A 54,416-nucleotide genomic window follows, 5' to 3' on the forward strand; every position below is an offset into this window, starting at 1 on the left:
CCCAGCTGGTCGGCGGTCAGCGCGATCGCGGTGGCGGCATCGGGCACGCGCAGCAGCGCCTCGGCCAGCCGCATCAGCGCCAGGCCTTCGGCGCTGGAGATCGGGTACTCGCGCAGCAGCGACTCCATGGCCCAGAACGGCGCCGGTTCGTCGCGCACCGCCTGCACCCAGGGACGCGCCAGCGCCTGCACGCCGGCCCAGTCGAGCGCTCCGGCCAGCGCCGCCAGCCGGGCTTGGAGGACGGACGCCTCCTCGCGCAGCGGCGACGGCAGGCGGGCGGCGGGCGTGGCGGTGGGCAGCGGCATGGTGGCAGACCTCGATCGGCGTGGACCGGCCGCCCCGTTGGCCGCCGTTCCTGTTAGCGTAAGGCCGTCCTTGCCGAATGATTCACCAAGCTCATGCCTTCCAGCCGCACAAAATCCAGCACGAAGCCCAAGGCCGCCCGCGCGGGGGCCGCGCTCGCCGAGCCCCCACCACGGGCCATCGAGGGCCTGGACCGCACCGACCAGCGCATCCTGCGCGTGCTGCAGCGCGATGGCCGCATCACCAATCTCGAACTCGCGCAGCAGGTGCATCTGTCGCCGACGGCCGTGCTGGAGCGGGTGAAGCGGCTCACGCGCGACGGCGTGATCCTCGGCTACGAGGCGCGCCTGAATCCGGCGCGGCTGGGCGCGGCGATGCTGGTGTTCATCGAGGTGATGCTGGACCGCACGGCGCCCGACGTGATGGAGAGCTTTCGGGCCGCGGTGCAGGTGCGGCCCGAGATCCTGGAATGCCACCTGGTGGCCGGCGGCTTCGACTACCTGATCAAGACGCGCGTGGCCGACATGGCGGCCTACCGCGAGATGCTGGCCAGCGTGATCTGGGCGCTGCCCGGCGTGCGCGAGACGCGCACCTACGCGGTGATGGAGGAAGTGAAGAACACCACGGCGCTGCCGCTCTAGCTAGGGCCGCGCATGCGCGTCGCCGCACTCGCCGACCGGCGTGGCGGTGACGCGCTGGAAGAAGGTCATGTTCTTGCCGCCCAGGCGCACGTTCAGCGTGCCGGTCCACCGATCGCGCGCGTCGGACTGCCAGCGCGCATCGCCGGTGGTGCCGTGGCCGCCGTGGCAGGCCAGCCGGTAGGTGGCGTCATCCAACGGCTCGAGGCGGCAGTCCTGCAGCGACACGTCCTGCAGCATCCAGAAAACCGTCGCGCGGTCGGCCACGGCGAGACAGCGTTGCTCCCTGCGCACCGCGTAGCGCAGGTTCTCGTCGAGGTGCGGCATGCCGGTCTCGGTGCTCACGTCGTAGAGCCGGCGCGGCGTGGCCTCTCGCTCGTCGGCGGCGGCCGCACCGACGGCGCAGAGACCGGCGACGAGGGCCCCGCACCAGCGCCTGGTTCGTGTCGTCATGGGAGCCTGTTCTCGCCGCGAGGACGGCGCGCCCCGCGCACGGTCAACCCGCACGCCGGAAGGTGAGGTTGATGCGGCAGTTCCCGGTCGCCGCGTGTTCACCGTCCTTCAGGGCCAGCACGCCGTGGTAGCGCAGCCGCGACGGACCGCCCCACACCGCCACATCGCCATGCACCAGCGGCACCCGCGTGGTGGGGTCGCTGCGCCGGCCACCGCCGAACAGGAAGACCGCCGGCAGGCCCAGCGACACCGAGACGATGGGCGCGCTGAAGTCGCGCTCGTTGCGGTCCTGGTGCAGGCTCAGTCGAGCGCCCGGCTCGTAGCGGTTGATCAGGCAGGCGTCGGGCGCGAAGCCGGGGTAGCCGGCCTGCGCCGCGGCCCGCGCGGCCAGCTCGCCGAAGCGGCGCGGCATCGTGGGCCAGGGCCGGCCGCTGTCGGGATCGACGGCGTCGTAGCGATAGCCGCGGGCGTCGCTGACCCAGCCGAGCGCGCCGCAGTTGCTCATCGCGACCGACATGCGAAAGCCCCCGGGCGTGACCGGATGCCGGAACGGTGCCTGCGCCACCAGCGCCTGCACCTCGGCGAGCAGCGCGGCGGCCTCGGCGGCCGCGCCGCCGCGCCACACCAGTGCGCCGGGGCCGAGCGCTTCGAGCCACGGCGCCACGGCCGGCCCGCCGGCGTCGGCCGCGCCGTCGAACAGGTCCGGCGTGGTGGCCCGGGCGCTGCGCATGGCCGTCTCAGGCCGCATCGTGGAAGATCACGCCGGCGGTGTGGCGCCGCCCGGCGCGCACCCGGCTGACGCCGTGGCGCAGCCACACGCGGTAGCTGCCGCGCGTGCCCTGCACCGGCCGCTCGTGGACGGCGATCACCGCGGCGTCGCCCTGGCGCAGCGGCAGCACCATCGGCCGCGACTGCATGCGCGGGCGCTGCTCGGTCATCACGAACTCGCCACCCTCGAAATCGCGCCCGGGCTCGGAGAGCAGCAGCACCACCTGCAGCGGGAACACGTGCTCGCCGTAGAGATCCTGGTGCAGGCAGTTGTAGTCGCCCTCGCCGTACTGCAGCAGCAGCGGCGTGGGCCGGGTCTGGCCGGCCGCATGGCAGCGCGCGATGAACTCGGCGTGCCGCGGCGGGAAGCGCGTGGCCAAGCCCATCGCCGCGTGCCAGCGGTTGGCGATCGGCACCAGATGCGGATAGAAGCCGCCACGCAGGGTCGCGACGAGCGCCGGCAGCGGGTGGGCGAAGTAGCGGTACTCGCCGCGCCCGAAGCCATGGCGGGCCATCACCACGCGGCTGCGGAAGGCCGCGTCGTCCGTGTACAGCCCCGCCAGCGCGCGGCATTCCGCCGGCGTGAGCAGGCGTTCGATCTGCGCGTGGCCCTGCGCGTCGAGATCGCGGGCCAGCTGCGGCCAGTCGGCCGCCGCGATGCGCGCCTCCAGGCTCGCGGTGGCCACCGCCGTGGCGACGCCGGCGGTCTCGGACACGCTCATGGCGTGATCGCCTCCTGCTCCAGCGCCAGCAGCTGGCGCTTGCGCTCGACGCCCCAGCGGTAGCCCGACAGTGCGCCGTCGCTGCGCACCACGCGGTGGCAGGGAATGGCCACCGCCAGCGCGTTGGCGGCGCAGGCCTGCGCCACCGCGCGCACCGCCGTCGGCGCACCGATGCGCGCGGCGACCTCGGCGTAACTGGCGGTGCGCCCGGGCGGGATGTCACGCAACGCCTGCCACACACGCTGCTGGAAGGCGGTGCCGCGCACGTCGAGCGGCAGGTCCAGGCCGAGACCCGGTGCCTCGACGAAGCCCACCACGCGGGCCACCCAGTCCTCGAAATCGGCCTCGCCGCCGATCAGGCGGGCCTGGGGGAAGCGGTCCTGCAGGTCGCGCGCCAGCGCATCCGGGTCGTCGCCGAGCAGGATCGCGCAGATGCCGCGTTCGCTCTGTGCCACGAGGATGGCGCCCAGCGAGCACTGGCCGATCGCGAAGCGGATCGCCGTGCCCGCCCCGCCGGCGCGGTAGCGCGTGGCCGTCATGCCGAGCACCCCGTCGGCCGTCTCGTAGTAGCGGCCGCCGGAGTTGAAGCCGGCGTCGTAGATGGCATCGGTCACCGTGCCGCCGCGGCGGCCGAGCGCCTCGCGCAGGCGCCGCGCCCGGTGCGCGGTAGCGTAGGCCCTCGGCGTGAGGCCGGTGACCGCCTTGAACACGCGGTGCAGGTGGTAGGGGCTGAGGCCGGCGCGCCGGGCCAGGTCGGCGAGCGGGGGGACCGCGTCCGCGGTCTCGATGTAGCGGCACAGTTCGGCGACCCGGGCTGCCTGCAGCGCGGCCGCCGGCAGCTGGTCGGGCTTGCAGCGCAGGCAGGGCCTGAAGCCGGCCGCGCGTGCGGCCTCGGCGGTGTCGTGGAAGGCCACGTTCTCGGGGCGGGCCGGGCGCGCGGCGCAGCTCGGGCGGCAATAGACGCCGGTCGTGCGCACCGAGTAGAAGAAGCGGCCGTCGGCGGCGCCGTCGCGCGCCACGACGGCGGCCCAGCGCGGGTCGTTCACGGTCGCGGCGGCCCGTTGTTCGGTCTGGGTGCTCATGTTCATGATCGTCCGTCAGGGTGTGCGTGGGTCGATGCGGTGACTGTAGGCATCGGTGCGGACCGTGGCACTCCGTGTCTTGCTGCCGAATTGAAATCCTTCCCGGACGCCGGCGTGCGGGCAAGGTCGATCGTCACGCAGGTGACAGGCCGATGACGACCGCGCACCGGCCTGGGGCTTGCGCGGCCCTGCGCACGGTCGAGCGTTGCGCGAATCCACTTAAGGGGAACCCCGTCTATTGCAGCGCAACAGCGCTACTTAGAGTGCAAGCCTTCTTTCCTGTCCCCGCATGAGCGACATCATTCTCCAGACCCGCGAGTTGACGAAGGACTTCAAGGGGTTCACGGCGGTGGACCGCGTGGATCTGGCGGTGCAGCGAGGACACATCCATGCGCTGATCGGGCCCAATGGCGCGGGCAAGACCACCTGCTTCAACCTGCTCACGAAGTTCCTCGCGCCCAGCCGCGGCACGATCCACTTCAACGGCCACGACATCACCGCCGAGAAGCCCGCGCAGATCGCCCGCCGAGGCGTCATCCGCTCCTTCCAGATCTCCGCCGTCTTTCCCCACCTGAGCGTGCTGGAGAACGTGCGCATCGGCCTGCAGCGCTTCACCGGCACCTCCTTCCACTTCTGGAAGGGCCTGTCGGGGCTGCGCGCGCTCGACGCCCGCGTGCTCGAGCTGCTGGAACTGGTGGACCTGCGCGAGATGGCCGCGCTCAAGGCCGCCGACCTGCCCTACGGACGCAAGCGCGCGCTGGAGATCGCCACCACCATGGCCATGAGCCCCGAGCTCATGCTGCTCGACGAACCCACCCAGGGCATGGGCCACGAGGACGTCGAGCGCGTCACCGCCCTCATCAAGCGGGTGGCCGAAGGCCGCACCGTGCTGATGGTGGAGCACAACATGAAGGTGGTGGCCACCATTGCCGACCGCATCACCGTGCTGGCGCGCGGGGCCGTGCTGGCCGAAGGCGACTACGCCAGTGTCTCCCGCCACCCTGCGGTGCTGGAGGCCTACATGGGCAGCGACGCGGCTGAACTCCAGGGAGCGCATTGATGGAGCCCCTGGCGCTGGAGATCAAGGGGCTGCAGGCCTGGTACGGTGAGAGCCACATCCTGCACGGCATCGACCTGGCGGTGCCGCGCGGGCAGGTGGTCACGCTGCTCGGGCGCAATGGCGCCGGGCGCACCACCACGCTGCGCGCCATCATGGGCCTGACGGGCAGCCGCAAGGGGTCGATCAAGGTGCACGGCCAGGAGGCCATCGCGCTGCCCACCCACCGCATCGCGCACCTCGGGCTGGGCTACTGCCCGGAGGAGCGCGGCATCTTCGCCTCGCTGAGCGCCGAGGAGAACCTGCTGCTGCCCCCGCGCCTGAAGGCCGGGCGGGGCAAGGCGATGGGCGAGGCCGAGATCTACGCGATGTTCCCCAACCTGGCCGAGCGGCGCGCCAGCCCGGGCACGCGGCTCTCGGGGGGCGAGCAGCAGATGCTGGCGGTGGCGCGCATCCTGCGCACCGGGGCCGACATCCTGCTGCTCGACGAGATCAGCGAGGGGCTGGCGCCGGTGATCGTGCAGGCGCTCGCGCGCATGATCACCGCGCTCAAGGCGCAGGGCTTCACCATCGTGATGGTGGAGCAGAACTTCCGCTTCGCCGCGCGCCTGGCCGACCAGTTCCATGTGGTCGAGCACGGCCGCATCGCGCTGTCCTTTGCTGCCTCCGAGCTTGCGGCCCACCAGGCACAGCTCGATGAACTGCTCAGCGTCTGATCGCGACGCGCTTTCCGCTTCCTCTCATCCCACCCTCAGGAGCCCCGCATGACCCTCGTTCGCTCGCGCACCGCACTCGCTGCCGCCGCCACCGCCGGCCTCCTCGCCGTCGGCGGCACGCCGGCACAGGCCCAGATCTCCGGGGACACGGTCAAGATCGGCTTCATCACCGACATGTCGGGCCTGTACGCCGACATCGACGGCCCCGGCGGCGTCGAGGCCATCAAGCTGGCCATCAGCGACATGAAGGGCACGGTCGCCGGCAAGAAGATCGAGCTCGTCTACGCCGATCACCAGAACAAGGCCGACGTGGCCGCCAGCAAGGCCCGCGAATGGTTCGACACCCAGGGCGTCGACATGCTCATCGGCGGCACCAACTCCGGCACCGCGCTGGCCATGACCAAGGTCGCGGCCGAGAAGAAGAAGCCCTTCATCGCCATCGGTGCCGGCACCTCGCGCATCTCGAACGAGGATTGCACGCCCTACTCGATCCACTATGCCTACGACACCGTGGCGCTGGCCAACGGCACCGGCAGCGCAGTCACCAAGGCGGGCGGCAAGTCCTGGTATTTCCTGACGGCCGACTATGCCTTCGGCCAGTCGCTGCAGAACGACACCAGCAACGTGGTGACGAAATCGGGCGGCCAGGTGCTCGGCAGCGTCAAGCACCCGCTGTCGGCCAGCGATTTCTCGTCCTTCCTGCTGCAGGCGCAGTCGAGCAAGGCGCAGATCCTGGGGCTGGCCAATGCCGGCGGCGACACCATCAACTCGATCAAGGCCGCCAACGAGTTCGGCATCACGAAGACGATGAAGCTGGCCGGCCTGCTGATGTTCATCAACGACATCCATTCGCTGGGCCTGAATGCGACCCAGGGCATGTACATGACCGACAGCTGGTACTGGAACCAGAGCCCGGAGGCGCGCGCGTGGAGCCGCCGCTTCTTCGAGAAGATGAAGCGCATGCCCTCGTCGATCCAGGCGGCCGACTACTCGGCCGCCATGCACTTCCTGAAGGCCGTCGAGGCCGCCAAGACCGACGACGGCGACAAGGTCATGGCGCAGATGAAGGCCATGCCGATCAACGACTTCTACGCCAAGGGCAGCATCCGCAAGGAAGACGGTCGCGGCATCCACGACATGTTCCTGCTGCAGGTGAAGTCGCAGCAGGAGTCGACCGAGCCCTGGGACTACTTCAAGGTGGTCGAGAAGATCCCCGGCGAACAGGCCTTCACGAAGCTGGCCGACAGCAAGTGCCCGCTGGTGAAGAAGTGAGCGCCGCGCGCCGCCTCCGCCGAGGAGCCGATTCCCGATGAGCGACCTCTTCGGCATCCCCTTGCCCGCACTGCTGGGCCAGTTGCTGCTGGGTCTGGTGAACGGCTCGTTCTACGCGATGCTGTCGCTGGGGCTGGCGGTGATCTTCGGCATGCTCAACATCATCAACTTCGCCCACGGGGCGCTGTACATGATGGGCGCCTTCCTGGCGTGGATGGGCCTGGAGTACCTGGGGCTGAACTACTGGGTCATGCTGCTGCTCGCGCCGCTGCTGGTGGGGGTGCTGGGCATCCTCATCGAGCGGCTGCTGCTGCAGTGGCTCTACAAGCTCGACCACCTCTACGGCCTGCTGCTGACCTTCGGCATCACCCTGGTGGCCGAGGGCATCTTCCGCTCCTTCTACGGCGTCTCCGGCCAACCCTACCCGGTGCCCTCGGCCCTCTCCGGGGCCACCAACCTGGGCTTCATGATCCTGCCCAACTACCGCGCCTGGGTCGTGCTGGCCTCCATCGTGGTCTGCCTGGCCGTGTGGGCCCTGATCGAGAAGACCTCGCTGGGCGCCACCCTGCGCGCGGGCACCGAGAACCCGCGCCTGGTGCAGGCCTTCGGCATCAACGTGCCCCGCCTGGTCACACTCACCTACGCCGGCGGCGTGGCGCTGGCGGCCTTCGCCGGCGTGCTGGCCGCGCCCATCATCCAGGTCTCCCCGCTGATGGGCTCCAACCTCATCATCACCGTCTTCGCCGTGGTGGTGATCGGCGGCATGGGCTCCATCCTGGGCTCCATCGTCACCGGCCTGGGCCTGGGTCTGATCGAGGGCCTCACCAAGGTGGTCTACCCCGAAGCCTCCAGCACCGTGGTGTTCGTCATCATGGCCATCGTGCTGCTGATCCGACCGGCCGGCCTGTTCGGGAAAGAGAAATGACACCCCAACGATCCCCGCTGCTCGGCTACGCGGCCCTGTTCATCGCGATCGCGCTGCTGCCGGCGCTGGGGGCCTACCCGATCTTCGTGATGAAGGTGCTGTGCTACGCGCTGTTCGCCTGCGCCTTCAACCTGCTGATCGGCTTCACCGGGCTGCTGTCCTTCGGTCATGCGGCCTTCCTGGGCGCGGCGGCCTACGGTGCCGGCCATGCGCTCAAGGTCTGGGGCTTCCCGGCCCCGCTGGGGCTGCTGTTCGGGGCGGCCGTGGCGGCGCTGGCCGGGCTGGCCTTCGGCTGGCTGGCGATCCGGCGCTCGGGGATCTACTTCTCGATGATCACGCTGGCGCTCGCGCAGATGCTGTTCTTCTTCTTCCTGCAGGCGCCCTTCACCGGCGGGGAGGACGGGCTGCAGTCGGTGCCGCGCGGGCGCTTCCTGGGGCTGGACCTCGCGAACGACCTGACGCTGTACTACGTGGTGCTGGCGATCTTCATCGCCGGGTTCTGGCTGATCTACCGCACGGTGCACTCGCCGTTCGGGCAGGTGCTGACCTCGATCCGGGAGAACGAGGCACGCGCCACCTCGCTGGGCTACGACGTGGAGCGCTTCAAGCTGGTGGCCTTCGTGCTGTCGGCCGCGCTGGCGGGGCTGGCCGGCGCGACCAAGACGCTGGTGCTGGGCTTCGCGACGCTGACCGACGCGGTGTGGACGACCTCGGGGGCGGTGATCCTGATGACGCTGGTGGGCGGCATGGGGACGATGGTGGGCCCGATGGTGGGCGCGCTGGTGATCGTGGCGCTGGAGAACAAGATCGGCGACGTGGGGCGCGCGCTGGCCGAACTGACCGGGATCGCCTGGTTCAACGGCCTGGGCGAGGCGGTCACGCTGGTCACAGGCCTCATCTTCATCCTCTGCGTGCTCGCCTTCCGGCGTGGCATCGTCGGCGAGGCGGGGGCGCTGCTGGCGCGCTGGCGCCGCGCCTGAACGCCGTCACCCGGCGGCGCGCGGGTTACCCCCCGTCGACCGCCCGCCGAAGATCGCGGTGCCGACCCGCACGAGCGTCGCGCCCTCCAGCACCGCGGCCTCGAGGTCGGCGGTCATCCCCATGGACAGCGTGTCGAGCGCCAGGCCTCCCGCCTGAAGGCGTTCCAGCAGTTCGTGCAGCGCGCGGTGCGGCCGGCGCTGGGCGCTCAGATCGCCGGCCGGCTCGGGAATCGCCATCAGCCCGCGCAGCCGCAGCCGCGGCAGCGTCGCGACCGCCCGCGCCACCTCCTCCACCTCGTCCGGCGCCAGACCGCTCTTGCTGGCTTCGCCGCTGACGTTGACCTGCAGGCAGACCTGCAAGGGCGGCAGCGCGTCCGGCCGCTGCTCGGACAGCCGCTGGGCGATCTTCAGCCGGTCGACCGAGTGCACCCAGTCGAAGGCCTCGGCCACCGCGCGCGTCTTGTTGCTCTGCAGCGGACCGATCAGATGCCATTCGAGGCGAGCGCGAACGTCGGCCAGCGCGGCCATCTTGTCGAGCGCTTCCTGCACGTAGTTCTCGCCGAACCGCGTCTGCCCGGCCGCCAGGGCCTCGCGCACGGTGTCGGCGCCGAACGTCTTGCTGACCGCCAGCAGCGTGACGCTTGCCACGGGACGCCCCGCTGCGTCACAGGCGCGTGCGATGCGCCCGCTCACTTCTTGTATCTTGCTCGCTATCGTCGCCATAATCCCTCGACCCTCTGCCGCATGGTGAGCGCTGCGCTCCCCACACCACCCCATGGACATCACCCAACTGCTGGCGTTCTCGGTCAAGAACAAGGCCTCGGACCTGCACTTGTCCTCCGGACTGCCGCCGATGATCCGGGTGCACGGCGACGTGCGGCGCATCAACGTGGACCCTCTGGACCACAAGAACGTGCACGACATGGTGTACGACATCATGAACGATGCGCAGCGCAAGGCCTACGAGGAGACGCTGGAATGCGACTTCTCGTTCGAGATCCAGGGCCTGGCGCGCTTCCGGGTCAACGCCTTCAATCAGAACCGCGGCGCGGGCGCGGTATTCCGCACCATCCCGAGCAAGATCCTGACGCTCGAGCAGTTGAACGCGCCGAAGATCTTCGCCGATCTGGCCCTCAAGCCGCGCGGCCTGGTGCTGGTCACCGGCCCCACCGGCTCGGGCAAGAGCACCACGCTCGCCGGCATGGTGAACCACCTCAACGAGAACGAGTACGGCCATATCCTGACCGTCGAGGATCCGATCGAGTTCGTGCACGAGTCCAAGCGCTGCCTGATCAACCAGCGCGAGGTCGGACCGCACACGCTGTCCTTCAGCAACGCGCTGCGCTCGGCGCTGCGCGAGGATCCGGACGCGATCCTGGTCGGCGAAATGCGCGACCTCGAGACCATCCGCCTCGCGCTGACCGCGGCCGAAACCGGCCACCTGGTGTTCGGCACCTTGCACACCAGCAGCGCGGCCAAGACCATCGACCGCGTGATCGACGTGTTCCCCGCCGCCGAGAAGGACATGGTGCGCGCGATGCTGTCGGAGTCGCTGATCGGCGTGATCTCGCAGACGCTGTGCAAGCTCAAGGACGGCTCGGGCCGCGTGGCGGCGCACGAGATCATGCTGGGCACGCCGGCCATCCGCAACCTGATCCGCGAGGCCAAGGTCGCGCAGATGTACAGCTCGATCCAGACCGGCAACAGCATGGGCATGCAGACACTGGACCAGAACCTGACGGACCTGGTGCGCCGCAACCTCATCACGCCGGCAGAGGCACGCGGCAAGGCCAAGCTGCCCGAGAACTTCCCGGGCTGATCCCGGGCCCAGCCCCGTCGTCCGCAGAGCGCTCACCGTGAAAAAGCAGCTCGATCGACCGGGGAGCCCTGCGGTTTCTGCCGAAGGCGCCCCGTCAGACGACGGTGAGGAACGCGCGACCGCCACGGTCGATTGGGATGCCCGGGCCCGGCAGGCCGGGGCTCAGCCCTTCGACGAGCGCCGCGCCTGCGATCTGTTCGTGCAGCTGTGGGAGGCCGAGACGCATCTGGTCGGCCTGAGCCCCCCCGAACTGGGCCGCATCGCCGAACACTTCCGCCATTTCACGGTACCGGCCGGCCAGGAGGTGATCGGCCAGGACGAGCAGGGCAACTACCTGCTGGTGGTGCTGGAAGGCCGGGTCGGCGTCGAGCGCGTGCAGCGCGGCGGCGGCCGGGTCCGCGTGGCCGAGGCTCGCGCCGGGGACATGCTGGGTGAGATGTCGGTGCTGGACGCCGGCTCCCGCTTTTCCGCCTGCACCACGCTCACTCCCTGCATCGTGGCCGTGCTCGACGCCCGGCGCCTCGACGCGATGATGGCGAACGAGCCGCGGCTCGCCATGGCCCTGCTGGCCTCGCTCGCGCGGCGCCTGTCCTTGCGCCTGCGCCAGGTGAGCGCCCGGCTGTCTGCTTTGTTGTCCGGTGGCTGAGCAGCAAGCGCTGCGGCCTCAGAAAATCTCCAAGGGAGGAACTCATGGAACGCGATCAAGCGTCGAAATTCGTCAACGACCTGCTGCGCCTGCTGGTCGCCCGCAACGGCTCCGATCTGTTCCTGACGGCCGACTTTCCTCCGGCGGTCAAGGTCGACGGCCGCGTCACCAAGGTATCGCCGCAGCCGCTGACGCCGCAACACACGATGGCCCTGGCGCGTTCGATCATGAACGACAAGCAGGCGGCCGAGTTCGAACGCACCAAGGAGTGCAATTTCGCGATCGCGCCGACCGGCATCGGCCGCTTCCGGGTCAATGCCTTCGTGCAGCAGGGCTGCGTGGGCCTCGTGCTGCGGACGATCCCGCAGACGCTGCCGACGATCGACTCACTCGGCCTGCCGCAGGTGCTGAAGGACGTCGCCTCGACCAAGCGCGGGCTGGTGATCTTCGTCGGCGCCACCGGCTCGGGCAAGAGCACCTCGCTGGCCGCGATGGTGGACTACCGCAACGAGAACTCCTACGGCCACATCATCACCATCGAGGACCCGGTGGAGTTCGTGCACCCGCACAAGAACTGCATCGTGACGCAGCGTGAGGTCGGCATCGATACCGACGACTGGGCCCCGGCGCTGAAGAACACGCTGCGCCAGGCGCCCGACGTGATCCTGATGGGCGAGATCCGCGACCGCGAGACCATGGAACACGCGGTGGCCTTCGCCGAGACCGGCCACCTGTGCATGGCGACGCTGCACGCCAACAGCGCCAACCAGGCGCTCGACCGCATCATCAACTTCTTCCCCGAGGAGCGGCGCGCGCAGCTGCTGATGGACCTGTCGCTGAACCTCAAGGCGCTCGTGTCGCAGCGCCTGCTGGCGCGCCAGGAAGGCCGTGGCCGCGTCGCGGCGATCGAGATCCTGCTGAACACGCCGTTGATCTCCGACCTGATCTTCAAGGGCGAGGTGGCCGAGATCAAGGAAATCATGAAGAAGAGCCGCGAGCTCGGCATGCAGACCTTCGACCAGAGCCTGTTCGACCTGTACGAGGGCCAGCTGGTCACCTACGAGGATGCCCTGCGCAACGCCGATTCGGTCAACGACCTGCGTCTGCAGATCAAGCTCAACAGCAACCGGGCGCGCAACTCCGACCTGGCCTCGGGCACCGAGCACCTGACCATCGTCTGAGTAACCCGCGGCCTGCCCGGCCGCGGTGGTTTGAGCGATCATGGCGGTGTAGAACGGCCTCGTTTGGAGGCCGTTGCCTTTTCGGAGACGCTCGATGACCAGCAAGACCTACGATCCGGTTCCCTCGCAGCGCGTGGCCTTCCTCGGCCTGGGCGTGATGGGCCACCCCATGGCCGGCCACCTGGCGCGCGCCGGCCACAGCGTGTGCGTCTACAACCGCACCGCGGCCAAGGCCCAGGCCTGGGTGAACGAGTACGGCGGCCGTTCGGCGCCGACGCCCTGCGCCGCGGCGCAGGACGCCGACATCGTGTTCGCCTGCGTCGGCAACGATGCCGATCTCCGTTCGGTGACGACCGGTGCCGACGGAGCCTTCCAGGCCATGAAGGCAGGCGCCGTGTTCGTGGACCACACCACCGCGTCGGCCGACATCGCGCGCGAACTGGCGGCGGCGGCACGCGCGCGCGGCCTGGGCTTCGTCGATGCCCCGGTCTCGGGTGGCAACCTCGGCGCGATCAATGGCGCGCTCACGGTGATGTGCGGCGGCGATGCGGCCGACTTCGCGAAGATCCAGCCGGTGGCGATGGCCTTCTCGAAGGCCGTCACGCTGCTCGGCGAGGCCGGCGCCGGCCAGTTAGCGAAGATGGTGAACCAGATCGCGATCGCCGGCCTGGTGCAGGGCCTCAGCGAGGCGATCGCCTTCGGTCAGAAGGCCGGGCTGGACATGAAGGCCGTGCTCGGCGTGATCGGCAAGGGCGCGGCGCAGAGCTGGCAGATGGACAACCGCGGCCCGACGATGGTCGACGGCAAGTTCGACTTCGGTTTCGCGGTGGACTGGATGCGCAAGGACCTTGGGCTTTGCCTGGACGAGGCGAAACGCAACGGCGCCCGGCTGCCGGTGACGGCGTTGGTCGATCAGTTCTATGCGGACGTGCAGGCCGACGACGGCGGCCGCCGCGACACCTCGAGCCTGATCCAGCGCCTGAAGTAGCCCACGCGGAGACCGACCGCGTCGCGGTCGCGACCTCTCAGGGGGCCGGAGCGGTCGGCGCGTTCTTCGGCACCGTCTGCGCTAGCTCGGCCTCGGTGATGATCTCGAAGGCCTTGACGACCTTCACGACCCCGGAGACGCCGCGGGCGATCGCCACGCCGCGGTCGGCCTCGCGTTCCGTGACGCGACCCATCAGGTAGACGATGCCACGGTCGGTGACCACCTTGTAGGCATTGGCGAAGATGTCGCGCGCATCGACGTAGCTCGCCTTCACCTTGCTCGTGATCAGCGCGTCGTTCGAGCGGTCGACCAGCGAGGTCGTCGGGCCGATCGCCAGTTCGTTCAGCAGGGAGCGGACGTTCTCGAGCTTCGAGACCGCGGCCTCGACGGCCGCCTTGTCGGCCTCGGTCGGCACTTCGCCGGTCAGCAACACCGTGCGATTGAAGCTGGTCAGGCTGACCCGGCCGCGTTCGCCGATGGCCTCCTTGACCCGCGCCGCGCCTTTCAGCTCGATGCCCTGGTCTTCAAGCTGCGCCCCCGACGTGCGACGGTCGCTGTAGACCAGTGCACTGCCGACGGCCGCACCACCGATCAGCAGCGCACAGCCGCCCAAGGCGCCGGAGAGCGAGATGCAGGCCAATGCGGCCAGCGCAACGCGACGGAGCGTGCGAGGGGCCCGGGTTGCCGCCTGGGCAGGCGAAGGAGAGGTTCGTGAGGTCATGTCAGGTCCTGTTCACCGAGCAGTTGCACGTCGACCGCGTCGCACAGACAGTGGATCGCGAGGATGTGCACTTCCTGTATGCGCGCCGTGCGCTCGTGCGGCACGCAGATGTGTACGTCGGTCTCGGTCAGGCGAGCACCGAGCTTGCCGCCGCCCCGCCCGGTGAGGGCGATGACGGTCATGTCCTTGTCGTGGGCCGCGTCCACCGCGGCCACCACGTTGGCCGAGTTGCCGCTCGTCGTGATGGCCAGCAACACGTCACCGGGATTGCCGAGCGCCTGCACCTGCTTGGCGTAGATCGCGGAGAAATCGTAGTCGTTGCCGAGCGCGGTGATGATGGAGGTGTCGGTGTTCAGCGCGATCGCGGCCAGCCCGGGACGCTCGCGCTCGAAGCGGCCGACGAACTCGGCCGCGAAATGCTGCGCGTCGCTGGCGGAGCCCCCGTTGCCACAGGCCAGCACCTTGCCGCCGGCGGTGATGCAGCCGAGCACGGCCTGAACCGCATCGGCTATCGGCTTGCTCAACACCTCGGCCGCCTGATTCTTCAGGTCGGCACTGTCGAAGAAGTGCCGCTGGATTCGTTGTTCAAGCATGCCCATGATGATATGACACGCTTTCGCGGGCCCGGGTTCCGTGAGCCGCCTCGTGCCGGTCGGTCGAGGGGGTCAGGACGCGTCGAAGGCCGCGCGCAGCCACGCGATGTGTTCCCCTTCGATCGCCACCACGTCGAAGCGACAGGGCGGCGGCGAGGCAAAGCGCATCAGGTAGTGGCGCGCGGCGCGCACGATCCGCTGCTGCTTCACGCCCGATACGGTGGCCGCAGCGCCGCCGTGCGATCGGGTGGCCCGCGTACGCACCTCGACGAACACCAGCGTGCCATCGCGATCCCTCAGCACGAGGTCGATCTCGCCACCTCGCACGCGCGGGCCGCCGGCGACTCGATAATTGCGCTCCACGAGCTTCAGCCCGGCGCGCAGCAGGTAGGCCAGCGCCCGGTCCTCGCCCCCGTCTCCCACCGCCTTGGTCGTGACCATCGACGCCCCGTTGATCCAGCAAGCTGCCGCCAGCGCGGCCGGCGCGCAGCAGTATCCCAAAGCCACGCTCTACGTCGTGGCCACGCCCATCGGCAATCTGGCCGACCTGACGCTGCGCGCGATCCATGCGCTCGGACTGGTCGACGCCGTGGCCTGCGAGGACACGCGCGTCACCGCACCGCTGCTGCGTCACCTGGGACTCGACAAGCCGCTGATCGCGCTGCACGAGCACAACGAGGCCCAGGCCGCCGGCGTGGTGATTGAGCGGCTGGTGCGCGGCGAGCGCGTCGCCTACGTCAGCGATGCCGGCACGCCGGCCGTCAGCGATCCCGGCGCGCGGCTGGTGGCCGCGGTGCGTGCCGCCGGCCACCGCGTGCTGCCGCTGCCGGGGCCCAGCAGCGTCACCACCGCGCTCAGCGCGGCCGGTGACACGCAGGGCGAGGGCTTCCGCTTCGTCGGCTTCCTCTCCAGCAAGGCCGTCGAGCGCACGGCCCAGTTGCGGGAACTGGCCACGCGACCGGAGACGACCGTGCTGTTCGAGGCGCCGCACCGCATTGCCGCGCTGGCCGGCGCCCTGGCCGAGGTGATGCCGGCACGATCGCTGAGCCTGTGTCGCGAGCTGACCAAGCAGTTCGAGCACGTCGAGACCCTGGACGCCGAGGCCTTGCCGGGCTGGCTGGCGGCCGACCCGCACCGCCTCCGCGGCGAGTTCGTCCTCGTGCTGCACGCCCTGCCGGCTGCGGCCGCCGAAGACGGCCCGATGATCGCCAGCGCCGAGCGGCTGTTGCGCACCCTGGTCGCGGCACTGCCGCTGAAGCAGGCCGTGGCACTGACGGCCGAGGCCACCGGCGCCCCCCGCAATGCCCTCTACGAGCGGGCGCTGCAACTGAGATCCGGGGCGCCGACCGAGGACGACGACGCCTGAGCCTCGCTTCATCCCTTGGTCGGGACGGCCTGGCGATCGTGCTTCTGGTGCCGGATGTCGCGGCTGGCGCGGTTCTGCATGTTCGTCAGGCGCTTGCGTTCCGCGGGAGTCACATCACCGTCGGCCTTGGCTCGGCTTTCCGCCTTGCCGATGTGGGCCTGTTCCTTCTCGAGCCGGTAGGTCTCCCAGGGCGTCAGCGCGCCGGAGCCCACGCCCTGCTGAATGCGCTGCTCCTGCCGCTGCTCGCGCTGGTCGATGCGCGGCGTGGCGGTCACGCCTTGCGCAAAGCTGGCGCCCGCGGCGGCCAGCAGGACGGCACTCAACAGGACGGGAATGGTTTTCATTGCACTGGCTCCTTGCTCGGTCAAAGGTGGGAAGATGCTCCCCTCCTTCCAACGCCGAGGCTGCAAGGCCGTGCACCCGTCCACCGCGCGAATCGGTAAAGATTGGTGAAGCGTGTGACATCCCCTGCTACCTAGAATCGATATCCCATGATCTCGCGCGAACCCACCCTCGAACGCCTGGCCGTCGCTCGCCAGGTGCTGCTCGAACCCTTCGGCCTCGACGAGGCCAAGCTCGCCAACGCGCTGCGCGTGATCGGCGAGCACCGCATCGACGATGCCGACCTCTACTTCCAGTACACGCGCAGCGAGGGCTGGAGCCTGGAGGAGGGCATCGTCAAGAGCGGCAGCTTCGGCATCGACCAGGGCGTCGGTGTGCGCGCCGTGGCCGGCGAGAAGACCGCCTTCGCCTACAGCGACGACATCTCTGAAGCTGCCCTGCTGGACGCGGCGCGCACGGTGCGCACCATTGCGGCCTCGGGGATGAGCCGCTCGGTCAAGGTCGGCGGCGCGCCGAAGATCGCGGGCAGCCGCGTGCTGTACGCGCCGATGGACCCGATCGCGACGCTCGACAGCACACAGAAGGTGGCCTTGCTTGAGCGGGCGGAAAAGTTGGCGCGCGCGCGCGACCCGCGCGTGGTGCAGGTGATGGCCGGCCTGGCCGGTGAGTACGACGTGGTGCTGGTGGCCCGCGCCGATGGCACGGTCGCGGCCGACGTGCGTCCGCTCGTGCGCCTGAGCCTCACCGTGATCGCCGAGCAGAACGGCCGCCGCGAGATGGGCTCGGGCGGCGGAGGCGGGCGCTTCGGGCTTGGCTATTTTCGCGATGACGTGATCGCCGGCTACGTGGACCAGGCCGTCAACGCCGCATTGACGAACCTCGAGAGCCGCCCCGCACCGGCCGGCGAGATGACCGTGGTGCTGGGCCCGGGCTGGCCCGGCATCCTGCTGCACGAGGCCATCGGCCACGGCCTCGAAGGCGACTTCAACCGCAAGGGCTCCAGCGCCTTCAGCGGCAAGATCGGCAAGCGCGTCGCGGCCAAGGGCGTGACCGTGCTCGACGACGGCACCCTGCCCGACCGGCGCGGTTCGCTGAACGTCGACGACGAGGGCAACCCGAGCCAGCGCAACGTGCTGATCGAGGACGGCATCCTGAAGGGCTACATCCAGGATTCGATGAATGCGCGGCTGATGAAGGTCAAGCCGACCGGCAACGGCCGGCGCGAGAGCTACGCGCATGTGCCGATGCCGCGCATGACCAACACCTACATGCTGGGCGGCGACAAGAGCAGGGACGAGATCGTCGCAAGCATGAAGAAGGGCTTGTACGCCACCAACTTCGGTGGCGGCCAGGTCGACATCACGAGCGGCAAGTTCGTGTTCTCGGCCAGCGAGGCCTTCTGGGTCGAGAACGGCCGAGTCCAGTACCCGGTGAAGGGCGCCACCATCATCGGCAACGGCCCGGACGCATTGACGCGCGTGAAGATGATCGGCAACGACCTGCAGCTCGATACGGGCGTGGGCACCTGCGGCAAGGAAGGCCAGAGCGTGCCGGTCGGCGTCGGCCAGCCGACGCTGCGCATCGACGGGCTCACCGTGGGGGGTACGGCTTGACCTCAGCCGAGTCGCCGGCGACGGTGACCCTGGCGGACGTCGAGGCCGCTGCACGCCGGCTGGCCGGACAGGTGCTCGACACACCGTGTGTCGAGTCGAAGACGCTGTCCGAGATCACCGGCGCGCAGGTCTTCCTGAAGTTCGAGAACCTGCAGTTCACCGCTTCCTTCAAGGAGCGCGGCGCGTTGAACAAGCTGCTGGCGCTGGTCGCCGCGCGCGACGACGGCACCGCCGCGTTGAAGGGCGTGATCGCCGCCTCCGCCGGCAACCATGCGCAGGGCGTGGCGCATCACGCGCAGCGGCTGGGCCTGCGCGCGGTCATCGTGATGCCCCGGCACACGCCGACGGTGAAGGTCGAGCGCACGCGCGGCTTCGGTGCCGAGGTGCTGCTGCACGGCGAGAGCTTCGACGAGGCTCGCGCGCACGCGCTGGAGGTGGCCGCGGCGCAGGGCCTGAGCTTCGTGCACCCCTTCGACGATCCGCTGGTGATCGCCGGCCAGGGCACGATCGGCCTGGAGATGCTGCGCGCGCAACCGACGCTCGACACTCTGGTCATCGCCGTCGGCGGCGGCGGGCTGATCTCCGGCATCGCGACCGTCGCCCGGGCGCTGAAGCCCGGGCTGGAGATCGTCGGGGTGCAGACGGCGCGCTTTCCGGCGATGGTGAACCTCGTCAAGGGCCGCACCCATCCGCAAGGCACCAGCACGATCGCCGAGGGCATTGCCGTCGGTGAGCCGGGGCGGATCACGCGGGCGATCGTTCGCGACCTCGTCGACGACATGGTGCTGGTGGACGAAGCGGACATCGAGCATGCCCTGGTGATGCTGCTGGAGATCGAGAAGACGCTGGTCGAGGGGGCCGGCGCCGCGGGTCTGGCTGCGCTGCTGAAGGCGCCCGGGCGCTACGCCGGGCGACGCGTGGGCCTGGTGCTGTGCGGCGGCAACATCGATCCGCTGCTGCTGTCGGCGATCATCGAGCGCGGCATGGTGCGGGCGGGGCGGCTGGCACGCATCCGCGTCGACGCGCGCGACGCCCCCGGCGCGCTGGCGCGCATCACCGCCACCGTGGCCGAGGCCGGCGCGAACATCGAGGAAGTGCATCACCAGCGGGCCTTCACCACGCTGTCGGCGCAGAACGCCGAGGTGGAGTTGGTGTTGCAGACGCGCAATCACGCCCATATCGGCGCAGTGATCGCGTCCCTGGTGGCTCAGGGGTTCGAGGCCAAGGCCTACTGATCCGGCCGGACGACGATCGAGCGGCGCATGCGGCCCAACCTCGGCGTCGTGCTACATTTCGCTCCCATGCGCTTCAACGCCTACTTTTTTGCGTACTTTTGGTTCTCGCACCGCCCCGGCGGAGGAGAGGCCCGCGCATCAGCGTAAAAGCAGCGCAAGCCGAATCTCAAACCGCCGGGCCCAACCCGGCGGTTTTTTTTCGACCGTTCGCCCCCCGCCAGACCGCCCAGGAGAAACATCGATGAATGCCCTGTCCGCCAACGTTCCCGAGGGTTGGGCCGCGCCCGCCGACAAGACCAGCCAGACCGATGACGAACGGATCGAGGACGTGATGCCACTGCCGCCGCCCGAGCACCTGATCCGCTTCTTCCCGGTGCGCGGCACGCCCGTCGAGGAGCTGGTGTCCAGCACCCGCCGCCGCATCCGCGACATCATGCGCGGCAATGACGACCGCCTGCTGGTCATCATGGGCCCGTGCTCGATCCACGACCCGGTGGCGGCGGTGGACTACGCGCGCAAGCTCAAGGCCCAGCGCGACAAGTACGCCGACACGCTGGAGATCGTGATGCGCGTGTACTTCGAGAAGCCGCGCACCACCGTCGGCTGGAAGGGCCTGATCAATGACCCCTACCTCGACGAGAGCTTCCGCATCGACGAAGGCCTGCGCATTGCGCGCCAGCTGCTGCTGGAGATCGGCCGCCTCGGGCTGCCGGCCGGCAGCGAGTTCCTCGACGTGATCTCGCCGCAGTACATCGGCGACCTGATCTCCTGGGGCGCCATCGGTGCGCGCACCACCGAAAGCCAGGTCCACCGCGAGCTCGCCTCGGGCATCAGCGCGCCGATCGGCTTCAAGAACGGCACCGACGGCAACATCAAGATCGCCACGGACGCCATCCAGTCCGCCAGCCGGCCGCACCACTTCCTGTCGGTGCACAAGAACGGCCAGGTCGCGATCGTCGAGACCCGCGGCAACGCCGATTGCCACGTCATCCTGCGCGGCGGCAAGACGCCGAACTACGACGCCAGCAGTGTCGGGGCGGCCTGCGCCGAACTCGGCAAGGCCGGGCTGCCGGCCTCGCTGATGGTCGACTGCTCCCACGCCAACAGCAGCAAGCAGCACCAGAAGCAGATCGACGTGGCGCGCGACGTCGCCGACCAGTTGGCCGGCGGCAGCCGCCAGGTCTTCGGCGTGATGGTCGAGAGCCACCTGAGCGCCGGCGCCCAGAAGTTCAGCGCGGGCAAGGACGACCCGGCGAAGCTCGCCTACGGCCAGAGCATCACGGACGCCTGCATCGGCTGGGACGATTCACTGGAGGTGCTGGGCGTGCTCAGCGCCGCGGTGGCGGCCCGGCGCGGACGGGGCTGAACGACTCCGCGAGACAACCGGGTTACATCACACGGGCCACGTCAACAAAGTGAGCGCATGCAAACGAGAGTAAGCGAAGCCGCCGTCAAGTAACGGAGGCAAGCTGCCGCAAGAGTGCTGGCCGGAAACCCTGGTCGGCGCTTGAATGGAGGTTCCAGAACTTCCTGCGAAGGAAACCTCCATGAATCGCTCTCGCATCACCCCATCCATCCAGACCCAGGCGCGTCAGGTCATCGAGATCACCGTGGTCAGTCTGGCGCTCGCCGGCACCGTGGGTTTCGCCAACCTGGCTCAGGCGCAGACGGCTCCAACCGACAAGTCGAGCGACGTGACGGCACAGCAGGCTTTCAAGCGTGCCGATGTCGACACCGACAACAAGCTGAGCCCCGCCGAAGCGGCGAAGCTGCCCGCGATCGCCCAGCGCTTCAAGTCGCTCGACACCGACCGCGACGGTTTCCTCAGCGCCGAGGAGTTCATGGCCGGCAGCAAGGCCCCGCAATGAGGCCGCTGGCCGGTTGAGCGGGCGGCGTCAGTCCGGGGTCTCGAGCCTCGGGCTGCGCCAGTAAACGTCGTCGCCGCCCAGGCCGTCGAGGTTGGCCCGGTTGAGCACGCGGGCCAGCACGAACAGCAGATCGCTCAGCCGGTTCAGGTACTGGCGGGGCGCAGATCGCACCGCGCCCGGCTCGGCGTTGGCAAGTGCTACCACGGCCCGCTCCGCGCGGCGCGCCACAGTGCGGCCGAGGTGGGCGATCGAGGCGCTGCGCGTGCCGGCCGGCAGGATGAATTCCTTCAGCCGCGGCAACGCGGCGTTGTGCTCGGCCAATGCGTCGTCCAGCGCCGCCACCGCCTCGTCCTTCAGCAGGGTGTAGCCGGGAATCGACAGCTCGCCGCCCAGATTGAACAGCTCGTGCTGCACCGCCACCAGCAACACGCGCAGCGCGTCGGGCAAGGGCTCGCACAGCAACAGGCCGAGCAGCGAATTGAGTTCGTCGACGTCGCCCATGGCCTGCACGCGCAGGTGGTCCTTGGCCACACGGGTGCCGTCGCCGAGCCCGGTGGTCCCGTCGTCGCCGGTGCGCGTTGCGATCTGTGTCAGTCGATTGCCCATCACGCGATGCTAGCGGACTCGGGGCCGCAGCAGTCCGGCTTCCTTGTTTCTAGAATGGCCCACGGCTCCGAGCCGTCGAGAGGAGACACGATGAACGCCCCGATCGATCTGTTGCCCCGAATCGCACGGCGGCCCATGCCGGCGGCGATGCTCGCCGCGCTGAAGGCTCACTTCGGAGAGCGCTGTTCCACGGCACAGGCCATTCGCGAGCAGCACGGGCGCGACGAATCGCCGTTCGACGTGCCGGCACCCGATGCCGTCGTGTTCGCGACGAGCAACGACGACGTCGTGGCGCTGGTGGCACTGGCGCAGTCGCATGGCGTGCCGGTGATCCCGTTCGGCATCGGCTCCTCGCTCGAAGGCCACCTGCTGGCGGTGCAGGGCGGTGTCAGCGTCGACCTGTCGCGCATGAACCAGGTGTTGCGCGTGAACGCGGAAGACCTGACCGTCACCGTGCAGGCCGGCGTGACCCGCAAGCAGCTCAACGAGGCGCTGCGCCATGACGGGCTGTTCTTTCCGATCGACCCGGGCGCCGACGCCACGCTCGGCGGCATGTGCGCCACCCGCGCCAGCGGCACGAACGCGGTGCGCTACGGCACGATGCGGGAGAACGTGCTCGGCCTCACCGTGGTCACGGCGAACGGAGAGCTGATCCACACCGGCTCGCGGGCGCGCAAGTCGTCGGCGGGCTACGACTTGACGCGGTTGTTCGTCGGCAGCGAAGGAACGCTCGGCGTGATCACCGAGATCACGTTGAAGCTCTACCCCCTGCCGGAAGCCGTCAGCGCGGCGGTCTGCCATTTCCCGACCATCGACGCGGCGGTGCGCAGCACCATCCAGGTCATCCAGATGGGCGTGCCGATCGCGCGCTGCGAGTTGCTCGACGTGCACGCGGTGCGGGCCGTCAACGCACACGACCACCTCGGGCTGCGCGAGGCGCCGATGCTGCTGATGGAGTTCCACGGCAGCCCGGCGGGCGTGCAGGAGCAGGCGGAGACGGTACAGGCCCTCACGACCGACCTCGGCGGCGAGGACTTCCAGTGGGCTACCACGCCCGAAGAGCGCACGCGGCTGTGGACCGCCCGCCACCATGCCTACTTCTCGGCGCTGCAGACCCGGCCCGGCTGCCGTGCCGTGACGACCGACACCTGCGTGCCGATCTCGCGCCTGGCCGAATGCATCAACGAGACGGTTGCCGAGGCCGACGCGAGCGGCATTCCCTACTTCATCGTCGGTCACGTCGGCGACGGCAATTTCCACGTCGGCTACCTGATCGATCCGACGGCGCCGGGTGAGCGCGCCGAGGCGGAGCGCCTGAACCAGTTGCTGGTGGCACGCGCACTGCGGCTCGAAGGAACCTGCACCGGCGAACACGGCATCGGCCTGCACAAGATGGGCTTCCTGCTCGACGAGGCCGGCGCCGGCGGCGTGGCGCTGATGCGGCAGATCAAGCATGCGCTGGACCCCGGCAACATCATGAACCCCGGGAAGATCTTCACGTGGTGAGACACGTCGACCGCAAAGTCGTCTCTCCAGGCCGCCTCCCAGCACCGACGCTGCCCAGGTGCGCCGCGGCATGAACACCTCGGCCTTCATCGCGCTGGCACTCACGCGTCCCGGCCTCGTGGGCGCGGTCGCGCCGTCCTCGCGGCGGCTGGCGCAGGCCATGGCGTCGCAGATCGGCGATGCCGGCGCCCTGATCGAGCTCGGCGCGGGCACCGGCGCCGTGACCTCCGCGCTGCGGCACGCCGCGCCTGGAACTCCGCTACTGGCCGTCGAGCTGCAGTCCGATCTCGCGAGCGGCCTGCGGCGGCGCTTCCCCGACATCGAGGTGGCCTGCGCTCCCGCGCACGAGGTGCTGGCGCGGCATGCGCACGCTCCTGTCGACACGATGCTGGTCTCGTCGCTGCCGTTCAGAAGCCTGCCCGAGCCGATGCGCAGGACCACGCTGGCGGCATTGCTTCAGTTCATCGAGGCCCACCCGACGCGACGCATGGTCCAGTACACCTACCAGCCGCGTGCTCCATTCGAGCTGCCGGCTCGCAGCTCGCTGCGCTGGTCGCTGCGCGACGTGGTGTGGGGCAACCTGCCGCCCGCAGGCGTCTGGGTGCTGGGCGGCGACGGCGCCTGAAGTGCGGCGGTCCGATCGACCGCCTCGCCGGCAAAGCTCACGTCAGACACAGCTCCACGCAATTGCGGCCCTGCGCCTTGGCATGGGTGAGGCCACGATGGGCGCGCCGCGTCAACGCGATCGGCTCGATGTCGGCCGCATGCACTGCCACCGCGACGCCTATGCTCGCCGTCAACGGCTCGACCACCCAGGGCACCGCGGCCAGGGCGACGCGCATGCGCTCGGCTGCCGCCATCGCACCGCCCGTGTCGGTCGACGGCAGCAACACGCTGAACTCGCCGGCCCCGCAATGCGCAAGCACGTCATGGCCGCGCAGGCTGCCTTCGAGGCCCTGCGCCGCCTGTCGCAGCGCCTCGTCGCCGACCGGGTGGCCGTGCAGATCGTTGAAATGCTTGAAGTGATCCAGATCGACGGCCAGCAGCGCGAGATCGCCTCCATGGCGGCTCCAGCGCGTCCACTCCTGCGCGAGCCGGCGCTCGAAGGCCGTGCGATTCCACAGGCCGGTCACCTCGTCGGTGTTGCCCTGCAGATCCAGCAAGGCGCTGGCACGGCGCAGCTCGAGTTGAGCCACCGCCTGTTCGGCCAGCAGGCGCAACGCGTGCTGCTGGCGTGACGACAGGCTGCGCGCGGTCCGATCCAGCACGCACAGCGTGCCGACAGCCCAGCCCTGAGGCGTGACGAGCGGCGCACCGGCGTAGGTGTGCCATCCGCCGGCCGCGCCGAGCGCCGGATGGGCCGCGAAGCGAGGATCGCCGGCCGGGTCGGCCAGCAGGAGTCTGTCGTCAGCCTGTTCGATGGCCTGCGCGCAAGGCGCATGGGTGCGAGGTGCACTGTCGCCCTCGAAGCCGGTCTGTGCCTTGAACCAGAGGCGGTCCCGATCGACCAGCGAGATCAGCGACGCCTGCGTGTCGCAGATACAGGCCGCGAGCTCGGTGATCGCATCGAACGCCGGCTCCGAACCGGTCTCGAGGACCCCGTAGCGATAGAGCGCCGCGAGACGCTGCGACTCCGCTTCGGCCGGCGACATCGCGGCACCCGACCACGCGCCAGCGATCGTCGTTCCAGAGGACACCTGGGCCATGAGACTCTCCTCGCTCGCTCGCGCCACCGCCACGGCGGCAGCCCTGCCTTCACGCGACGCCGGCCGATGCGCGGCGTCTACCCGGGCCGCCCCAACGCGGCCTGCTGCGTGAATGTGTGCCGCGCCGGTCAATTCGGCGGCGCCGGCACCGTCCACTTTCTGGTGATCTCGCCGGCGCCGTCGGCGCTCTCGAGGTGCACGTCGAAACCCCACAGTCGGGCCACGTGCTTGAGCACCTCGGTCGTCTGCTCGTTCAGCGGACGATCGTTGTGCTGGGTGTGACGCAGGACCAGCGAGCGATCGCCACGAAGGTTGACGTTCCAGACCTGGATGTTGGGCTCGCGCTGGCCGAGGTCGTACTGGTGCGACAGCGCCTCACGCAGACGTCGGTAGCCGGACTCATCGTGGATCGCAGAGATCTCGAGCTCGGATTCCTTCTCGTCGTCGAGCACCGCGAACAGCCGCAGCTCGCGCATCAGCCGCGGCGACAGGTACTGACCGATGAAGCTCTCGTCCTTGAAGTTGCGCATCGCGTGATCGAGCGTGACCAGCCAGTCGGCGCCGGCAATCTCGGGGAACCAGTGGCGGTCTTCGTCGCTGGGCGATTCGCAGATGCGCTTGAGATCGGTGTACATCGCGAAACCGAGCGCATAGGGGTTGATGCCGCTGAAGGCCGGGTGACCGACCGGGGGCTGGTAGATCACGTTGGTATGAGACTTCAGCCACTCGACCATCATGCCGTCGGCCAGGTGGCCGTTGTCGTACATCGTGTTGAGCAGGCGGTGATGCCAGAAGGTGGCCCACCCTTCGTTCATCACCTGGGTCTGGCGCTGCGGGTAGAAGTACTGCGCCACCTTGCGCACGATGCGCACCACCTCGCGCTGCCAGGGTTCGAGCAGCGGCGCGTTCTTCTCGATGAAGTACAGCAGGTTCTCCTGCGGCTCGGCCGGGTAGCGCTGCGCGTTGGCTTCCTCGGCAGCAGGTTCGGCGCGCCGTGGCAGCGTGCGCCACATGTCGTTGACCTGCTGCTGCGCGTAGGCCTCGCGCTCGGCACGGCGCGTCTGTTCCTGCGCCAGCGAAAGCTTGGTGGGGCGGCGATAGCGGTCCACGCCGTGGTTCATCAAGGCATGGCAGCTGTCGAGCAGATCCTCCACCGCGTCGAGGCCGCGCCGCTCCTCGCATTCGGCGATGTAGTTCTTGGCGTAGACCAGGTAGTCGATGATCGACGACGCGTCGGTCCACATGCGGAACAGGTAGTTGCCCTTGAAGAAGCTGTTGTGCCCGTAGGCGGCGTGCGCGATCACCAGCGCCTGCATCGCCAGCGAGTTCTCCTCCATCAGGTAGCTGATGCAGGGGTTGGAATTGATGACGATCTCGTAGGCCAGGCCCATGTGGCCGCGACGGTAGTTCTTCTCGGTGGCGATGAACTCCTTGCCGTAGCTCCAGTGCCGGTAGTTCACCGGCATGCCCACCGACGCGTAGGCGTCCATCATCTGCTCGGCCGTGATGATCTCGAGCTGGTTGGGATAGGTGTCCAGGCCATAGCCCCTCGCCGTCTCGCGGATCACGTCGTGGTATTGGTCGATCAGCTCGAAGGTCCAGTCGCTCGAGCTCGGCAACGACGTCTTGGCCCGCGGACTCGCGACGATGTCGCTCGCAGCGCGGACGCGCCCCACCGCCGGCACGTCGGACTCGGTGAACAGGTCGGGTGTCGCAACCGACGCCGCCTCTCGCTTGCGTGTCATGACGACTCCTTGCCCGGCCAAACGCTCATGTCGCGCCCTCCTTCTTGAACAGATCACGAAAGACGGGGTAGATCTGCGAAGGCTCGAGCACCTTGCGCATCGCGAAGTGCGGGTTCGTCCGGGCGACCTGTGCGTACTCTTCCCACAGGTTCTGCTCGGGTTCGGCCACCTGCACGTAGGCGAAGTAGCGGCACAGCGGCAGCAATTGCGTGGACACGATCTCGCGGCAGCGGCCGCTGTCGTGATGCCAGTTGTCGCCGTCGCTGGCCTGCGCACCGTAGATGTTCCACTCGCTGGTCGGGTAGCGTGCGCGGACGATCTCCTCCATCAACACCAGGGCGCTGGAGACCACGGTACCGCCGGTTTCGGTCGAGTGGAAGAAGCCTTCTTCGTCGACCTCCTGCGCCTGCGTGTGATGGCGGATGAAGACCACGTCGATCTTCTCGTAGTGGCGCGTCAGGAACAGGTAGAGCAGGATGAAGAAGCGCTTCGACAGGTCCTTGCGCGCTTCGTCCATCGAGCCCGACACGTCCATCAGGCAGAACATCACCGCCTTGGTGGTGGGAACCGGCACCTTGACGCGGCTGCGAAAGCGCAAGTCGATCGGGTCGAGGAAGGGGATGCGTGCGACCTTCTGGCGCAGCAGCTCGATGCGGCCCTCCAGGTCCTTGATCTCGCGCTGCCGCAAGGCATGGCCCGGGTCGAGGTCGACGCCGCCGGTGTCGAGCCGCGAACGCTGCTTCAGGCTCGCGAGCTGGGCCTCCAGGTGCCGCAGCTCTCGTCGCGCATCGGCGCCGAGCGCGATGCGTCGGCCGATCGCGCCGCGCATCGAACGCACCACGTGCAGATTGCTCTGCGTGCCGTCGCTGGTGAAGCCGGCTCGCTGGTTCTTGAACTCTGGTGTTTCGGCCAGCTGCGTCTTCACGAGGTTGGGCAGTGCCAGGTCGTCGAAGAAGACCTGCATGAACTCTTCCTTGCTCAGGTGGAAGACGAAGTCGTCCTCGCCCTCGCCCGAGTCGCTGGCCTGCGACCCGCCGCCCTGCCCGCCGCCGCCCTCGGGTCGCTTGATGCGGTCGCCGCGCACGTACTCCTTGTTGCCCGGATGCACCATCTCGCGCTTGCCGCCGGAACCGTGCCCGAACAGCGGCTCGGAGACGTCGCGCTTGGGCAGCGTGATGTCCTCGCCTTGCTCGATGTCGCGGATGCCGCGGCCGCTGACCGCCTTGCGCACGGCCTCTCGAATCTGCGCCTTGTGTCGGCGCAGGAAACGCTCGCGGTTGCCGATCGACTTGTTCTTGCCTGCGAGCCTGCGATCGATGATCTGCTGAAGCGCCATGCGTTGTGCTCGAAGTGGAGGTCGCTGTCAGCGCCTGGGGCGACGACGCTGCTCGCGTTTCCCAGCTTTCATCATGAACTCTTTCTCACACGCAGGTACCACTCGCACAGCAGGCGCACCTGCTTGGGCGTGTAGCCCTTCTGCACCATGCGGTTCACGAAGTCCTCGTGCTTCTTCGCCTCGTCGGCACTGGCTTTCGCGTTGAAGCTGATCACCGGCAGCAGTTCCTCGGTGTTCGAGAACATCTTCTTCTCGATCACCGTGCGCAGCTTCTCGTAGCTCGTCCACAACGGGTTGTTGCCGGCATTGTTGGCACGGGCGCGCAGCACGAAGTTGACGATCTCGTTGCGGAAGTCCTTCGGGTTGGCGATGCCCGCCGGCTTCTCGATCTTCTCGAGCTCGGCGTTCAACGAGCCCCGGTCGAACACCTCGCCGGTGTCGGTGTCACGGTACTCCTGGTCCTGGATCCAGTAGTCGGCGTAGGTCACGTAGCGGTCGAAGATGTTCTGGCCGTACTCGGAGTAGCTCTCGAGGTAGGCGGTCTGGATCTCCTTGCCGATGAACTCGGCGTAGCGCGCCGCCAGGAACTCCTTGATGAAGCCGAGGTACTTCTGCTCGGTCTCGGTGGGGAACTGCTCGCGCTCGATCTGCTGCTCCAGCACGTACATCAGATGCACCGGGTTCGCTGCGACTTCCGACGAGTCGAAGTTGAACACCTTGGACAGGATCTTGAAGGCAAAGCGCGTCGAGATGCCGCTCATGCCCTCGTCGACGCCGGCGTAGTCGCGGTACTCCTGGTAGCTCTTGGCCTTGGGATCGGTGTCCTTGAGGCTCTCACCGTCATAGACCAGCGCCTTGCTGAACAGCGAAGAGTTCTCCGGCTCCTTCAGGCGCGACAGCACCGCGAACTGCGCCATCATCTTCAATGTGCCGGGCGCGCACTTCGCCTCGCTGAGCGAGGAGCCTCGAATCAGCTTGTCGTAGATCTTGATCTCTTCAGTGATGCGCAGGCAGTACGGCACCTTGACGATGTAGATGCGGTCGAGGAAGGCTTCGTTGTTCTTGTTGTTGCGGAAGGTCTTCCACTCGCTCTCGTTGCTGTGCGCGAGGATGATGCCGTCGAAGGGGATCGCGCCGAAACCCTCGGTCCCCTTGTAGTTGCCTTCCTGGGTCGCCGTCAGCAGCGGGTGCAGCACCTTGATCGGCGCCTTGAACATCTCGACGAACTCGAGCAGACCCTGGTTGGCCAGGCACAGGCCGCCGGAGTAGCTGTAGGCGTCGGGATCGTCCTGTGCATAGGTCTCGAGCTTGCGGATGTCGACCTTGCCGACCAGCGAGCTGATGTCCTGGTTGTTCTCGTCGCCCGGCTCGGTCTTGGCAACGCCGACCTGCTTCAGGATCGACGGATAGCGCTTCACGACTCTGAACTGTCGGATGTCGCCGCCGTACTCGTCGAGCCGTTTCACGGCCCAGGGCGACAGGATGCGGTTCAAATAGCGCCGCGGGATGCCGTACTCCTTCTCCAGGATGGGGCCGTCCTCGGCCATGTCGAACAGGCCGAGCGGCGATTCGTTCACCGGCGAGCCCTTGATGGCGTAGAACGGCACTTCCTGCATCAGGTGCTTCAGCCGTTCGGCGATCGAACTCTTGCCGCCGCCCACCGGTCCCAGCAGGTAGAGGATCTGCTTCTTCTCCTCGAGCCCCTGCGCCGCGTGGCGGAAGTAGGAGACGACCTGTTCGATCGAATCTTCCATGCCGTAGAACTCGGCGAAGGCCGGATAGCGCTTGATCACCTTGTTCGCGAACAGGCGCGACATGCGCGGATCGTTGCGGGTGTCCACGAGTTCGGGTTCGCCGATGGCCTTGAGCATGCGCTCGGCCGCCGTGGCATAGGCCACCGGCTCACGCCGGCAGATGTCGAGGTACTCCTCGAGCGTGAACTCTTCCTCGCGGCTGCGCTCGTAGCGCGCTGCAAAGCTGCTGATCACATCCATCACGTCCTCCGTTCCAGATTCGGGAGGCGGCGTCGCCACGTGGTCGGCCTGTCACCGGAGAGATCTCGGCTGGCCACTGTGCAGCGCTGCCTGCGGTTATCGATCAAGCGGTCTCGACGATCATGCATCCTTGTCTGGTGCGACGACAACAATACGAGGCACTTTCCGGGTCAATTGCAGGAATCGAGCCCTGCCACCGACTGTGCAAATAGCATGCCCCTTTCCGCCGCAATCCGCCAGTCATGGCGTGGGAGCCCTGCCGCGGGGAAGTGGTTCCCCCGATGAACGTGACGGCGCATGCCCGTTCAACGCCCGAGTGCGGGCAACGGTTCACCGTGCGCGGCGCAGGCGCAAGACGCCTGCGAACACGCGCCGGCGGCCGCCCTCAGCCAGCGGCCGGACCGCGCAGCTTGTCGAGCAGTCCCGACAACTCGTCGAGCGAGCCGAAGGCGATGGCCACCTCGCCCTGCTCGCCGCGCTTGCTGCGCTTCTTGACGCGGATCTCGACCGCCGCCGTCAGAACGTCGGCCAACTCTTCCTCCAGACGCACGATGTCACGCGACTTGGCCTGCTGGCCGCGCAACAGCTGTGTCTGGCGACCACCGGCCGTCGCGCGAGCCACCAGCTTCTCGGCATCGCGCACCGTCAGCTTCTTCGCGGCAATCTCGTGAGCCGCGGTCACCTGCTGGGCCCGCTCGAGCACCAGCAAGGCCCGTGCATGCCCCATGTCGAGGTCGCCGGCCATCAGCATCTGCTGCACCGGCTCGGCCAAGTTGAGCAGCCGCAGCAGGTTGCTCGCGGCGCTGCGTGAACGGCCGACCGCCTGCGCGGCCTGCTCGTGCGTCAGACCGAATTCGTCGGTCAGACGCCGCAGGCCCTGCGCCTCCTCGAGCGGATTCAGGTCCTCGCGCTGCATGTTCTCGATCAGCGCCATGACCGCGGCCGACTCGTCGGACACGTCCTTCACGAGCACCGGCACCTCGCTCAGACCGGCCAGCTTGGCAGCCCGGCTGCGGCGTTCGCCGGCGATGATCTCGTAGCGGCCGAGCGCGGCTTCGCCGACCGGGCGGACGAGGATCGGCTGCATCACGCCCTGGCTGCGGATGCTTTCGGCCAGCTCGTAGAGCGAACCTTCGTCCATGCGCGTGCGCGGCTGGTACTTGCCTGCCTGCAGCTGGCTCAGCTTCAGTGTCGTGGGCAGGCCGTCGCCGGCCGGCTGCGCTGGTGCGTCCTGTGCCTTGGGCCCGAGTAGCGCTTCGAGGCCGAGGCCGAGGCCCTTGGGTTTCTTGGTGACCATGTCGATCATTCTCACCGAGCCGGCCACCGTCGGCGCATCGCGTGCGGCGTGGGGCTCAGCCCGTGCGCAGCGAGATCAGCAGTTGATGACCCGCATCCCAGTCGCCCAGGCCGGATTCGCTGTTGAGGTGGCCGACCGCTCCGGCCACGACCAGGGTCGCGCCCCAGTCCTGCGCCATCGTGCCGGCGCGCTGCGGGGCGCAGTACGGATCATCGGTGCTGATCACCACCGTGGCTGCAAACGGCAGGCGCCGGCGCGGCACCGGTCGCCAGGAATGGAGCTGCGGCGGCATGTCTTCGCGCTCGGTGTCGGGGGGGCCGACGAGCAGCGCGCCGCGCACGCGGTCAGCCTGCTGCGTGTGTGCAGCCCAGGCGGCGACCAGCTGGCAACCCAGGCTGTGGGCGACGAGCCAGCACGGCTGCGGGGCCGCCAGCAGCACCTCCTCGAGGCGGGCCATCCAATCGCCTCGGCGCGGCCACTGCCAGTCGTCCTGTTCGACGCGGCGGTAGCCGTGGCGCCGCTCCCAGCGCGTCTGCCAGTGGTCGGCATCGGAGTTCTGCCAACCAGGCAGCACCAGCACGGAGGAGGAGGTGTCGGGCATGCTCGACCCTCAGCGCAGACTGGCGAGGCGCTTCACCATCTCGTTGGCGAACTGCACAAAGGCCTGGGCGCCCTTCGACTGCCCGTCGAACACGACGCCCGGCACGCCGTAGCTCGGCGCTTCGGCCAGGCGCACGTTGCGCGGGATCACGGTGTCGAACACCTTGTCGCCGAAGTGCGCCTTGAGCTGCTCGCTCACCTGCTGCTGCAGCGTGATGCGCGGATCGAACATCACGCGCAGCAGACCGATGATCTGCAGCGAGGGGTTGAGGTTGGCGTGCACCTGCTTGATGGTGTTCACCAGGTCGGACAGGCCTTCGAGCGCGAAATACTCGCACTGCATCGGCACCACCACGCCGTGCGCCGAGCACAGGCCGTTGAGCGTCAGCAGGCTCAACGAAGGCGGGCAATCGATCAACACGAAGTCGTACTCACCGTCGACGGCGGCCAGCGCGGTCTTGAGCCGCTGGTCGCGGCGTTCGAGGGCCACCAGCTCGACTTCGGCGCCCGCCAGCTCGCGGTTGGCGCCGAGGACGTCGTAGCCGCCCTTCTCGGAGCGGCGGCGCGCCTCGGCGATCGAGGCGGATTCGAGCAGCACATCGTAGACCGAGAGCTCCAGCGTGCGCTTGTCGATGCCCGAGCCCATGGTGGCGTTGCCCTGGGGGTCGAGGTCGACGACCAGCGTGCGCTGGCCGATCAGCGCGAGGCCGGCGGCCAGGTTGACGGTGGTGGTCGTCTTGCCGACGCCGCCCTTTTGGTTCGCGATGCAGAAGATCTTGGCCATGACTCAGCCGCCGAGGGCGACAGGAACGCCCACCGCGCGGGCTGCGCGGCCGAGGGCAGGGTCCAGCGTCGCAAGCGGCAGGCCGCGGCGCTGGGCGAGGTCGAGGTAGAGCGCGTCGCAGGTGCTGAGGCCGCGGTCGCGGGCCAGATCCAGCACTTCGTGCCGCATGCGCTGCGGCACGCCGGCTTCGGTCTCTATCGGCAGCTCGTCGAGCAACGCCACGATCTCGGCGACACGCCCCTTCGTGGTGCGGCCACGCCGCTCGGCGAGCAGCAGGATCTGCGTGACTTCGGCGTGCCAGATCTCCGGCACCACGGCGCCGTGGCGGGCCACCTCGAGCGCGAGTTCACGGGACGCCGGCGTCTGCGCATCGGCGGACAACCACGCCAGCGCGGCCGAGGCATCGAGCACGACCGCCGCCATCAATGCGGCTCCTCGCCGTGCAGGGCCCGCCAGTCGCGCCCCAGCGCCAAGTCACCGCCGATCTGCAGCAGACGTTCCGCCGCTGCTTGCGCATCGGCGGCCGATCGGGCGATCGGCAGCAGCCGCGCCACGGGTCGACCGTGCCGCGTGATCACGATCTCTTCGCCGCGCTCGACGCGCTCGAGCAAGGCCGATAAGTGAGTCTTCGCCTCGAACGCTCCGACGCTGGTGGATCGCATGGTGAGAGTTTCAACCAGTTTTTAGACTGGTCTTATTTTCCAGACGCACACCAGAAGCGTCAAGTGCGCACCGACGGGCCAGGTCCGCACGCTTCAAGGCGGCGCGGTTGGGGCAGTGTGGGTGTGTCGCTCGAGCCGCGTCAGATCGAAACCCTGCTCAGCCAGGCTCGCTCGCACAGCGCGGTCATCGCCGTCGGAGAGATTGGGCGTCCGAGACAGCACCCAGAGATACTCGCGGGTCGGTTCGCTGACCAGCGCGTACCGACCCCCCGGACCCAGGGCCAGCACCCAATAGTCGCCCCAGCCGACCGGCAGCCACCGGATCAGCGCCGGCAGGAAGCTCACCCGCAGCTGTGCCGGCATCAGCAGCCCCTCGGCGATGCGGCCCACCGGCTGCGCCACCCCGCGTATCGATTCGGTACGCCCCTCGGCATTCCGGCACTGATTGGTCACTTCAACCTCGCCCTGTTCGAGCAGTCGGTAGGTGGCGCGGGTATCACTGACGCACTGACGCTGGAAACGATTCGGGTACCAGGCGACCTGGTACCAGGTGCCCATGTAGGCAGACACCTCCAGGCTCGGCAGTGCCTGGACGGTCGGGAGCCATGGCGGCGAAGCGTCGCCCGCGTGCGTGCTGCTCAAGGCCAAGCCAAGAATCAGCGGCCCGAGACGGCGATGAACTTGCACTTCAGCCCTTTCGATGCATCCAGACGATGCAGCGCTCGGCATCCAGCCCGGGCACCTGCAAGGGTTCCACGTGAAACACCTCGATCGACGACGGCAAGACTGCCATTTCCTCGTGCGGGACCTGACCCTTCATCGCCATCCACACACCGTCGGGCGCAAGCGCCGCCTCGGTGAGCGTGACAAAGTCGGCCAGCGAGGCGAAGGCGCGGGAGGTGATCACGTCGAAATTGCTCGACGCCAAGGATTCCACCCGGGCATGCAGCGCCTGGAAATGCGTCAGCCCAAGCTCCACCCCCACCTGCCGGATGAAACTGGCCTTCTTCGAGACCGTGTCTACACAGCTGACATGGATTTCCGGGCAAGCGACCGCAATCGCCACACCGGGCAGTCCTGCCCCGCTGCCGACATCGAGCAACGCGATCGCCGTCGCTCGTGTTTGCCGTCGCAGCGGCGCGACGACCGCCAAGCTGTCGAGCAGGTGCTGGGTCAGCATCTGCGCCGGCTCGCGCACCGCGGTGAGGTTGTAGACCCGGTTCCAGCGGTCGATCAGCGCCAGGTGCTGCAGCAGTTGCTGTTGCTGCACCGCTGTCAGCTCGAGTCTCAGCGCCTGCGCGCCCTGCTCCAGTCCTTGCGCCAGCGCCTTTGCGTCGAAAGGGGCCACCGTCATGCGGCCGCGCTGCCCGGCTCGGCAGCATCAGCGCCGAAGCCGCGATGGCGGCCCTTCTTCAAGTGGATCAGCAGCAGGGAGATCGCCGCCGGCGTCACGCCCGAGACGCGTGCGGCTTGCCCCAGCGTTTCAGGGCGCAGCGCCTGGAGCTTCTGGCGGACCTCGTGGCTCAGCGCCGCGACCTGTCGGTAATCGAGCGACTCCGGCAGCTTGAGGTCTTCATACTGCGCCGCGCGCTCGACCTGTTCGTTCTGCTTGTCGATGTAGCCGGCGTACTTGGTTGCGGTCTCCAGTTGCTGGATCACGGCGTCGGCCAGAGCCGGCCCCCACTCGTTGCGCAACGCCGCCCGCGACCAGGCCGCGGCCGCCGGATCGTCGGCCTGCCGCCCCTCACTCCGCCTTGCGTGGGCGATCTGCGCGACCTCGGCCACTGCGTCGAAGTCGACCCCCGGTCGGCGCAGCAGGTCGACCAGTGCGTACTCGTGCTCCAGCGCTTTGCCGACCAGACGCTCGGCGTCGGCCGCTGGCAGCAGCGCGGCATTCACCCAGGTGGACTTCAGGCGCTCGGTTTCACGTGAAACAGCATCTCGCTTGCGGTTGAACGCCGCCCAGCGTTCGTCGTCGACCAGGCCCATCTCGCGCCCGGCGTCGGTCAGCCGCAGGTCGGCGTTGTCTTCCCGCAGTTGCAAGCGGAACTCCGCGCGGCTGGTGAACATGCGATAGGGCTCGGTCACGCCTTTCGTGATGAGATCGTCGACCAGCACGCCCAGATAGGCCTGGTCGCGCCGGGGCAGCCAGGCGTCGAGTTCCTGCACCTGCCGCGCCGCGTTGACGCCGGCGAACAGCCCCTGCGCCGCCGCCTCCTCGTAGCCGGTTGTGCCGTTGATCTGGCCGGCGAAGAACAGGCCGCCGATCGCCTTGGTCTCGAAGCTCGACTTCAGCCCGCGTGGATCGAAGTAGTCGTACTCGATCGCATAGCCGGGCCGCAGGATGTGTGCCTGTTCCAGCCCGGACATCGAGCGCAGCGCCGCGAGCTGGATATCGAAGGGCAGCGATGTGGAGATACCGTTCGGGTAGAACTCGTGCGTGCTCAACCCTTCGGGCTCCAGGAAGATCTGGTGCGAGGTCTTGTCGGCGAAGCGGTTCACCTTGTCCTCGATGCTGGGGCAGTAGCGCGGCCCCACCCCTTCGATCACGCCGGTGAACATCGGGCTGCGGTCGAAGCCGCTGCGGATGATCTCGTGGGTGCGTTCGCTGGTGTGGGTGATCCAGCATGGCAGCTGCCGCGGGTGCATCGCCGCATCGCCCATGTAGCTGAACACCGGGACCGGATCGGCATCGCCCGGCTGTTCCAGCAACCGCTCGAAGTCGATCGTGCGGCCATCGATGCGCGGCGGCGTGCCGGTCTTCAGCCGACCCTGCGGCAGCTGCAATTCCTTGAGCCGGGCCGACAGGCTCTGCGCCGGCGGATCGCCGGCACGCCCGGCCGCATAGTTCTGCAAACCGACGTGAATACGACCGTCGAGAAAGGTGCCCGCCGTCAGTACCACAGCCTTGCTACGAAAGCGAACGCCTACTTGCGTCACGGCACCTATCACGCGGTCGCCCTCGACGATCAGGTCATCGACCGCCTGCTGGAACAGCCACAGCCGCGGCTGGTTCTCGAGCCGGCGGCGGATGGCCGCCTTGTAGAGCACACGATCGGCCTGCGCCCGCGTGGCACGCACCGCCGGACCCTTGGAACCATTCAGGATGCGGAACTGGATGCCCGCCTCGTCGGTCGCCAGGGCCATCGCACCACCAAGCGCGTCGATTTCCTTGACGAGATGTCCCTTGCCGATGCCACCGATCGACGGGTTGCAGCTCATCTGCCCCAACGTCTCGATGTTGTGCGTGAGCAGCAGCGTTGCACAGCCCATCCGCGCCGCGGCGAGCGCCGCCTCGGTGCCAGCATGGCCGCCACCGACGACGATCACGTCGAATTCCTGGGGATAGAGCATCGGGGCTTTCGGGGCCGGAGCCGGCCGGAAAAGCCTCAATTTTAAGCAGCCCGATCCCGTCCGTCACCGCGTGGGGACGCCTCGGGGCGCCGGGCCGACGACAATCCGCCGATGGATTGCCGACCCGCCTGTGCCGCCTGCTGCATCGCGCCGTCGATCTCGACGCCCCTGCCCGGCCACCCGCAGGGCAAGCCGGCCGGCGTCGCCTGCGCGCAGCTGGATGTTGACCTGCGCTGCCGGCTGTTCGGACGGCCCGAGCGGCCAGCGGTGTGTGGCTCGCTGCAGCCGTCGGCCGAGATGTGCGGCGCGCGCCGCGAGCACGCGCTGCGCTGGCTGGCGTGGCTGGAAACAGCCACCGCCACCACCAGCTGAAGCGGATCGCCGCTCAGGCCGCCGTCGCAGGCGCCGCCGCTTGCCCGCGGAGCCGGGCCCGCCAAGCTTTCCAACGCGGCGAATCCCAGGCCTTGTCGAAGAAGTAATGCGCCACCGTGTTCACCAGCGGTTCGACAAAGGTGATGGCCCCAGCGATGGCCACATTGCCCGTCAAGGCATAGCTCACGCCGAAGGCGATGCCCAGGTGCATCACGCCGAAGCTTGCAGTCTTGGCCATGGTGTTATCGCTATCGAAAATAAATCCTGATAGCGAAAAATACACCGATCGCCGTGATTCACCAATCGTGCGGCTCGATCGCCGGGATAGCCAGGCTCACCCAGGCGCACGTTCGGCGGCCTGCAAGGCCTGCAGGAATTCGCGTCGCCAACGGTGCACGTCGTGCTCGCGAACACCTGCGAGCAAGGCCTGATGCCGCTCCACCCGCTCGGACAGCGGCATCCGCAGCGCGCGCTGCACCGCACCCGCGGTGGCGCCGATGTCGTATGGATTGACCAGCAGGGCCGCGCGCATCTGCTCGGCCGCACCGGCAAAGCGGGACAGCACCAGCACGCCGGGGTCGGCAGCGTCCTGCGCCGCGACGAACTCCTTGGCCACTAGGTTCATGCCGTCGCGCAGCGGCGTGACCAGGGCCACGCGCCCGGCGCGGTACAGCCCCGGCAGCCGTCGCCGCGCCAGCGTGCGGTGGATGTAGCGCACCGGCATCCAGTCGAGTTCGCCGTACTCGCCGTTGATCTGCCCCGACAGACCCTCGAGCTCGCGGCGGATGTCCTCGTAGCTCTCCACGCCCTCGCGCGTCGGTGTGGCCACCTGGATCAAGGTCGCGCTGTTGCGATTCTCGGGGTAGTCGGCCAGCAGCCGATGGAAAGCGCGCAGGCGCTGCGGCAGGCCCTTGGAGTAATCGAGCCGGTCGACCCCGATCAACAGCTGACGCAGCGGGTACTGGCTGCGCAGTGTCTCGCGCGTCTCGATCGACTCCGGCGTCTGCGCCAGGGCCTGGAACTCGTCGACGTCGATGCCGATCGGGAAGGCCCGCGCACAAACCTGTTGGCCGAAGGCGCGGTACTGGTCACGGCCCAGGCGCTCGGCCCCAGCCTCCATCTCGACATAGCGGGCGAAGTGGGCCACGTCGGCCTCGCTCTGCAGCCCGATCAGGTCATAGGCGAACAGCGAGCGCATCAGCATGTCGTGCGCCGGGATTGCCGCCATCACCAGCGGCGGCGGCATCGGGATGTGCAGGAAGAAGCCGATGCGCTGACGGCAGCCGAGAGCGCGCAACTCGGCCGCCAGCGGGATCAGGTGGTAGTCGTGCACCCAGATGATGTCGTCCGGCTTCAGCAGCGTGCTCAGCTTGCGGGCGAACAGCCGGTTGACGCGCTGATAGCCTTCGAAATACCCGTCGTCGAACTGCGCCAGATCGAGCCGGTAGTGGAACACGGGCCACAGCACCCGGTTCGAGTAGCCGGCGTAATAGGCCGCGTGGTCGTCGCTGCCGAGATCGAGCGTCGCGAGCGTGACCTTCCCCGACGGCTGCAGGTGCAGATCGCCCTCGCCGCGAGCGCCGCCGGCCACCACCTTGCCGCTCCAACCGAACCACAGGCCCCCGCTCTCGGAGAGCGCATCGCCCAATGCGACGGCCAGCCCGCCGGCGGCCGCCTTGCGCGGGTCGCCGATCCGATTGGACACCACCACCAACCGAGACGTCATCGCGTGAGCCCTGCTCGCATCAGATCACCGTGTCCCAGGGCACCGACAGACGCATTGCGGCATTGATGATGCCGACCATCGAATAGGTCTGCGGGAAGTTGCCCCACAGCTCGCCGGTGCGCGCGTCGGTGTCTTCCGAGAGCAGGCCCAGCGCATTGCGCGACGCGAGCATGGATTCGAAGATCTGCCGGGCCTGCTCGCGCCGGCCGATGCGCACCAACGCGTCGATGCGCCAGAAGGCGCAGATGTTGAAGGCCGTCTCAGGTTTGCCGAAGTCGTCGGCCGCCTCGTAGCGACGCATGTAGGGGCCATCGCAGAGGTGCGCCTCCAGCGCGTCGACCGTCGCGACGAAGCGCGGGTCCATCGGGTCGATGAAGCCCACTTCGGCCATCAGCAGCACGCTGGCATCGAGATTCTCGCCACCCAGGCTCTCGGCGAAGGCCTGGCGCTTGTCGCTCCAGGCTTCGCGCAGCACGCGCTCTCGGATCGCCGCGGCCCGGCCGCGCCAGTGGGCGTCCCGCTCGGGCAGGCCCAGACGGGTGGCGATCTTCGCCAGCCGATCGCAGGCCGCCCAGCACATCAGCGCCGACGAGGTGTGCACCCGCGCGCGCGTGCGCAGCTCCCACATTCCCGCATCGGGCTGGTCGTGCACCAGCCAGGCCTGCTCACCCACCGCCTCGAGCCGCGCGAAGTCGTCGGCGTCAGCGCGGCGGAACAGCCGCAGATCATGGAAGGACTGCGACGCCCCGAGCAGCACGTTGCCGTACACGTCGTGCTGCGCGTGCGTGTGCGCCTGGTTGCCGCGCCGCACCGGACCCATGCCGCGGTAGCCGCGCAGATGCGGGAGTTCTTCCTCGGGCAGATCCTTCTCAAGGCCCAGGCCGTACAGCGGCTGGATGAAGCCCCCGCGCGCGTCGCGCACCACGTTGTGCAGCCAACGCAGGTAGTCCTCCATCGTCTCCAGTTCGGACAGGCTGTTGAGCGCCCGCACCACGAAGAAGGCGTCGCGCAGCCAGCAGTACCGGTAATCCCAGTTGCGGCCGCTGCCCGGCGCCTCGGGCAGGCTGGTGGTCATCGCCGCGACGATCGCGCCGGTCTCGTCGAACAGGCACAGCTTGAGCGTGATCGCGGCGCGGATAACGGCCGCCTGCCATTCCAGCGGGAGGGCCAGCCGGCGGGTCCAGGTGCGCCAGTAGAGCGCGGTGAGTTCCTCGAAATCGCGCGCCACCTCGGCCGCGCCGCGCTCCAGCGTCTCGTCGGGGCCGAGCAGCAGGTTCAGCGGCGCCGCCAGCGAGAACCAGGTCTCGTCCTGCACATAGGTGATGGGCGCATCGGTGGTGAGACGCAGCGTCCCGGTCGGGCCGGCGTATCGCAAGTGATGGCTGCCGCGCGCGACCTCCGGCGCGACGCGCCCCCAGTCGGCGCGAGGCCGCAGGCTGACGCGCACGCGCGGATGGCCCTGCAGCGGATGCACACGCCGCACCAGCATCGCGGGCCGGAAGGTGCGGTCGCGGCTGAGGAAGCGCGGTGCGAAATCGGTGATCTCGATCACATCGCCGTCGGCACTGAACAGCCGCGTGCGCAGGATGGCGGTGCCTTCGTCGTAGGCCTGCTCGCTGCGCACGAAGTTCTCGATCTCGATGCACCAGCTGCCGTCGGCCGGCCACGCGTCGGGCGTGTCGATCAGCGCGTGGAAGGTCGGGTCGCCGTCGAAGCGCGGCAGGCAGCACCAGACGATGCGGGCCTCGCGGTCGATCAGCGCGCTGATCGCGCAGTTGCCGACCAGACCCAGCTCGAGCGAAGCCGCTGCGCTCACCGGGAGACCTCCAGCGCGACGGGATATGCCGGCTGGGGCAGCGCCGCCTGCAGCCACAACCGCACCGCCTCGGGGCCACCCAGACGGAACTGGGCACCGCTCGGCCCGTCACCCACCTTGATGCCGATGCCGCCGACAGCCTGCACGGCGGCGAAGCCGTCCTCGTCGGTCGCATCGTCGCCGACGAACACGGGCTGCCGCCCGGCGAACGCCGGATGCGCCAGGAACTCGCTCACCGCGTTGGCCTTGGTCGCGCCGCGCGGCTTGACCTCGACCACGCACTTGCCGAGCAGCACGGTCAGCTCGGCGTGCGGGCGTGCGGCGGCCAGCATCATGCGGGCGCACATGTCGCCCAGATGCGGCGCGTCGCGATAGTGCAGCGCCAGTGCGCCCGGCTTGCGCTCGAGCCGCAGGTCGGGCGTGCGTGCCACCAGGCGTTCGACGCGGTGAATCAGGGTGTCCGGCAGGCCGCCTGCGAGCCGGCGCGTCGGCCCGTCGCCATCGCGACGCTCGACGCCGTGCACGCCTGCCGCCGGCAGTCGCAGCGGCGCAAGCCAGGCATCGAGTTCGCTGAGCGGGCGTCCGCTGACGAGGGCCAGTGCCCCGCCGAGCAGCGCGTGCAGCTGCTGCAAGGTCGGCACCAGCCAGGCACCGACCTCGATGCCGTCGGGCCGCGGGGCGATCGGTACCAGGGTTCCGTCGAAATCGAGGAACAGGGCGGCGCGCGGATCGAGCGCCGGAGGGCGCAGGGCATCTTCCATGACAAAGCGTACCCTAGCAAAGTCGCGGCCCGGCACGACCGCATCGGCGGCAGAGCCGCAGCGGGCCGCTGCGGCTTTCGGTCAGTTGCCCGGCTCGGACTGCTGCGTGTTCGGCACGCTGCGCAGGTCCTGCGCGACACGCCCCTGCTGGAGCACGATCACGCGGGCCGCCGCCGCGATGGTCTCGGGCCGGTGGGCGACGATCACGCGCGTGATGTCGAGCCCGCGGATGGCCTGGTTCACCTGCCGCTCCCGCTCGACATCGAGCGCGCTCGTCGCCTCGTCGAGAAACAGGATGCGAGGTCGCTTGTACAGCGCACGGGCCAGCAGGATGCGCTGGCGCTGCCCACCGGACAGGCTGGCGCCCATGTCGCCGATCAGCGTGTGGTAACCCATCGGCAGCGCGTCGATCTCGTCGTTCACGCAGGCCAGCCGGGCGCACTGCTCGACCCAGGCGGCATCGGCATCCACGTCGAAGAACGAGATGTTGTCGGCAATTGACCCGGCGAACAGCTGGTCGTCCTGCATCACGGTGCCGATCATGGCGCGCCAGCGGCCGAGCCCCAGCTGCGACAGCGGCAGGCCTCCGATGCGGATCTCGCCGGCGGCGGGCGCGTGGATGCCGAGCATCAGCTTGAGCAGCGTGGTCTTGCCGCAGCCCGACGGTCCGACGATCGCCACCGCCTCGCCGGGCTCGATGTGCAGGCTGCAGCCCTTCAGCACGTCGGGCTCGGTATCCGCGTAGCGGAAGCTCACGTCGCGCAGCTCGATGCGCGGTGCGAGGTCGCGCGCCGCGTGCAGGCCCTCGCCCTGCGCCTCGGGCGCCGCCAGCACGATGTCGGCCAGGCGCTCGCCTTGCAGCCGCAGCATCTTCAGCTCGATCGCCTTGTCGATCAGACCGCTGACGCGCTGCGCGAACTGCTCCTTGAAGGCCAGGAACGCGAACAGCATGCCCACGGTGAACTGCTGCTCCATCACCAGCAGCGCGCCGATGCCGATGACGGCGATGCGCTCGACGCCGAACACCAGCTTGTTGAGCACGGCGAAGGCGAGCTCGAGCTTCTTGATCGCGATGTCGGCGTTCATCGCGTCGACCACCAGGTTCATGAAGCGGGCGCGGCGCTCGTCCTGGCGATTGAACAGCTTGATCGCCTGCACGCCGCGCAGCGATTCGAGAAAATGCGTCGAGCGCTTCGCATCGTGCACGATCGCCTCTTCGGTCGCGTCGCGCAGCGGCGTGAAGAAGGCCCAGCGCAGCAGCGCGTAGAGCGCCACCGCGCCGATCGCGATGGCCGTCAATGTGGCGCTGTAGACCCACATCATCACCAGCGTGGCAACCACCAGCAGCCCGTCGAGCATGGCCTCGATGAAGCTGGTGGTCAGCGTCTGCTGGATCTTCTGCACCGCGCCGAAACGCGACATCACGTCACCGGCATGGCGCTTCTCGAACCACTCGACCGGCAGGCGCATCAGGTGTGCGAACACATTGCCCAGCCATTGCAGGTTGAGCGTGCTCGACAGGTAGAGCACCGCCCAGGACCGCAAGGCACCGGTGGCCACCTGAATCACCACGAGCAAGCCGAAGCCGATCACCAGCGTGAGCAGCAGGTCGCGGTCGGCGCTGAGCAGCGCGCCGTCGACCACCCATTGCAGGAAGAACGGCGCCAGCAGCATGAAGACCTCGAGCGCGAGCGCGAGCGCGAACACCTGCGCCAGCGAGCGCTTCAGGCCCCGCACCGGGCCGAGCAGCTGCCGTAGGCTGACGTGCTGGCGTTCGGTGCGGGGCTCGAAGCCGGTGCCGGGCATCAGTTCCAGCACCACGCCGGTGAAGTGGCGCGAGACCTCGGCCAGCGGCAGCCGCCGCACCCCGTGCGCCGGATCGTGGATGACGGCAACGCCTCGCTGCACCTTCGCCAGCACCACGAAGTGGTTCAGGTCCCAGTGCAGGATGCAGGGCAACTGCAGCTGCGAAAGATGCGCGAGCTCCGCGCGCAGCGGCCGTGCATTGAGCTGGAGTTGCCCCGCCATCGCCACCAGGTCGGCCAGCGTCACGCCCTTCAAGGACAGCGAGAAGCGCTGCCTCAAGCTCGGGAGGTCGCTGCGATGGCCGTGGTGCGAAGCCACCATGGCGAGGCAGGCCAGGCCGCACTCCGCCGCCTCGGTCTGCAGGATCATCGGCAGGCGCGGCGCGCCGAAGCCCATGCGCAAGGCGTTCGCCATCGTTGCCGGACGATCAGGTGCGGCCCGCCGCCACACGGCCGGTCAGGCCGAGCAGCGGTTCGAACAGCCATTCGATCAGGCGGCGCCGGTCGAGCTCGACGTCCGCCTCCAGCTGCATGCCGGCCGACAGGGCCTGCTGCTGCCCGTAGGCCGGCACGCTCTGCCGATCGAGCGCCACCGTGATGCGGTACAGCGGCTCGCCGCTGACAGTGGAATAGTTCGCCACGCCGGCCAGCGGCACACCGGCGAGCTCGGCCGACTGCAGCGGCGTGCGCGACACCTGCAGCACGTGGCCCGTCTGATGGCCGAACTTCTGGTACGGATAGGCCTGGTAGCGCAGCAGGACGGTCTGGTCCGGCCGCACGAAGCCGAGCGCGCTGGACGGCGCATACAGATGGGCCTGTAGCCGCGCATCCGAAGGCACCAGGCTTGCCAACGCGGCGGCGGGGGACACGGATTGCCCCGGATCGGCCAGCACCGCACCCAGAACGCCGTCCGAAGGTGCTCGCACGACGATGCGCTGCCGCGCCTCGGTCTCCGCGGCCTCCTGGGCCACGGTGGCGAGGTCGCGCTCCAGCTCGCCGGTCGCCACCTGGGCGCGCAATGGCAGCTCACGCCGCTGCACTTCCAGCGCCCCGATCTCCCGCAACTGGGTCGCGCGCTGCCTCTCCAGGCCCTGCAGTTGCGCCTGCACCGCCAGCACCTCCTCCGACTTGGCCTGCACTTGGGCCGACGAAATGAAGTTGTCGGCCCGCAGCGACTCGAGCCGGGCCATCGCCTGCTCGGCCAGCACCAGGCGCTGGCGGTGCAATTGCGTCTCGACCTGGAGTTGGGCGAGCTCGCCACGCCGGTCGGCGATCTGGCGCTCCAGCGCGATCCGCTGCGCTTCGAGCAGGGCCGCCTGCTGCTGCACCGCACCCTGAAGGCTGCGCTCCTTGACCGCCAGGCTGCGCTGCACCGAGGCCTGGGCATCGCCGCTGGCGGTCGAGCGATCGACCGACAAAACGAACAGCGCGTCGCCGCGACGCACCGTCTGCCCCTCCTGGGCGTGGCGCTCCAGCACCGTCGCCGCTTCCGGCGGCAGCAGGCGGATCACGCCCTGGTCGGGCACCAGCACGCCCGCGACGCGCGCCTTGCGGGTGTACTCACCAATGCAGAGGTAAGCGATCACTGTCGCCGCAGCGCCTACCGCGCAGGCGGTCAGCAGGGAAAGCGACAGGGGCCGTATGACCTGAATACCCCCCAGCCAAGCATGCTGGCGGGCATCGACTGCTTCGGACCTGAAAAGGGGCGACACCACGATCTAGCCCGCCGTCACAACGAGCGTATGGTGACAACCCCTCAAGCTTGCGACAGCCGCTGGGCGTCGCAAGCCACCCTCATCACCAGGTGTTTTTCGGCGCGGGCACGCGCGCACCCCCGCTGATTTGGCGCAGCTGGCCGGCATCGAGCGGCTGCGGCGCGGTCTGCGGTTCTGCCGACTTCTGCTGGACACGCTTGGTGGCCTTGACACGGGAAAAGCGCTCGGTGAACTGGCGGACGATCTGCATGGCTGCTCCTAGCTGGACCGGTAGGCACCGCCGCGGCGGTGAATTGGTCAGATTGAAGCAGCCCCCACGAACAAGGGATACTGAAAACTCTTACAGGGTCAAGGGCAAACCCTAGCGGCAGAACGCAGCGGCACCTAGCGGAGCAATCCCAGCCGCAAGGCCTTGAGCACGGCCTGGTGCTTGTTCGTGCAGGCCAGCTTGTGCATCGCGTTGTTGATGTGCAGCACCGCCGTCCGCTCCGAGATGCCCATGATGGAGCCGACCTCCCAGGCGGTCTTGCCGTCCATCGTCCAGCGCAGGCTGTCCAGTTCGCGGGGCGTGAGTTTCGGCCGCTCGAGCTGCAGGCGCTCCGGCACCAGCACCCGCATCGCCGTGTCCTGGGCATGCACCGCGAACAGCTGCAGGTCGGCGACGAGGCGCGTCACTTCGCCGCGGTCCTTCGGCAAGGCCTGGTCGCGATCCACCCCGATCACGAAGTGCCGGCCTTCGGGCATGTGCAACGCCAGGCAGATCCCAGTGCGAAAGCCGAACCGCGCCTGCGCCTCCCACATGCTGCCTTGACCGGCAGACACATAGGTGCTCTGGTCCCAGATGATCGGCACACTCTGCCGCTTGCAATGCTGCATCACCGGGTCGAGCTGACCGGCCTTGGGATCCTCGATGGCGTCCTTGTAGGCGTCGGGCGCATTGTCGATGGCGACGAACTCGGTATCGCCCACCGGGTGATCGACCACCGTGATGGCCGACACCGTCTCGAACCCGAGCCGCTTCGCGAAACGCACGACCTCGCCGCGAAACTCATCGCGGTTGCGCGCTTCGAGCACCGATTGAAAGCTGCCCAGCAGCATCCTGTTGTCTATCCCGGTTCTGTCATGAACGACTCGTGACGGAATCGATGTTCCTTCGTTTCCAGCGAGCGTCCCTGAAAAGGTTTACAGCTGCCAACGACCGCCCTGGTCTCCACACTTCCGACCTCTGTAGCAGTTGCCGGGTGCAAGCCCGTTCATATCATGATTCCTGCATGGACCGTCAACGCGTGGCCCTCTGCATTGTGGCAGCCTGGCCGCGATGCGCCGCTGCACTTTGTGCACCTTGGCACGCATGTGTCGACTCGACTGAACAAGGATTGGCCCAGCATGGGCCAGACCGTCTGGGGAGGTCGCGCGGGCGACAGTGCCGCCGGCATTTCCTGGGACTGGATCGAGGTGTCCGAAGGCATCATCGCGATCGCCGACCCGATGATGATGATCACCAACCTGCGACTGCTCGGCCGCGAGGGCGAGGTGCTCACCGCGCACGAGGTGGCACCGCATCTCAACGGCCTGGTGCATCGCCTGCCCTGGCAGGCCGAAGTGAGCCGCGCCCTCGAGCAGACACAGCACACGCTGCCGCGGCCTGCCGTGCCGTTCGCCGGCATCACCTCGAAATCGCTGTCGGCCGGAGCGGGCGGCTGGTTGACCTGAGGCCCGCGGGCCCGGGGGCGCGCCGTGGAGGCGACTCAGCCGCGGCGCAGCATCTCGATGTGCGGCATGTCGTCCTCGAGGTAGGGCTCGCCAATGCTGAGGAAGCCCGCTTCCGCGTAGAAGCGTTCGAGCCGCAGCTGCGCCGAGATGCGCAGGCCCTGTCCCGGAAATGCCCCGGTGAGGTGGTCGACCGCGCGCCGTACCAGCGCGCGACCCACGCCGGTGCCGCGCGCAACCGCCGTGGTCAGCACCCGGCCGAGCGACGGCTCGGCGTACTTCACGCCGGGGTCGACGAGGCGCGCATAGGCAAGCAGCACGCCGTCCGCGCGCCAGGCCGCGAGGTGGGCCGAGTGCTCGTCGACTTCGTCGGCATCCTGGAACACGCAGTCCTGCTCGACGGCGAACACCTGCTGGCGAGCGATGTGGATGCGCTGCAATTCGAGCGGCGACAGTTCATGCAGGCGCGCACAGCGCCAGGAGATCTCGGGAAGCGGATGGTCCATCGCCGCCGATGATGCCGCAGGCGCGCTGGCGCGTCGTCGGGCCGGCTCAGCGCACCGCCGCCGCGCGCAGCCGGCGCGCGATGTAGCCCAGGCACAAGGCCGTCAGCAGCAGGGCCACAGCCAGCGGCGCCAGCAGGTCCGTCGCCGACAGGCTGTCACCGCGCAGCACGCGGTTCATCAGCGTGTGCTGTGCCAGGGCCGGCAGCCACACGAACCAGGGCTTCTCGCCGCCCTGATTGAACAGGGTCAGCAGCGGCAGCAGCGACACCGCGAGGATGACCCCCGTGCTGTTGGCCTGCGCTTCCTTGAAGCTCCTGCAGCGGATTGCCACGGCCATCATCGCGGCCGACAGCGACGCCGCCAGCGGCAGCAGCACGAGCAGGAAGCCGAGCGCCTCGCGCGGGCCGAACAGGAACAGTGAACGCAGCGTCTCGCTGCGGATCAGCCACTGGGCGGGCAGGAAGCTCAATACGCTGAGCAGTGCGATCAGCATGCTCACGGCGGCCACGGCCCCCCACTTCCCGATCACCAGCGCCAGCGGCGCGGCCGGGTTCGTCAACAGCGGCTCGAGCGAGCCGCGCTCGCGTTCGCCCGCGGTGGTATCGAGCGCCGCATTCAACGCGCCGTACAGCACGGCCATGATCACGAAGAACGGCAGCAGGCCGGTGAACTGGGCAGCGCGACTGCGCGTGCTGGCCAAGTCGCGCTCTTCCACATCGATGGCCTGCAACAGGGACCCTGGCACCCCGCGCAGGGCCAGCAACAGCGTGCCGCGCTCGCGGCTGAAGGCATCGAGGAGGCGGGCCAGCCGGCCCACGCCGGCCGCGGCCTGGCGGTTGCTGCTGTCGCTGACCAGCAGCACCTCGGGCGCCTCGCCGGCGGCCAGGCGGCGCTCGAAATCCTCGCCGACCACCAGCACCGGATCGCCGAGCCGCGCGTCGCGCAGGTGCCCCTCGTAATCGGCTGGTGCCGTCTCGATACGGAAGGTCTGGCGTTCGATGAAGTTGCGCAACGTCGGTGCGTGCTCGATGCCCTGCACCATCACCACACGCCGCTCGGCTTGCGACTCCAGCGTGGCGACCAGGCTCGACAGCAGCAGCAGCACCAGCGGGCCCATCAGCACGGCGCTGAGCAGCACGGTCGCCAGCGTGCGCCGGTCTCGCAGGGCATCGACCAGCTCCTTGCAAAACACCGCTGTGGCACCGGACCGGACCGCGGGCCCGAGATGACGACGCGTCATGCGCGGACCTCCTGCAGCTCCTGCGCGAAGGCCAGCTTTACGAAGGCCTCCTCGAAGTCACGCTCGCCGGCGCTTTCGCAGAGTTGCGCCACCGTGCCCACCGCCACGGTGCGGCCATGCGCGACGACCACCACCTCGTCGCACAGCCGCTCCACCTCCTGCATGATGTGGCTCGACAGCACGATGCACTTGCCGCCGCCGGCGGGGCTGCACAGGTGTCGCAGCGCCTCGCGAAGTGCGCGGGTGGCCAGCACGTCGAGGCCGTTGGTCGGCTCGTCGAGGATGATGTTGGCCGGATCGTGCACCAGCGCGCGCGCCAGTGCCGTCTTCATGCGCTCACCTTGGCTGAAGCCTTCGGTGCGCCGCTCGAGCAGCGGCTTCATGTCGAGCGTCTGCGCCAGCACATCGACGCGCGCATGCGCGGCATCGCGCTCCAGCCCATGCAGTGCCGCGTAGTAGACGATGTTCTCGCGCGCGCTCAGGCGCGGATACAGACCACGCGCGTCGCTCAGCACCCCCATGCGGCGCAGGGCCTGCCGCGGCGCCTGCAGCACGTCGATGCCATCGACCTCGATCGCGCCCGCGTCGGGCACGACCAGACCGGCCACCATGCGCAGCGTCGTCGTCTTGCCGGCCCCGTTGGGGCCCAGCAGCCCGGTGATGCGGCCATCGACCGCGGTGAAGTCCACCCGATCCACCGCCACGACCGGCGCGGGCGGCTTGCGCGCGCGCCAGCGGCTTGCCGGCGGGTCGAAGCGCTTGTGCAGGGCTTCGACGCGGATCATCGCGCCGCTCCCGCCAGCGACGGTCCGGGCCGCGGCGGCTCGAACGCCGGCGGGCGCGGCAGGTGCGCCAGGCACCCGGCGTCGACCGCCAGGGCCTGGGCCTCGTCGTCCGCGTCGATGAAGCGGTACAGCAGCTCGCGCGTGCAGCCGATCGCCATCACGCCGTGACCGGCATTCGGTACCACCACATGACGTGCCCGCGGCCCGAGCGCCTTCACCACCCGCTCGCCGTGGCGCGGCGGCGTCACCGGGTCGAGCGTGCCGCTGAGGGCCAGCACCGGAACCTGGCTGGTCGGCAGGTCGCGGAAAGTCGGCGGCACACTGCCGCGCGGCCAGTCGCGGCACAGCGCCGCATAGGGACGCAGGTACACGGCACCCAGCCCGGACGGCGGCGGAGCCGCGGCGTCCGGCGCATCCTCTGCGCACACCACCGAGAAATGCAGGCCCTCGAACAGCCGCGTCGTCCGCGGCCCGCCGCCCAGCACCCCGGCCAATCCGACCAGGGCCGCGTAGCGCCCGGCGGCCGCCTCGTCGATCGCGAAGGGCAGGGCCGCGGCCAGGCCCGGCGCGTACAGCGGCCCGCGCACCGCGTTGGCCAGCAGATCGACATCGATCCTCACCGTGGCCGGCCGGCCATCCAGCGGATCGACCACGCTCGCTGGCCGAGGCGCGGCGCTCAGCAGGCCCTGCCAGTGCGCCCGCAGCCGCGGGTGGCGCGCCTGGCAGCTTGGCTCCTGCTCGCAGTCGGTGAAAAGCCGCGCCAGCGCGGCTTCCACATCCTGGCCCATGCTGGCGGGCAGCACCATGTCGGGCGGCGCGACGCCGTCGAGCACGATACGGCGCACATGCGACGGGAACTGCCGCAGATAGTCCAGCGCCGCCCGCGTGCCGTAGGAGCCGCCCACCAGGTTGATCTGCGACGCACCCAGTGCGGCCCGCACCGCATCGGCATCGGCCATCGCGATGCTCGTCGTGTACTGGCGCAGATCGCCATGCGGCAGCTTTCGCAGCGAAGCCAGGCAGGCGGCGAGACGCTGGCGACCACGCTCGGCATCGAAGCGCTGCGCCAGCGGCAGCTCGTCCTCGGCGTCGCAGGCCAGGGGCGCCGAGCGCCCGGTGCCGCGCTGATCGATGAAGACCAGGTCACGCCGGTTGTTCAGGCGCTGGAACAGCGGCAGCACCGAACCGGCCAGCGCGATGGCGCTCTGTCCAGGGCCGCCGGCAAAGAAGAAGATCGGGTCGGCTCGCTTGTGACGCGCCGCCGCCGGCACGACCACGTAGTGCACCGTGACCGTCGTGCCCCCCGGCTGCGCCGGATCCAGGGCCCGCGTCACATGGCCGCACAACACCTCGTGCTTCAGGCCTTTGACGCGACAGACCGTCGGCGCCGCGTCCTGCGCAGCGGCCGCGCCGGCCAGCCACAGAGCCGACAGCGTGGCCGCGCGACGGAGGAAACGGCTTGCTCTCATGCGCCGCGATTCTGCGCGAGCCCGGTGGCGCGGCATGCCTCAGCGGAGGAAGGCGTCGTAGCCCGTCTTCGCGATGAGCAGCGAGACGACGACGATGAAGACGCCGCGCACGAAGCCTGCACCATGCCGCAACGCGAGCCGCGTGCCCAGCAGGCTGCCCGCCACGTTCGCCACCGCCATCACCAGCGCGACGTGCCACCACACATGGCCGCTCCAGGCAAACGCGGCCAGCGCCGACAGATTGGTCGCCGTGTTCAGCAGCTTGGCGCTCGCGCTGGCATGCAGGAAGTCGTAGCCCAGCAGGCGCACGAACAGGAACACGAAGAAGCTGCCCGTGCCCGGACCGAAGAAGCCGTCGTAGAAGCCCACCACGGCGCCGATACCGCAGGCCCAGGCCGTCTCGCGGACACCGCTGTGCTGCGGCTCGTGGGTGCGTCCCAGATCCTTGCGGACCAGCGTGTACAGCAACACCCCCAGCAGGATGAAAGGCAGGGCGCGCCGCAGCCCGTCGGCCGACACCTGCATCACCGCCCAGGCCCCCGCAAAGCTACCGACCAGCGCCGCGCCGGCCGCCGGGAGCAGCGCTTGCCAGGGCAGCGTGACGCGCCTCGCGTACTGCGCCGTGGCCCAGGCGGTCCCCCACACGGCCGCGCCCTTGTTGGTGCCGAACAGCGTCGCCGGGGCGGCGCCCGGAAACACGCTGAAGAGCGCCGGCACCAAGATCAATCCGCCTCCGCCGACGATGGCATCGACGAATCCGGCGAACAGCGAGGCAAGTGTGACGGTGGCGAGATCGAGCATGCGGCGGGGTGGCAACGGCGTTGCGCATGATGCCTGGACCCACGCGTGGCCCGACGAAGAAGAGCGCCACAAATAAAAAGAGCGCCGGGGGTACCGGCGCTCTTGGCGCGTGGCGGGTGGGCCCGCGCTGTCGTCTCCTGGATGCTGGCGGTCGTCCACTCCGCCGCAGTCTTCGCTTGTCTCCTCGATCCCCCGCCTGACGGGACTGGCCCGCCGCGAGTGAGCGCACTATAGGGAGCCCCTCAGGGCACCGCATCGGGGTTTTCCGCAACATGTTGGTGCGGCCGCCACGACGCGACGCGCCTTCAACGCCGGTGGCCGTGATCGGCCCGAATCCACTGGGCCGCCTTCTCCGCAATCATCAGCGTGGGGCTGTTGGTGTTGCCGCTGGTGATCGTGGGCATCACGCTGGCGTCGACCACCCGCAGGCCGGCCACGCCGCGTACCCGCAGCTGCGCATCGACGACAGCCTGCGGGTCGTCGTCGCGCCCCATCCGGCAGGTGCCCACCGGGTGGAAGATCGTCGTGCCGATGTCGCCGGCCAGCCGCGCCAGCTCGGCGTCGGTCTGGAACTGCACGCCAGGCTTCACCTCCTCGGGCCGGTATTTGGCCAACGCCGGCTGCGCCGCGATGCGCCGCGTCACCCGCAGGCTGTCGGCCGCCACCTGGCGGTCGGCTTCGGTGGACAGGTAGCGCGGCGCGATGAGCGGCGCGTCCTCGAAGCGCGGGCTGCGGATGCGGATTGCGCCGCGGCTGGTCGGATTGAGGTTGCAGACGCTCGCCGTGAAGGCGTCGAAGCGATGCAATGGCTCACCGAACGCCTCCAGGCTCAGCGGTTGCACGTGGTACTCGAGGTTGGGCCACGTGTGGTCCGGCGACGAGCGGGTGAAGGCACCGAGCTGCGATGGCGCCATGCTCATCGGTCCGCTGCGCTTGAACGCGTATTCCAGGCCGATGCGGGCCCTGCCCCACCACGACGCCGACAGCGTGTTGAGCGTCGGCACGCCCTGCAGCTTGAAGACGGCGCGAATCTGGAGATGGTCCTGCAGGTTCTCGCCGACGCCGGGCAGGTCCTGCGCCACCGCGATGCCGTACTGCTGCAGCAGCCCCGCCGGTCCCAGGCCCGACAGCTGCAGCAGCTGCGGCGAACCCACCGCACCGGCGCTGAGCAGCACCTCGGCACTGGCCCGGACGGTCTCGGGGCCGTGGGGCGTCTGCACATCGCAGCCGGTGCAGCGCAGCGCGCCGTCGGCACCGCGCTCGATCAGCAGCCGGGTCACCTGCACGCCGGTCCACATCTCGAAGTTGGGCCGGCCATAGCAGGTCGGTCGGAGGAAGGCCTTGGCCGTGTTCCAGCGCCAGCCGGCGCGCTGATTGACCTCGAAGTAGCCCACACCCTCGTTGTTGCCGCGGTTGAAGTCGGCGCTCGCCGGGATGCCGGCCTGCTGCGCGGCCAACGCGAACGCCTCCAGCACGTCCCAGCGCAGGCGCTGCTTCTCGACCCGCCATTCGCCGCCGGCGCCATGCATCTCGTCGGCGCCACCGTGGTGGTCCTCGTGCTGCTTGAAGACCGGCAGGCAGGCGTCCCAGCGCCAGCCATCGTCGCCGGTCACCGCCGCCCAGTGGTCGTAGTCGCGCGACTGGCCGCGCATGTAGATCATGCCGTTGATGCTCGAGCAGCCGCCCAGCACCTTGCCGCGCGGGTAGCGCAGCGAGCGGCCGTTCAGCCCCGGATCGGGCTCGGTCTGGTAGAGCCAGTCGGTGCGCGGGTTGCCGATGCAGTGCAGGTAGCCGACCGGGATGTGGATCCAGTGGTAGTCGTCGCGGCCACCGGCCTCGAGCAGCAGCACGCGCTTGGCCGGATCGGCGCTCAGGCGGTTGGCCAGCAGGCAGCCGGCCGTGCCGCCGCCGATGATCACGTGATCGAAGGTGGGGGTGACGTCGTCGTTCATCGCGGAATCGCCGATGCGAGCACCGGGAACAGTTTGGCCAGCCCTTCGGCCATGATCTCCACCGCCATCGCCGCCAGGATCAGGCCCATCAGCCGCGTCATCACGTTGATGCCGGTCTTGCCCAGCACCCGCGCGATGCGGCCCGAGGCGATGAAGGCCAGGTAGACCGCTGCGCCGATCACCACCCCGTAGAGCACCAGCGTGCCCAGTTGCCACCAGTGGCGCGTGCGCTCGGCGTAGATGACCATCGTCGAGATGGTGGCCGGGCCGGTCAGCAGCGGGATCGTCAGCGGCACGACTGCGATGCTGGCCCCGGCGTCGGCCTTCTGGGCGCCCTCGCTCATGTCTTCCTTGCTGGTGTCGGCCGGCTGGGCGTTGAGCATCTGCAGCGAGCTGATCAGCAGCAGCGTGCCGCCGCCGACCTGGAAGGAGGCGATGCTGATGCCGAAGAACTCGATGATCTTCAGCCCTGCCACCGCGCTGATCGAGATCACGAGGAAGGCGCTGAAGGCGCTCACCCGAATGGTGCGCTGGCGCTGCTGCCGGTTGAAACCGCTGGTGAAGGTGATGAAGAAGGGAATGGCGCCGATCGGGTTGACGATGGCCAGGAGTGCGATCAGGGGTTTCAGATCCATCGCGGGATTCTCAGTCCCCGGCCATTCGCTTGTCGACCGAGGGCGCGTCCGGGCACCGCCCGAAGGGCCGCCAGGCCGCATGTTTGCTCGACTCCGATACAACACTCGGGTGCCCCACTACACCGAAAGTCACCTCTTCCCACATAATGGGCTTTCGTGTTTGGATGCGGCGCCTTCTCTGGATCGGTTCCGGCGGGTTGAGGCTCCACATATTGTTCGGTACCGCTGTACCGGTTTTCAGAGGA

56 protein-coding genes and 1 pseudogene (1 of these 57 running past the window's edge) are annotated in these 54,416 nt (G+C 68.9%); 19 read left to right on the forward strand and 38 right to left on the reverse strand.

Going from position 1 to position 54,416, the window contains the following annotated elements; translation table 11 throughout:
- A pseudogene (locus MPE_RS24880) lies at nt 1-305 on the reverse strand (L-glutamate gamma-semialdehyde dehydrogenase) (it extends 2,751 nt beyond the left edge of the window).
- Between the two features lie 93 nt (nt 306-398).
- Between MPE_RS24880 and MPE_RS18930 the strand changes: the two are divergent.
- Nucleotides 399-944 carry an Lrp/AsnC ligand binding domain-containing protein gene (locus tag MPE_RS18930; protein ID WP_011831322.1) on the forward strand — a complete coding sequence of 182 codons (546 nt, stop codon included), beginning with the start codon at nt 399-401 and terminating at the stop codon, nt 942-944.
- Here MPE_RS18930 and MPE_RS18935 read toward each other — a convergent pair whose 3' ends face one another.
- From MPE_RS18935 to ada, 4 genes are read right to left on the reverse strand one after another with little or no spacing between them, the layout of a single operon-like run.
- Nucleotides 945-1,394: a hypothetical protein gene (locus MPE_RS18935; RefSeq protein ID WP_011831323.1), complete on the reverse strand. Its 450-nt coding sequence runs from the start codon at nt 1,392-1,394 to the stop codon at nt 945-947.
- Nucleotides 1,395-1,437: 43 nt separating this feature from the next.
- Nucleotides 1,438-2,124: a DNA oxidative demethylase AlkB gene (gene alkB / locus MPE_RS18940; RefSeq protein WP_041929766.1), complete on the reverse strand. Its 687-nt coding sequence runs from the start codon at nt 2,122-2,124 to the stop codon at nt 1,438-1,440.
- Between the two features lie 7 nt (nt 2,125-2,131).
- Nucleotides 2,132-2,884 carry a 2OG-Fe(II) oxygenase gene (locus MPE_RS18945; RefSeq protein WP_011831325.1) on the reverse strand — a complete coding sequence of 251 codons (753 nt, stop codon included), beginning with the start codon at nt 2,882-2,884 and terminating at the stop codon, nt 2,132-2,134.
- On the reverse strand, nt 2,881-3,966 hold the full coding sequence (gene ada / locus MPE_RS18950; RefSeq protein ID WP_041929767.1) for a bifunctional DNA-binding transcriptional regulator/O6-methylguanine-DNA methyltransferase Ada: 1,086 nt from the start codon (nt 3,964-3,966) through the stop codon (nt 2,881-2,883). The genes MPE_RS18945 and ada overlap by 4 nt, the downstream gene beginning before the upstream one ends.
- 289 nt (nt 3,967-4,255) lie before the next feature.
- On the opposite strand from ada, the gene MPE_RS18955 reads away from it, so the two are divergent.
- The 5 genes from MPE_RS18955 to MPE_RS18975 are packed head-to-tail and all read left to right on the forward strand — an operon-like array spanning nt 4,256 to nt 8,916.
- Complete coding sequence (locus MPE_RS18955; RefSeq protein ID WP_011831327.1) at nt 4,256-5,026, forward strand: ABC transporter ATP-binding protein; 771 nt, start codon at nt 4,256-4,258, stop codon at nt 5,024-5,026.
- Nucleotides 5,026-5,739 (forward strand): ABC transporter ATP-binding protein, encoded by a 714-nt coding sequence (locus MPE_RS18960; RefSeq protein ID WP_011831328.1) that lies wholly within the window; start codon nt 5,026-5,028, stop codon nt 5,737-5,739. The genes MPE_RS18955 and MPE_RS18960 overlap by 1 nt, the downstream gene beginning before the upstream one ends.
- Nucleotides 5,740-5,787: 48 nt before the next feature.
- Complete coding sequence (locus MPE_RS18965) at nt 5,788-7,011, forward strand: ABC transporter substrate-binding protein (protein ID WP_011831329.1); 1,224 nt, start codon at nt 5,788-5,790, stop codon at nt 7,009-7,011.
- Nucleotides 7,012-7,048: 37 nt separating this feature from the next.
- Nucleotides 7,049-7,936, forward strand: a complete 888-nt coding sequence (locus MPE_RS18970) for a branched-chain amino acid ABC transporter permease (protein WP_011831330.1) — start codon at nt 7,049-7,051, stop codon at nt 7,934-7,936.
- Nucleotides 7,933-8,916, forward strand: a complete 984-nt coding sequence (locus MPE_RS18975) for a branched-chain amino acid ABC transporter permease (protein ID WP_011831331.1) — start codon at nt 7,933-7,935, stop codon at nt 8,914-8,916. Before MPE_RS18970 ends, MPE_RS18975 begins: the two co-directional genes overlap by 4 nt.
- 6 nt (nt 8,917-8,922) lie before the next feature.
- Here MPE_RS18975 and MPE_RS18980 read toward each other — a convergent pair whose 3' ends face one another.
- Nucleotides 8,923-9,639: a YggS family pyridoxal phosphate-dependent enzyme gene (locus tag MPE_RS18980; protein WP_011831332.1), complete on the reverse strand. Its 717-nt coding sequence runs from the start codon at nt 9,637-9,639 to the stop codon at nt 8,923-8,925.
- A gap of 52 nt (nt 9,640-9,691) precedes the next feature.
- On the opposite strand from MPE_RS18980, the gene MPE_RS18985 reads away from it, so the two are divergent.
- The 4 genes from MPE_RS18985 (at nt 9,692) to MPE_RS19000 (ending at nt 13,550) form a co-directional block, all read left to right on the forward strand.
- The gene (locus MPE_RS18985; protein ID WP_011831333.1) at nt 9,692-10,735 is read left to right on the forward strand and encodes a type IV pilus twitching motility protein PilT; all 1,044 of its coding nucleotides are present in this window, start codon (nt 9,692-9,694) and stop codon (nt 10,733-10,735) included.
- 37 nt (nt 10,736-10,772) lie between these two features.
- Nucleotides 10,773-11,381, forward strand: a complete 609-nt coding sequence (locus MPE_RS18990; RefSeq protein WP_011831334.1) for a cyclic nucleotide-binding domain-containing protein — start codon at nt 10,773-10,775, stop codon at nt 11,379-11,381.
- Between the two features lie 44 nt (nt 11,382-11,425).
- Complete coding sequence (locus tag MPE_RS18995) at nt 11,426-12,562, forward strand: PilT/PilU family type 4a pilus ATPase (RefSeq protein WP_011831335.1); 1,137 nt, start codon at nt 11,426-11,428, stop codon at nt 12,560-12,562.
- A gap of 94 nt (nt 12,563-12,656) precedes the next feature.
- Nucleotides 12,657-13,550, forward strand: a complete 894-nt coding sequence (locus tag MPE_RS19000; RefSeq protein WP_011831336.1) for an NAD(P)-dependent oxidoreductase — start codon at nt 12,657-12,659, stop codon at nt 13,548-13,550.
- Between the two features lie 37 nt (nt 13,551-13,587).
- On the opposite strand, the gene MPE_RS19005 is transcribed toward MPE_RS19000, so the two are convergent.
- The 3 genes from MPE_RS19005 to MPE_RS19015 form a co-directional block, all read right to left on the reverse strand.
- Nucleotides 13,588-14,271 (reverse strand): BON domain-containing protein, encoded by a 684-nt coding sequence (locus tag MPE_RS19005; RefSeq protein ID WP_011831337.1) that lies wholly within the window; start codon nt 14,269-14,271, stop codon nt 13,588-13,590.
- Nucleotides 14,268-14,864 (reverse strand): phosphoheptose isomerase, encoded by a 597-nt coding sequence (locus tag MPE_RS19010; protein WP_036233929.1) that lies wholly within the window; start codon nt 14,862-14,864, stop codon nt 14,268-14,270. Before MPE_RS19010 ends, MPE_RS19005 begins: the two co-directional genes overlap by 4 nt.
- Before the next feature lie 72 nt (nt 14,865-14,936).
- Complete coding sequence (locus MPE_RS19015) at nt 14,937-15,305, reverse strand: YraN family protein (protein WP_011831339.1); 369 nt, start codon at nt 15,303-15,305, stop codon at nt 14,937-14,939.
- On the opposite strand from MPE_RS19015, the gene rsmI reads away from it, so the two are divergent.
- Nucleotides 15,298-16,230 carry a 16S rRNA (cytidine(1402)-2'-O)-methyltransferase gene (rsmI, locus tag MPE_RS19020; RefSeq protein WP_041930319.1) on the forward strand — a complete coding sequence of 311 codons (933 nt, stop codon included), beginning with the start codon at nt 15,298-15,300 and terminating at the stop codon, nt 16,228-16,230. The two genes, MPE_RS19015 and rsmI, sit on opposite strands and share 8 nt — an antisense overlap.
- A gap of 8 nt (nt 16,231-16,238) precedes the next feature.
- On the opposite strand, the gene MPE_RS19025 is transcribed toward rsmI, so the two are convergent.
- Nucleotides 16,239-16,574, reverse strand: coding sequence for a hypothetical protein (locus MPE_RS19025; RefSeq protein WP_011831341.1), 336 nt, complete (start codon nt 16,572-16,574; stop codon nt 16,239-16,241).
- A gap of 147 nt (nt 16,575-16,721) precedes the next feature.
- Here MPE_RS19025 and tldD point away from each other — a divergent pair, with 147 nt between their 5' ends.
- The 4 genes from tldD (at nt 16,722) to MPE_RS22920 (ending at nt 21,288) form a co-directional block, all read left to right on the forward strand.
- On the forward strand, nt 16,722-18,185 hold the full coding sequence (gene tldD / locus MPE_RS19030) for a metalloprotease TldD (protein ID WP_011831342.1): 1,464 nt from the start codon (nt 16,722-16,724) through the stop codon (nt 18,183-18,185).
- Nucleotides 18,182-19,420, forward strand: coding sequence for a threonine ammonia-lyase (locus MPE_RS19035; protein ID WP_011831343.1), 1,239 nt, complete (start codon nt 18,182-18,184; stop codon nt 19,418-19,420). The genes tldD and MPE_RS19035 overlap by 4 nt, the downstream gene beginning before the upstream one ends.
- A 241-nt stretch (nt 19,421-19,661) precedes the next feature.
- Nucleotides 19,662-20,786 carry a 3-deoxy-7-phosphoheptulonate synthase gene (locus MPE_RS19040; protein WP_011831344.1) on the forward strand — a complete coding sequence of 375 codons (1,125 nt, stop codon included), beginning with the start codon at nt 19,662-19,664 and terminating at the stop codon, nt 20,784-20,786.
- 181 nt (nt 20,787-20,967) lie between these two features.
- A complete protein-coding gene (locus MPE_RS22920) occupies nt 20,968-21,288 on the forward strand; it encodes an EF-hand domain-containing protein (RefSeq protein ID WP_011831345.1) in 321 nt (106 codons plus the stop codon).
- Between the two features lie 27 nt (nt 21,289-21,315).
- Here MPE_RS22920 and MPE_RS19050 read toward each other — a convergent pair whose 3' ends face one another.
- Nucleotides 21,316-21,894 carry a cob(I)yrinic acid a,c-diamide adenosyltransferase gene (locus MPE_RS19050; RefSeq protein WP_011831346.1) on the reverse strand — a complete coding sequence of 193 codons (579 nt, stop codon included), beginning with the start codon at nt 21,892-21,894 and terminating at the stop codon, nt 21,316-21,318.
- 90 nt (nt 21,895-21,984) lie between these two features.
- Here MPE_RS19050 and MPE_RS19055 point away from each other — a divergent pair, with 90 nt between their 5' ends.
- On the forward strand, nt 21,985-23,400 hold the full coding sequence (locus MPE_RS19055) for an FAD-binding oxidoreductase (protein ID WP_041929768.1): 1,416 nt from the start codon (nt 21,985-21,987) through the stop codon (nt 23,398-23,400).
- Between the two features lie 70 nt (nt 23,401-23,470).
- A complete protein-coding gene (locus MPE_RS19060) occupies nt 23,471-24,025 on the forward strand; it encodes a class I SAM-dependent methyltransferase (RefSeq protein ID WP_011831348.1) in 555 nt (184 codons plus the stop codon).
- Nucleotides 24,026-24,062: 37 nt separating this feature from the next.
- Here MPE_RS19060 and MPE_RS19065 read toward each other — a convergent pair whose 3' ends face one another.
- The 12 genes from MPE_RS19065 to mnmG all read right to left on the reverse strand — a co-directional run bounded on the left by MPE_RS19065 (nt 24,063) and on the right by mnmG (nt 36,878).
- Entirely contained in the window at nt 24,063-25,106 is a 1,044-nt protein-coding gene (locus tag MPE_RS19065) for a sensor domain-containing diguanylate cyclase (protein ID WP_011831349.1), read from the reverse strand.
- 128 nt (nt 25,107-25,234) lie between these two features.
- Entirely contained in the window at nt 25,235-26,851 is a 1,617-nt protein-coding gene (locus tag MPE_RS19070; protein WP_011831350.1) for a SpoVR family protein, read from the reverse strand.
- Between the two features lie 25 nt (nt 26,852-26,876).
- Nucleotides 26,877-28,187: a YeaH/YhbH family protein gene (locus MPE_RS19075; RefSeq protein ID WP_011831351.1), complete on the reverse strand. Its 1,311-nt coding sequence runs from the start codon at nt 28,185-28,187 to the stop codon at nt 26,877-26,879.
- A 71-nt stretch (nt 28,188-28,258) separates the two neighbouring features.
- Nucleotides 28,259-30,181, reverse strand: coding sequence for a PrkA family serine protein kinase (locus MPE_RS19080; protein WP_011831352.1), 1,923 nt, complete (start codon nt 30,179-30,181; stop codon nt 28,259-28,261).
- 385 nt (nt 30,182-30,566) lie between these two features.
- Nucleotides 30,567-31,478: a ParB/RepB/Spo0J family partition protein gene (locus MPE_RS19085; protein WP_011831353.1), complete on the reverse strand. Its 912-nt coding sequence runs from the start codon at nt 31,476-31,478 to the stop codon at nt 30,567-30,569.
- A gap of 55 nt (nt 31,479-31,533) precedes the next feature.
- Nucleotides 31,534-32,079, reverse strand: coding sequence for an RBBP9/YdeN family alpha/beta hydrolase (locus MPE_RS19090; protein WP_011831354.1), 546 nt, complete (start codon nt 32,077-32,079; stop codon nt 31,534-31,536).
- 9 nt (nt 32,080-32,088) lie between these two features.
- Entirely contained in the window at nt 32,089-32,862 is a 774-nt protein-coding gene (locus MPE_RS19095; RefSeq protein ID WP_011831355.1) for a ParA family protein, read from the reverse strand.
- A gap of 3 nt (nt 32,863-32,865) precedes the next feature.
- Complete coding sequence (locus MPE_RS19100; RefSeq protein ID WP_011831356.1) at nt 32,866-33,285, reverse strand: type II toxin-antitoxin system VapC family toxin; 420 nt, start codon at nt 33,283-33,285, stop codon at nt 32,866-32,868.
- Nucleotides 33,285-33,524 (reverse strand): type II toxin-antitoxin system Phd/YefM family antitoxin, encoded by a 240-nt coding sequence (locus MPE_RS19105; protein WP_011831357.1) that lies wholly within the window; start codon nt 33,522-33,524, stop codon nt 33,285-33,287. Before MPE_RS19105 ends, MPE_RS19100 begins: the two co-directional genes overlap by 1 nt.
- 93 nt (nt 33,525-33,617) lie before the next feature.
- Nucleotides 33,618-34,166, reverse strand: coding sequence for a lipocalin family protein (locus MPE_RS19110; protein ID WP_158304631.1), 549 nt, complete (start codon nt 34,164-34,166; stop codon nt 33,618-33,620).
- A gap of 46 nt (nt 34,167-34,212) precedes the next feature.
- Nucleotides 34,213-34,878, reverse strand: coding sequence for a 16S rRNA (guanine(527)-N(7))-methyltransferase RsmG (gene rsmG, locus MPE_RS19115; RefSeq protein ID WP_011831359.1), 666 nt, complete (start codon nt 34,876-34,878; stop codon nt 34,213-34,215).
- Complete coding sequence (gene mnmG, locus MPE_RS19120; protein WP_011831360.1) at nt 34,875-36,878, reverse strand: tRNA uridine-5-carboxymethylaminomethyl(34) synthesis enzyme MnmG; 2,004 nt, start codon at nt 36,876-36,878, stop codon at nt 34,875-34,877. The genes rsmG and mnmG overlap by 4 nt, the downstream gene beginning before the upstream one ends.
- 111 nt (nt 36,879-36,989) lie before the next feature.
- On the opposite strand from mnmG, the gene MPE_RS19125 reads away from it, so the two are divergent.
- Complete coding sequence (locus tag MPE_RS19125) at nt 36,990-37,250, forward strand: hypothetical protein (RefSeq protein ID WP_011831361.1); 261 nt, start codon at nt 36,990-36,992, stop codon at nt 37,248-37,250.
- A gap of 13 nt (nt 37,251-37,263) precedes the next feature.
- Here the strand turns inward: MPE_RS19125 and MPE_RS19130 are convergent, their stop codons facing one another.
- From MPE_RS19130 to MPE_RS19160, 8 genes are all read right to left on the reverse strand, one after another.
- Nucleotides 37,264-37,488: a DUF2061 domain-containing protein gene (locus tag MPE_RS19130; protein ID WP_011831362.1), complete on the reverse strand. Its 225-nt coding sequence runs from the start codon at nt 37,486-37,488 to the stop codon at nt 37,264-37,266.
- 96 nt (nt 37,489-37,584) lie between these two features.
- Entirely contained in the window at nt 37,585-38,976 is a 1,392-nt protein-coding gene (otsA, locus tag MPE_RS19135; protein WP_011831363.1) for an alpha,alpha-trehalose-phosphate synthase (UDP-forming), read from the reverse strand.
- A gap of 19 nt (nt 38,977-38,995) precedes the next feature.
- Entirely contained in the window at nt 38,996-40,792 is a 1,797-nt protein-coding gene (locus MPE_RS19140; RefSeq protein ID WP_011831364.1) for a glycoside hydrolase family 15 protein, read from the reverse strand.
- Nucleotides 40,789-41,553 carry a trehalose-phosphatase gene (gene otsB / locus MPE_RS19145; RefSeq protein ID WP_011831365.1) on the reverse strand — a complete coding sequence of 255 codons (765 nt, stop codon included), beginning with the start codon at nt 41,551-41,553 and terminating at the stop codon, nt 40,789-40,791. Before otsB ends, MPE_RS19140 begins: the two co-directional genes overlap by 4 nt.
- 81 nt (nt 41,554-41,634) lie before the next feature.
- Entirely contained in the window at nt 41,635-43,773 is a 2,139-nt protein-coding gene (locus tag MPE_RS19150) for a peptidase domain-containing ABC transporter (protein WP_011831366.1), read from the reverse strand.
- Nucleotides 43,774-43,786: 13 nt separating this feature from the next.
- Nucleotides 43,787-44,944: an HlyD family secretion protein gene (locus MPE_RS19155; protein WP_049820847.1), complete on the reverse strand. Its 1,158-nt coding sequence runs from the start codon at nt 44,942-44,944 to the stop codon at nt 43,787-43,789.
- Between the two features lie 211 nt (nt 44,945-45,155).
- A complete protein-coding gene (locus MPE_RS24340) occupies nt 45,156-45,323 on the reverse strand; it encodes a hypothetical protein (protein WP_155935789.1) in 168 nt (55 codons plus the stop codon).
- Between the two features lie 134 nt (nt 45,324-45,457).
- Nucleotides 45,458-46,171 carry a helix-turn-helix transcriptional regulator gene (locus MPE_RS19160; protein ID WP_011831369.1) on the reverse strand — a complete coding sequence of 238 codons (714 nt, stop codon included), beginning with the start codon at nt 46,169-46,171 and terminating at the stop codon, nt 45,458-45,460.
- 288 nt (nt 46,172-46,459) lie between these two features.
- Between MPE_RS19160 and MPE_RS19165 the strand changes: the two genes are divergently transcribed.
- Nucleotides 46,460-46,786 (forward strand): DUF4902 domain-containing protein, encoded by a 327-nt coding sequence (locus MPE_RS19165; protein WP_148210984.1) that lies wholly within the window; start codon nt 46,460-46,462, stop codon nt 46,784-46,786.
- 35 nt (nt 46,787-46,821) lie between these two features.
- Here the strand turns inward: MPE_RS19165 and MPE_RS19170 are convergent, their stop codons facing one another.
- The 7 genes from MPE_RS19170 to MPE_RS19200 form a co-directional block, all read right to left on the reverse strand.
- Nucleotides 46,822-47,289 carry a GNAT family N-acetyltransferase gene (locus MPE_RS19170; protein WP_011831371.1) on the reverse strand — a complete coding sequence of 156 codons (468 nt, stop codon included), beginning with the start codon at nt 47,287-47,289 and terminating at the stop codon, nt 46,822-46,824.
- A 46-nt stretch (nt 47,290-47,335) separates the two neighbouring features.
- Nucleotides 47,336-48,529, reverse strand: a complete 1,194-nt coding sequence (locus MPE_RS19175) for an ABC transporter permease (RefSeq protein ID WP_011831372.1) — start codon at nt 48,527-48,529, stop codon at nt 47,336-47,338.
- A complete protein-coding gene (locus MPE_RS19180; protein WP_011831373.1) occupies nt 48,526-49,314 on the reverse strand; it encodes an ATP-binding cassette domain-containing protein in 789 nt (262 codons plus the stop codon). Before MPE_RS19180 ends, MPE_RS19175 begins: the two co-directional genes overlap by 4 nt.
- Nucleotides 49,311-50,783 (reverse strand): alpha/beta fold hydrolase, encoded by a 1,473-nt coding sequence (locus MPE_RS19185; RefSeq protein WP_041929772.1) that lies wholly within the window; start codon nt 50,781-50,783, stop codon nt 49,311-49,313. Before MPE_RS19185 ends, MPE_RS19180 begins: the two co-directional genes overlap by 4 nt.
- Nucleotides 50,784-50,822: 39 nt before the next feature.
- The gene (locus MPE_RS19190; protein ID WP_011831375.1) at nt 50,823-51,584 is read right to left on the reverse strand and encodes a TSUP family transporter; all 762 of its coding nucleotides are present in this window, start codon (nt 51,582-51,584) and stop codon (nt 50,823-50,825) included.
- A gap of 305 nt (nt 51,585-51,889) precedes the next feature.
- Nucleotides 51,890-53,536: a GMC family oxidoreductase gene (locus MPE_RS19195; RefSeq protein ID WP_011831376.1), complete on the reverse strand. Its 1,647-nt coding sequence runs from the start codon at nt 53,534-53,536 to the stop codon at nt 51,890-51,892.
- Nucleotides 53,533-54,171: a MarC family protein gene (locus MPE_RS19200; RefSeq protein ID WP_041929773.1), complete on the reverse strand. Its 639-nt coding sequence runs from the start codon at nt 54,169-54,171 to the stop codon at nt 53,533-53,535. The genes MPE_RS19195 and MPE_RS19200 overlap by 4 nt, the downstream gene beginning before the upstream one ends.
- Between the last annotated feature and the right edge of the window lie 245 nt (nt 54,172-54,416).

The organism is Methylibium petroleiphilum PM1, assembly GCF_000015725.1.
Lineage (GTDB): Bacteria > Pseudomonadota > Gammaproteobacteria > Burkholderiales > Burkholderiaceae_C > Methylibium > Methylibium petroleiphilum.

Bases quoted from the DNA above. Each gene is read 5' to 3' on its own strand.
- MPE_RS19100 (WP_011831356.1), bottom strand. From the start codon at position 33,285: ATGGCGGCGGTCGTGCTCGATGCCTCGGCCGCGCTGGCGTGGTTGTCC.
- MPE_RS19125 (WP_011831361.1), top strand. From the start codon at position 36,990: ATGGATTGCCGACCCGCCTGTGCCGCCTGCTGCATCGCGCCGTCGATC.
- MPE_RS19165 (WP_148210984.1), top strand. From the start codon at position 46,460: ATGGGCCAGACCGTCTGGGGAGGTCGCGCGGGCGACAGTGCCGCCGGC.
- MPE_RS19075 (WP_011831351.1), bottom strand. From the start codon at position 28,187: ATGGCGCTTCAGCAGATCATCGATCGCAGGCTCGCAGGCAAGAACAAG.
- otsB (WP_011831365.1), bottom strand. From the start codon at position 41,553: ATGGAAGATGCCCTGCGCCCTCCGGCGCTCGATCCGCGCGCCGCCCTG.
- MPE_RS19200 (WP_041929773.1), bottom strand. From the start codon at position 54,171: ATGGATCTGAAACCCCTGATCGCACTCCTGGCCATCGTCAACCCGATC.
- MPE_RS19175 (WP_011831372.1), bottom strand. From the start codon at position 48,529: ATGACGCGTCGTCATCTCGGGCCCGCGGTCCGGTCCGGTGCCACAGCG.
- otsA (WP_011831363.1), bottom strand. From the start codon at position 38,976: ATGACGTCTCGGTTGGTGGTGGTGTCCAATCGGATCGGCGACCCGCGC.
- MPE_RS19005 (WP_011831337.1), bottom strand. From the start codon at position 14,271: ATGACCTCACGAACCTCTCCTTCGCCTGCCCAGGCGGCAACCCGGGCC.
- ada (WP_041929767.1), bottom strand. From the start codon at position 3,966: ATGAGCACCCAGACCGAACAACGGGCCGCCGCGACCGTGAACGACCCG.
- MPE_RS19095 (WP_011831355.1), bottom strand. From the start codon at position 32,862: ATGGCCAAGATCTTCTGCATCGCGAACCAAAAGGGCGGCGTCGGCAAG.
- MPE_RS18995 (WP_011831335.1), top strand. From the start codon at position 11,426: ATGGAACGCGATCAAGCGTCGAAATTCGTCAACGACCTGCTGCGCCTG.
- MPE_RS19130 (WP_011831362.1), bottom strand. From the start codon at position 37,488: ATGGCCAAGACTGCAAGCTTCGGCGTGATGCACCTGGGCATCGCCTTC.
- MPE_RS19040 (WP_011831344.1), top strand. From the start codon at position 19,662: ATGAATGCCCTGTCCGCCAACGTTCCCGAGGGTTGGGCCGCGCCCGCC.
- MPE_RS19105 (WP_011831357.1), bottom strand. From the start codon at position 33,524: ATGCGATCCACCAGCGTCGGAGCGTTCGAGGCGAAGACTCACTTATCG.
- MPE_RS18955 (WP_011831327.1), top strand. From the start codon at position 4,256: ATGAGCGACATCATTCTCCAGACCCGCGAGTTGACGAAGGACTTCAAG.
- MPE_RS18965 (WP_011831329.1), top strand. From the start codon at position 5,788: ATGACCCTCGTTCGCTCGCGCACCGCACTCGCTGCCGCCGCCACCGCC.
- MPE_RS24340 (WP_155935789.1), bottom strand. From the start codon at position 45,323: ATGCAGATCGTCCGCCAGTTCACCGAGCGCTTTTCCCGTGTCAAGGCC.
- MPE_RS18980 (WP_011831332.1), bottom strand. From the start codon at position 9,639: ATGGCGACGATAGCGAGCAAGATACAAGAAGTGAGCGGGCGCATCGCA.
- MPE_RS19085 (WP_011831353.1), bottom strand. From the start codon at position 31,478: ATGGTCACCAAGAAACCCAAGGGCCTCGGCCTCGGCCTCGAAGCGCTA.
- MPE_RS19055 (WP_041929768.1), top strand. From the start codon at position 21,985: ATGAACGCCCCGATCGATCTGTTGCCCCGAATCGCACGGCGGCCCATG.
- MPE_RS19070 (WP_011831350.1), bottom strand. From the start codon at position 26,851: ATGACACGCAAGCGAGAGGCGGCGTCGGTTGCGACACCCGACCTGTTC.
- MPE_RS18945 (WP_011831325.1), bottom strand. From the start codon at position 2,884: ATGAGCGTGTCCGAGACCGCCGGCGTCGCCACGGCGGTGGCCACCGCG.
- MPE_RS18960 (WP_011831328.1), top strand. From the start codon at position 5,026: ATGGAGCCCCTGGCGCTGGAGATCAAGGGGCTGCAGGCCTGGTACGGT.
- MPE_RS18970 (WP_011831330.1), top strand. From the start codon at position 7,049: ATGAGCGACCTCTTCGGCATCCCCTTGCCCGCACTGCTGGGCCAGTTG.
- MPE_RS19170 (WP_011831371.1), bottom strand. From the start codon at position 47,289: ATGGACCATCCGCTTCCCGAGATCTCCTGGCGCTGTGCGCGCCTGCAT.
- MPE_RS19060 (WP_011831348.1), top strand. From the start codon at position 23,471: ATGAACACCTCGGCCTTCATCGCGCTGGCACTCACGCGTCCCGGCCTC.
- MPE_RS19190 (WP_011831375.1), bottom strand. From the start codon at position 51,584: ATGCTCGATCTCGCCACCGTCACACTTGCCTCGCTGTTCGCCGGATTC.
- mnmG (WP_011831360.1), bottom strand. From the start codon at position 36,878: ATGCTCTATCCCCAGGAATTCGACGTGATCGTCGTCGGTGGCGGCCAT.
- MPE_RS18930 (WP_011831322.1), top strand. From the start codon at position 399: ATGCCTTCCAGCCGCACAAAATCCAGCACGAAGCCCAAGGCCGCCCGC.
- MPE_RS18975 (WP_011831331.1), top strand. From the start codon at position 7,933: ATGACACCCCAACGATCCCCGCTGCTCGGCTACGCGGCCCTGTTCATC.
- MPE_RS19160 (WP_011831369.1), bottom strand. From the start codon at position 46,171: ATGCTGCTGGGCAGCTTTCAATCGGTGCTCGAAGCGCGCAACCGCGAT.
- MPE_RS19025 (WP_011831341.1), bottom strand. From the start codon at position 16,574: ATGAAAACCATTCCCGTCCTGTTGAGTGCCGTCCTGCTGGCCGCCGCG.
- MPE_RS19090 (WP_011831354.1), bottom strand. From the start codon at position 32,079: ATGCCCGACACCTCCTCCTCCGTGCTGGTGCTGCCTGGTTGGCAGAAC.
- rsmG (WP_011831359.1), bottom strand. From the start codon at position 34,878: ATGACGGTGGCCCCTTTCGACGCAAAGGCGCTGGCGCAAGGACTGGAG.
- MPE_RS19195 (WP_011831376.1), bottom strand. From the start codon at position 53,536: ATGAACGACGACGTCACCCCCACCTTCGATCACGTGATCATCGGCGGC.
- MPE_RS19185 (WP_041929772.1), bottom strand. From the start codon at position 50,783: ATGAGAGCAAGCCGTTTCCTCCGTCGCGCGGCCACGCTGTCGGCTCTG.
- MPE_RS19015 (WP_011831339.1), bottom strand. From the start codon at position 15,305: ATGGTCACGACCAAGGCGGTGGGAGACGGGGGCGAGGACCGGGCGCTG.
- MPE_RS19000 (WP_011831336.1), top strand. From the start codon at position 12,657: ATGACCAGCAAGACCTACGATCCGGTTCCCTCGCAGCGCGTGGCCTTC.
- MPE_RS19180 (WP_011831373.1), bottom strand. From the start codon at position 49,314: ATGATCCGCGTCGAAGCCCTGCACAAGCGCTTCGACCCGCCGGCAAGC.
- MPE_RS19010 (WP_036233929.1), bottom strand. From the start codon at position 14,864: ATGCTTGAACAACGAATCCAGCGGCACTTCTTCGACAGTGCCGACCTG.
- MPE_RS19150 (WP_011831366.1), bottom strand. From the start codon at position 43,773: ATGGCGAACGCCTTGCGCATGGGCTTCGGCGCGCCGCGCCTGCCGATG.
- alkB (WP_041929766.1), bottom strand. From the start codon at position 2,124: ATGCGCAGCGCCCGGGCCACCACGCCGGACCTGTTCGACGGCGCGGCC.
- tldD (WP_011831342.1), top strand. From the start codon at position 16,722: ATGATCTCGCGCGAACCCACCCTCGAACGCCTGGCCGTCGCTCGCCAG.
- MPE_RS18935 (WP_011831323.1), bottom strand. From the start codon at position 1,394: ATGACGACACGAACCAGGCGCTGGTGCGGGGCCCTCGTCGCCGGTCTC.
- MPE_RS18985 (WP_011831333.1), top strand. From the start codon at position 9,692: ATGGACATCACCCAACTGCTGGCGTTCTCGGTCAAGAACAAGGCCTCG.
- MPE_RS22920 (WP_011831345.1), top strand. From the start codon at position 20,968: ATGAATCGCTCTCGCATCACCCCATCCATCCAGACCCAGGCGCGTCAG.
- MPE_RS19080 (WP_011831352.1), bottom strand. From the start codon at position 30,181: ATGGATGTGATCAGCAGCTTTGCAGCGCGCTACGAGCGCAGCCGCGAG.
- MPE_RS19065 (WP_011831349.1), bottom strand. From the start codon at position 25,106: ATGGCCCAGGTGTCCTCTGGAACGACGATCGCTGGCGCGTGGTCGGGT.
- MPE_RS19050 (WP_011831346.1), bottom strand. From the start codon at position 21,894: ATGGGCAATCGACTGACACAGATCGCAACGCGCACCGGCGACGACGGG.